Annotated in this window: 49 protein-coding genes; 17 read left to right on the plus strand and 32 right to left on the minus strand. The window is 70.8% G+C overall.

Going from position 1 to position 55,309, the window contains the following annotated elements; all coding sequences use genetic code 11:
• Window positions 1–432: 432 nt before the first annotated feature.
• The 3 genes from QSK30_RS30645 to QSK30_RS30655 are packed head-to-tail and all read left to right on the plus strand — an operon-like array spanning window position 433 to window position 2,400.
• Window positions 433–1,116, plus strand: coding sequence for a response regulator transcription factor (locus tag QSK30_RS30645; RefSeq protein WP_285508218.1), 684 nt, complete (start codon window positions 433–435; stop codon window positions 1,114–1,116).
• A gap of 10 nt (window positions 1,117–1,126) precedes the next feature.
• A complete protein-coding gene (locus QSK30_RS30650; RefSeq protein WP_502871912.1) occupies window positions 1,127–2,215 on the plus strand; it encodes a sensor histidine kinase in 1,089 nt (362 codons plus the stop codon).
• Window positions 2,216–2,259: 44 nt separating this feature from the next.
• Window positions 2,260–2,400 carry a hypothetical protein gene (locus tag QSK30_RS30655; protein WP_285508221.1) on the plus strand — a complete coding sequence of 47 codons (141 nt, stop codon included), beginning with the start codon at window positions 2,260–2,262 and terminating at the stop codon, window positions 2,398–2,400.
• Here the strand turns inward: QSK30_RS30655 and vanX are convergent.
• From vanX to QSK30_RS30725, 14 genes are all read right to left on the minus strand, one after another.
• On the minus strand, window positions 2,393–3,001 hold the full coding sequence (vanX, locus tag QSK30_RS30660) for a D-Ala-D-Ala dipeptidase VanX (protein ID WP_285508223.1): 609 nt from the start codon (window positions 2,999–3,001) through the stop codon (window positions 2,393–2,395). The genes QSK30_RS30655 and vanX overlap by 8 nt on opposite strands.
• The gene (gene vanA-Sc, locus QSK30_RS30665) at window positions 2,998–4,038 is read right to left on the minus strand and encodes a D-alanine--(R)-lactate ligase VanA-Sc (protein WP_285508225.1); all 1,041 of its coding nucleotides are present in this window, start codon (window positions 4,036–4,038) and stop codon (window positions 2,998–3,000) included. Before vanA-Sc ends, vanX begins: the two co-directional genes overlap by 4 nt.
• On the minus strand, window positions 4,031–4,936 hold the full coding sequence (locus tag QSK30_RS30670; protein ID WP_285508289.1) for a D-isomer specific 2-hydroxyacid dehydrogenase family protein: 906 nt from the start codon (window positions 4,934–4,936) through the stop codon (window positions 4,031–4,033). Before QSK30_RS30670 ends, vanA-Sc begins: the two co-directional genes overlap by 8 nt.
• A 262-nt stretch (window positions 4,937–5,198) precedes the next feature.
• Entirely contained in the window at window positions 5,199–5,648 is a 450-nt protein-coding gene (locus tag QSK30_RS30675; RefSeq protein ID WP_285508227.1) for a GNAT family N-acetyltransferase, read from the minus strand.
• A gap of 40 nt (window positions 5,649–5,688) precedes the next feature.
• On the minus strand, window positions 5,689–6,435 hold the full coding sequence (locus QSK30_RS30680; RefSeq protein ID WP_285508229.1) for an alpha/beta hydrolase: 747 nt from the start codon (window positions 6,433–6,435) through the stop codon (window positions 5,689–5,691).
• Window positions 6,432–7,433 carry an LLM class flavin-dependent oxidoreductase gene (locus tag QSK30_RS30685; RefSeq protein ID WP_285508231.1) on the minus strand — a complete coding sequence of 334 codons (1,002 nt, stop codon included), beginning with the start codon at window positions 7,431–7,433 and terminating at the stop codon, window positions 6,432–6,434. The genes QSK30_RS30680 and QSK30_RS30685 overlap by 4 nt, the downstream gene beginning before the upstream one ends.
• A gap of 3 nt (window positions 7,434–7,436) precedes the next feature.
• Window positions 7,437–9,137: an FAD-dependent oxidoreductase gene (locus QSK30_RS30690; RefSeq protein ID WP_285508232.1), complete on the minus strand. Its 1,701-nt coding sequence runs from the start codon at window positions 9,135–9,137 to the stop codon at window positions 7,437–7,439.
• The gene (locus QSK30_RS30695; RefSeq protein WP_285508233.1) at window positions 9,137–10,507 is read right to left on the minus strand and encodes an NtaA/DmoA family FMN-dependent monooxygenase; all 1,371 of its coding nucleotides are present in this window, start codon (window positions 10,505–10,507) and stop codon (window positions 9,137–9,139) included. Before QSK30_RS30695 ends, QSK30_RS30690 begins: the two co-directional genes overlap by 1 nt.
• A 14-nt stretch (window positions 10,508–10,521) precedes the next feature.
• Window positions 10,522–11,340: an ABC transporter ATP-binding protein gene (locus tag QSK30_RS30700; RefSeq protein ID WP_285508235.1), complete on the minus strand. Its 819-nt coding sequence runs from the start codon at window positions 11,338–11,340 to the stop codon at window positions 10,522–10,524.
• Window positions 11,337–12,185, minus strand: a complete 849-nt coding sequence (locus QSK30_RS30705; RefSeq protein WP_285508237.1) for an ABC transporter ATP-binding protein — start codon at window positions 12,183–12,185, stop codon at window positions 11,337–11,339. Before QSK30_RS30705 ends, QSK30_RS30700 begins: the two co-directional genes overlap by 4 nt.
• Window positions 12,182–13,066 carry an ABC transporter permease gene (locus QSK30_RS30710; protein WP_285508239.1) on the minus strand — a complete coding sequence of 295 codons (885 nt, stop codon included), beginning with the start codon at window positions 13,064–13,066 and terminating at the stop codon, window positions 12,182–12,184. The genes QSK30_RS30705 and QSK30_RS30710 overlap by 4 nt, the downstream gene beginning before the upstream one ends.
• A gap of 1 nt (window position 13,067) precedes the next feature.
• Window positions 13,068–14,081 carry an ABC transporter permease gene (locus QSK30_RS30715; protein ID WP_285508241.1) on the minus strand — a complete coding sequence of 338 codons (1,014 nt, stop codon included), beginning with the start codon at window positions 14,079–14,081 and terminating at the stop codon, window positions 13,068–13,070.
• Entirely contained in the window at window positions 14,071–15,603 is a 1,533-nt protein-coding gene (locus tag QSK30_RS30720) for an ABC transporter substrate-binding protein (RefSeq protein WP_285508242.1), read from the minus strand. Before QSK30_RS30720 ends, QSK30_RS30715 begins: the two co-directional genes overlap by 11 nt.
• Before the next feature lie 38 nt (window positions 15,604–15,641).
• Window positions 15,642–17,075: an LLM class flavin-dependent oxidoreductase gene (locus QSK30_RS30725; RefSeq protein WP_285508243.1), complete on the minus strand. Its 1,434-nt coding sequence runs from the start codon at window positions 17,073–17,075 to the stop codon at window positions 15,642–15,644.
• Between the two features lie 307 nt (window positions 17,076–17,382).
• Between QSK30_RS30725 and QSK30_RS30730 the strand changes: the two genes are divergently transcribed.
• Window positions 17,383–18,264, plus strand: a complete 882-nt coding sequence (locus QSK30_RS30730) for a LysR family transcriptional regulator (RefSeq protein WP_285508245.1) — start codon at window positions 17,383–17,385, stop codon at window positions 18,262–18,264.
• 85 nt (window positions 18,265–18,349) lie between these two features.
• Here the strand turns inward: QSK30_RS30730 and QSK30_RS30735 are convergent, their stop codons facing one another.
• The 9 genes from QSK30_RS30735 to QSK30_RS37015 all read right to left on the minus strand — a co-directional run bounded on the left by QSK30_RS30735 (window position 18,350) and on the right by QSK30_RS37015 (window position 26,108).
• The gene (locus tag QSK30_RS30735; protein WP_285508247.1) at window positions 18,350–19,291 is read right to left on the minus strand and encodes an ABC transporter substrate-binding protein; all 942 of its coding nucleotides are present in this window, start codon (window positions 19,289–19,291) and stop codon (window positions 18,350–18,352) included.
• 91 nt (window positions 19,292–19,382) lie between these two features.
• Entirely contained in the window at window positions 19,383–20,141 is a 759-nt protein-coding gene (locus QSK30_RS30740; RefSeq protein ID WP_285508248.1) for an IclR family transcriptional regulator, read from the minus strand.
• A gap of 33 nt (window positions 20,142–20,174) precedes the next feature.
• On the minus strand, window positions 20,175–21,329 hold the full coding sequence (locus QSK30_RS30745) for an LLM class flavin-dependent oxidoreductase (RefSeq protein ID WP_285508250.1): 1,155 nt from the start codon (window positions 21,327–21,329) through the stop codon (window positions 20,175–20,177).
• 1 nt (window position 21,330) lies between these two features.
• Window positions 21,331–22,254, minus strand: coding sequence for an LLM class flavin-dependent oxidoreductase (locus tag QSK30_RS30750; protein ID WP_285508251.1), 924 nt, complete (start codon window positions 22,252–22,254; stop codon window positions 21,331–21,333).
• A complete protein-coding gene (locus tag QSK30_RS30755) occupies window positions 22,251–23,276 on the minus strand; it encodes an ABC transporter substrate-binding protein (protein WP_285508253.1) in 1,026 nt (341 codons plus the stop codon). The genes QSK30_RS30750 and QSK30_RS30755 overlap by 4 nt, the downstream gene beginning before the upstream one ends.
• Window positions 23,257–24,051, minus strand: coding sequence for an ABC transporter ATP-binding protein (locus QSK30_RS30760; RefSeq protein WP_285508290.1), 795 nt, complete (start codon window positions 24,049–24,051; stop codon window positions 23,257–23,259). The genes QSK30_RS30755 and QSK30_RS30760 overlap by 20 nt, the downstream gene beginning before the upstream one ends.
• A complete protein-coding gene (locus QSK30_RS30765; RefSeq protein ID WP_285508255.1) occupies window positions 24,048–24,893 on the minus strand; it encodes an ABC transporter permease in 846 nt (281 codons plus the stop codon). The genes QSK30_RS30760 and QSK30_RS30765 overlap by 4 nt, the downstream gene beginning before the upstream one ends.
• 11 nt (window positions 24,894–24,904) lie before the next feature.
• Window positions 24,905–25,912, minus strand: a complete 1,008-nt coding sequence (locus QSK30_RS30770; RefSeq protein WP_285508257.1) for an NrtA/SsuA/CpmA family ABC transporter substrate-binding protein — start codon at window positions 25,910–25,912, stop codon at window positions 24,905–24,907.
• A gap of 118 nt (window positions 25,913–26,030) precedes the next feature.
• Window positions 26,031–26,108: a putative leader peptide gene (locus tag QSK30_RS37015; RefSeq protein ID WP_352231645.1), complete on the minus strand. Its 78-nt coding sequence runs from the start codon at window positions 26,106–26,108 to the stop codon at window positions 26,031–26,033.
• A 217-nt stretch (window positions 26,109–26,325) separates the two neighbouring features.
• On the opposite strand from QSK30_RS37015, the gene QSK30_RS30775 reads away from it, so the two are divergent.
• The 7 genes from QSK30_RS30775 to QSK30_RS30805 all read left to right on the plus strand — a co-directional run bounded on the left by QSK30_RS30775 (window position 26,326) and on the right by QSK30_RS30805 (window position 33,403).
• The gene (locus QSK30_RS30775; protein ID WP_285508258.1) at window positions 26,326–27,378 is read left to right on the plus strand and encodes a putative adhesin; all 1,053 of its coding nucleotides are present in this window, start codon (window positions 26,326–26,328) and stop codon (window positions 27,376–27,378) included.
• Between the two features lie 216 nt (window positions 27,379–27,594).
• On the plus strand, window positions 27,595–28,494 hold the full coding sequence (locus tag QSK30_RS30780) for a proteasome assembly chaperone family protein (RefSeq protein ID WP_285508260.1): 900 nt from the start codon (window positions 27,595–27,597) through the stop codon (window positions 28,492–28,494).
• Window positions 28,495–28,544: 50 nt separating this feature from the next.
• Window positions 28,545–28,730: a DUF6059 family protein gene (locus QSK30_RS30785; protein ID WP_285508262.1), complete on the plus strand. Its 186-nt coding sequence runs from the start codon at window positions 28,545–28,547 to the stop codon at window positions 28,728–28,730.
• Between the two features lie 620 nt (window positions 28,731–29,350).
• Window positions 29,351–29,821, plus strand: coding sequence for a response regulator (locus tag QSK30_RS30790; RefSeq protein ID WP_285508263.1), 471 nt, complete (start codon window positions 29,351–29,353; stop codon window positions 29,819–29,821).
• Window positions 29,822–29,990: 169 nt separating this feature from the next.
• Entirely contained in the window at window positions 29,991–30,794 is an 804-nt protein-coding gene (locus QSK30_RS30795; protein ID WP_285508264.1) for an ABC transporter ATP-binding protein, read from the plus strand.
• Between the two features lie 367 nt (window positions 30,795–31,161).
• Entirely contained in the window at window positions 31,162–32,046 is an 885-nt protein-coding gene (locus QSK30_RS30800) for an FG-GAP-like repeat-containing protein (protein ID WP_285508265.1), read from the plus strand.
• Window positions 32,047–32,233: 187 nt separating this feature from the next.
• Window positions 32,234–33,403 carry a L,D-transpeptidase gene (locus QSK30_RS30805; RefSeq protein WP_285508266.1) on the plus strand — a complete coding sequence of 390 codons (1,170 nt, stop codon included), beginning with the start codon at window positions 32,234–32,236 and terminating at the stop codon, window positions 33,401–33,403.
• Window positions 33,404–33,432: 29 nt separating this feature from the next.
• Here QSK30_RS30805 and QSK30_RS30810 read toward each other — a convergent pair whose 3' ends face one another.
• Window positions 33,433–34,446, minus strand: coding sequence for a glycosyltransferase family protein (locus QSK30_RS30810; RefSeq protein WP_285508267.1), 1,014 nt, complete (start codon window positions 34,444–34,446; stop codon window positions 33,433–33,435).
• A gap of 185 nt (window positions 34,447–34,631) precedes the next feature.
• On the opposite strand from QSK30_RS30810, the gene QSK30_RS30815 reads away from it, so the two are divergent.
• The 3 genes from QSK30_RS30815 to QSK30_RS30825 are packed head-to-tail and all read left to right on the plus strand — an operon-like array spanning window position 34,632 to window position 37,500.
• Window positions 34,632–35,711, plus strand: a complete 1,080-nt coding sequence (locus QSK30_RS30815; RefSeq protein ID WP_285508269.1) for a glycosyltransferase — start codon at window positions 34,632–34,634, stop codon at window positions 35,709–35,711.
• The gene (locus tag QSK30_RS30820; RefSeq protein ID WP_285508270.1) at window positions 35,708–36,703 is read left to right on the plus strand and encodes a glycosyltransferase; all 996 of its coding nucleotides are present in this window, start codon (window positions 35,708–35,710) and stop codon (window positions 36,701–36,703) included. Before QSK30_RS30815 ends, QSK30_RS30820 begins: the two co-directional genes overlap by 4 nt.
• The gene (locus QSK30_RS30825; RefSeq protein WP_285508271.1) at window positions 36,700–37,500 is read left to right on the plus strand and encodes a glycosyltransferase family 2 protein; all 801 of its coding nucleotides are present in this window, start codon (window positions 36,700–36,702) and stop codon (window positions 37,498–37,500) included. Before QSK30_RS30820 ends, QSK30_RS30825 begins: the two co-directional genes overlap by 4 nt.
• Window positions 37,501–38,106: 606 nt before the next feature.
• Here the strand turns inward: QSK30_RS30825 and QSK30_RS30830 are convergent.
• The 5 genes from QSK30_RS30830 to fxlM all read right to left on the minus strand — a co-directional run bounded on the left by QSK30_RS30830 (window position 38,107) and on the right by fxlM (window position 44,345).
• The gene (locus QSK30_RS30830; RefSeq protein WP_285508272.1) at window positions 38,107–38,628 is read right to left on the minus strand and encodes a ComEA family DNA-binding protein; all 522 of its coding nucleotides are present in this window, start codon (window positions 38,626–38,628) and stop codon (window positions 38,107–38,109) included.
• A gap of 249 nt (window positions 38,629–38,877) precedes the next feature.
• Window positions 38,878–40,053, minus strand: a complete 1,176-nt coding sequence (locus QSK30_RS30835; RefSeq protein ID WP_285508274.1) for a lanthionine synthetase C family protein — start codon at window positions 40,051–40,053, stop codon at window positions 38,878–38,880.
• The gene (locus tag QSK30_RS30840; RefSeq protein ID WP_285508276.1) at window positions 40,050–42,896 is read right to left on the minus strand and encodes a lantibiotic dehydratase; all 2,847 of its coding nucleotides are present in this window, start codon (window positions 42,894–42,896) and stop codon (window positions 40,050–40,052) included. The genes QSK30_RS30835 and QSK30_RS30840 overlap by 4 nt, the downstream gene beginning before the upstream one ends.
• Window positions 42,893–43,099 (minus strand): FxLD family lanthipeptide, encoded by a 207-nt coding sequence (locus QSK30_RS30845; protein WP_285508279.1) that lies wholly within the window; start codon window positions 43,097–43,099, stop codon window positions 42,893–42,895. The genes QSK30_RS30840 and QSK30_RS30845 overlap by 4 nt, the downstream gene beginning before the upstream one ends.
• Before the next feature lie 16 nt (window positions 43,100–43,115).
• Complete coding sequence (fxlM, locus tag QSK30_RS30850; RefSeq protein ID WP_285508280.1) at window positions 43,116–44,345, minus strand: methyltransferase, FxLD system; 1,230 nt, start codon at window positions 44,343–44,345, stop codon at window positions 43,116–43,118.
• A gap of 488 nt (window positions 44,346–44,833) precedes the next feature.
• On the opposite strand from fxlM, the gene QSK30_RS30855 reads away from it, so the two are divergent.
• Window positions 44,834–46,051: a PP2C family protein-serine/threonine phosphatase gene (locus QSK30_RS30855; protein ID WP_285508281.1), complete on the plus strand. Its 1,218-nt coding sequence runs from the start codon at window positions 44,834–44,836 to the stop codon at window positions 46,049–46,051.
• Here the strand turns inward: QSK30_RS30855 and QSK30_RS30860 are convergent.
• A complete protein-coding gene (locus QSK30_RS30860; RefSeq protein ID WP_285508283.1) occupies window positions 46,042–48,432 on the minus strand; it encodes a SpoIIE family protein phosphatase in 2,391 nt (796 codons plus the stop codon). The two genes, QSK30_RS30855 and QSK30_RS30860, sit on opposite strands and share 10 nt — an antisense overlap.
• A 34-nt stretch (window positions 48,433–48,466) precedes the next feature.
• Entirely contained in the window at window positions 48,467–52,987 is a 4,521-nt protein-coding gene (locus tag QSK30_RS30865) for a HAMP domain-containing hybrid sensor histidine kinase/response regulator (RefSeq protein WP_285508285.1), read from the minus strand.
• A 271-nt stretch (window positions 52,988–53,258) separates the two neighbouring features.
• Here QSK30_RS30865 and QSK30_RS30870 point away from each other — a divergent pair, with 271 nt between their 5' ends.
• Window positions 53,259–53,702 (plus strand): ATP-binding protein, encoded by a 444-nt coding sequence (locus tag QSK30_RS30870; protein ID WP_285508286.1) that lies wholly within the window; start codon window positions 53,259–53,261, stop codon window positions 53,700–53,702.
• 50 nt (window positions 53,703–53,752) lie between these two features.
• Complete coding sequence (locus QSK30_RS30875) at window positions 53,753–54,571, plus strand: hypothetical protein (RefSeq protein WP_285508287.1); 819 nt, start codon at window positions 53,753–53,755, stop codon at window positions 54,569–54,571.
• Between the two features lie 436 nt (window positions 54,572–55,007).
• Here the strand turns inward: QSK30_RS30875 and QSK30_RS30880 are convergent.
• Window positions 55,008–55,309: IS30 family transposase (locus QSK30_RS30880; protein ID WP_285508288.1), on the minus strand; the 302-nt coding region annotated here is incomplete at its 5' end.

The raw sequence follows: 55,309 nt of genomic DNA on the forward strand, positions 1-55,309 counted from the left end.
TCCGCCGAACAACGTTTGACCACACCATCCGAGCCGTCGCCGGACTCCTCTCCGACCACCAACACCGAGACCGCCGCCAACCCACAACGCGGTAACCCCGCAGACCCAGCCGCAACACCTTCTGCCCCACCCAACCATGCACGAGGTCGTTAGGGCGAGCCCGGCAGCTCCCGGGTGGTCACCGGGTGCTGCCGGGATCCGCGACGACGGGTACCGACAGCGTGTTGCTTGACCCGATCCGCCGGTCGAGCTGCCCGTGCACGCGGTCTCGCCGCGGCGGACCACCTCTGCATCTCGCGCACCGGCAATCGCCATCGCCCGACCGACAGGGCGTTTGGAGCGGGAGGGGGTGCGGCGTGACGTCGCCGTGCACACCGCCGCGATGGTGTTTTCAATAGGGCGACGATATGTGTGGGCTTGTAGCATCGGCGCATGCGTGTGTTGGTTGTCGAGGACGAGCCCTATATGGCGGAGGCCATTCGCGATGGGCTGCGCCTGGAAGCGATCGCCGCGGACATCGCTGGTGACGGGCACGCGGCTCTGGAACTGTTGAGTGTCAACACCTATGACATCGCCGTTCTCGATCGGGATATTCCTGGGCCTTCCGGTGACGAGATCGCCAAGAGCATCGTCGCCTCCGGTTGCGGCATGCCGATCTTGATGCTCACCGCCGCCGATCGGATCGATGACAAGGCCTCTGGGTTTGGGCTCGGGGCCGACGACTACCTCACCAAGCCCTTCGCACTCCGAGAACTCGTGCTCAGGCTCCGGGCACTCGACCGCAGGCGCGCCCACAATCGGCCACCTGTGCGGGAGATCGCCGGTCTGCGGGTGGACCCGTTCCGTCGGGAGGTCTACCGGGACGGTCGCTACGTCGCGCTTACCCGGAAGCAGTTCGCAGTGCTCGAGGTCCTCGTCGCGGCCGAGGGAGGTGTCGTCAGCGCGGAGGACCTCCTGGAGCGGGCGTGGGACGAGAATGCCGACCCGTTCACCAACGCCGTGCGGATCACCGTGTCGGCACTGCGCAAGCGGCTCGGAGAACCGTGGATCATCGCCACTGTGGCGGGTGCCGGGTATCGCATCGACGTCGGGCTCGGGGGAGGGGAGCGTGGATAGGGCGCCCGGTTTGAGCGTCCGCCTGAAACTCACCCTCAGCTACGCCGGGTTCCTCATGCTCACGGGGGGCCTGCTGCTCGCCGCGGTGTGGGTGTTCTTGTTGCGCTATGTGCCCTGGCGGGTCTACAACCCGCCGGAGGGCGCGCCCGGGTCGCCGCGCGCGGCGTTCACCCCCGACCGCTCCGAACTGCTGGCCGCCTTCGCCCCGAAGGTGGCCGGGTTGCTGGTGTTCCTGCTGGTCTTCGGCCTGTTGGGCGGATGGGTCCTGGCTGGCAGCATGCTCGCGCCGCTGACCCGCATCAAGAACGCCACCCGCCTCGCCGCGAACGGTTCGCTTTCCCACCGGATCCAACTCGAAGGGCGCCAAGACGAGTTCCGCGAACTCGCCGACGCCTTTGACGCCATGCTCGCGCGGCTCGAGGCGCATGACGCCGAACAGCAGCGGTTCGCCGCCAACGCCTCCCATGAACTGCGCACCCCGCTGGCGATCACGCAGACGCTCCTCGACGTGGCCCGGCACGACCTGAGCCGTGACACCGGCGAACTCGTCGACCGCCTGCACTTCATCAACACCAGGGCGATCGACCTCACCGAAGCACTTCTCCTGCTCAGCCGCGCCAATCAGCGGTCGTTCACCCGAGAGCCCCTCGACCTGTCACTGGCGGCGGAAGAAGCCACTGAGACGCTTCTTCCCCTCGCGGAGAAACACGGCATCACCATCGAGACCGCGGGCGACCTGGCCCCCACCATCGGTTCGCGCGCGCTCCTCTACCAGATGACGTCGAACCTCGTGCACAACGCCATCGTCCACAACCTGCCGGAACAGGGCACCGTGTGGGTTACGACCGACGTCCACGCCGACACTGTGGTGCTCACTGTCGAGAACACCGGTAAGAAGCTCTCCGCACAACTCGTTTCCACCTATGTCGAGCCGTTCCAACGCGGCACCGAACGCATCCGCGCCGACCACGCGGGTGTCGGCCTCGGGCTGGCGATCGTCAAGAGCATCACCGAGGCCCACGACGGGACCCTCACCCTCGCCCCCCGGGCCGGTGGCGGGCTCCGTGTCGAGGTGCGCCTACCGGCCACGGGGAGATGACGACGTCGCCGGCGAGTTCAGGCGGTGGAAGCCAGTGGATCACCGTGGCCATCAAGCGCGAGCACCGCTCGACCGCCATCGCCTTCGGACTGCACTGGTCGCCGCCGCGCCCCGACTCGCGTCTACTGCCCGATACTCATCCAGTTCTTCATGGCTGGGATTGCCTGCTCGGCGCGATCATGTGATGGGGAAGTCGAAGTAGGTGTCTGGATGGGGTTCGTCCTCCAGGGTGTAGTGCCACCACTCGTGCAGGTATGGGCGGAAACCGCAGGCTGTCATGATGGTGCAGAGGTGTTGGCGGTTGGTCGCTTCGACTCGCGTGACCCCTGTCGCGCCGTGGTGGGAGACTGGGTCCATCAGGTCGTGGTCGCCGCCCATGGGGGCGAGTTCGCCGGTGGTCAAGTCGAACAGCGTTAGGTCGACTGTGCTGCCCCGGCTGTGTCCCGACTTGGCGGCCACATACCCGCGCTCGAACATCTCGACCCTGTCGATGTTCGGGTAGTGGCGCGGCTTTCTCCGACCATCCTCCGGCTGCTCCGACCAGCGCAGGAAGCAGTCCACGGCGCGCTGCGGGCGGTAGCCGTCCCAGAGGAGCAGGCCGAAGCCGACGGACGCTGCCTTCTCCTGTGCGGTCGCCAGGGCCGCGCATAGGGCCGTCGTGCCGACAATGCGATTCGCCAGGTACCCGTCCACGGGTTTGCCGGTGAAGTTGTCCCAGGTGGCGTACTTGGCGTCCCAGCGCACTCCGGGCACGACCTCGTCCACGAAAGCGAAACCTTCCTTCATCGGGCCTTCCCCGTCAACGCCAGGGACAGCACCCGGTCGATCACCTCGGTGAGCGGCAGCCCGGCGGCTGCCATCATCCTCGGGTAGCGGCTGTACGAGGTCAGACCGGGGAGCGTGTTGACCTCGTTGAGGACCACGCTCCCGTCCTCCGTCAGGAACATGTCCACTCGCGACAGACCTCGGCAGCCCAGGGCGCGGTATATCGCCTTGGCCGTCTCCTGGACGAGTGAACGCGTCGCCGCTGGGATGTCGGCGGGGACGGTGATCGTCGAGTTCTCGGAGCCGCTTTCCGGGTTGCTCTCCTGGTGGATTCGGAAAATCCCATGCGTCAGCGAGATCTGATCCACCTCGCCCGCGACCAGTTCCCCGTCGTTCCCCAAGATCGCGCAGCCGACCTCGCTGCCGACGACAGCCTCTTCGATCAGCACCTTGGTGTCGTACTGCCTCGCGGTCTCCACCGCGCTCGGCAGTTCCTCCTTACGGGATACCTTGCTGACGCCGAAGGACGACCCCGAACGGGCAGGTTTCACGTAGACGGGATAGGTGAGCAGGTCGGGATCGGGGTTCTCGTTCGCTGTGAGAGTCCAGAAGTTCGGCGTCGCGATCCCCGCGCTGCCCGCGACGACGTAGGCGAGGGACTTGTCCATGCACAGCGCGGAACTCTGGACATCGCAACCGACGTAGGGGATGCCGGAGAGTTCCAACAAGCCCTGGAAGGCACCGTCCTCGCCCAGTTTGCCGTGCAGGACGGGGAACACGACGTCCAGCCTGATCGCCTCGTACCGCCCCTGCTCCAGGATGAGCAACCCGTGGACGCCGCTGTCCGGTGACAGCACGGCCGGACGGCAGGCGCCGCTTTCCCACGCCGCGTCCGGGCCGTCGCAGAGCTGCCAAGCCCCGCGCTTCGTGATCCCGATCCAGAACGGTTCGTACTTCTCGACATCGAGGTTCTTGGCGACCTCTTGCGCGGACTTGACGGAAACGGGATGTTCTTCGGACGAACCCCCGAAGATGATCCCGACCTTCAACCTAGCCATGTTGCTTCCTGCCTTCGAATCTCACGCAGTTGCGGAGACTGTTCTCGATGGTGTCGCGCAGTGCGCGGTCTGTGTAATACGCGGTGTGCGGACTGATGAGCACGTTCGGCAGTCCTTGTAGCCGCGACAGGTGCGTGCTTTCGACGGGCTGGTCCCGGCGGTCGGCGTAGAAAACGCCTTCCTCGCCTTCGACGACGTCCAACGCCGCGCCGCCCAAGTGGCCGCTCTCCAGGGCGGGGATGAGGGCCTCGGTGTCGACGAGGGAACCGCGTCCGGTGTTGACGATGAATGCCCCGGGTTTCATCCGCGCGATCCGTCGACGATCCAGGAGGTGGTGCGTGTCCGCGTCGAGTGGGGTGTGCAGCGTGACGATGTCGCTGAGCGCGAGCAACTCGTCGAGGTCGACGTGGTCGGCGGTGGTTTTCGGGTGCCTGTCGTGGGCCAGGACGCGGCAGCCGAAGCCGTGCAGCCTGTCCACGACGGCCGCGCCGATGCGCCCGGTGCCGATCACCCCGACGGTCAGATCGCGCAGTTCTTTCCCGCGTACGGCATTCAACCGGTAGTCGTGGACGGCTACTCGCTGGATGGTGGACTTCGCGTCTCGCACCGCCATCAGCATCAGCATCACGGTGTAGTCGGCCACGCTGTCCGGCGAGTAGGTGACGTTCTCGACGGAGATGCCGACGCTCTCCGCGTATTCCACATCGATGTGGTTGTACCCGGTGCTCCTTGTGGAGATATACGCTACGCCTACGCGGCTGAGTGCAAGGAGCGTGGCACTTGTGATTCGAGTCTTGTGCCCCACGCTGACGCACCGATTACCCGAGGCCAGTCCCGCGCTGGTTTCGGATACAGCGCCCGCTGTGGTGGTTGGCGCGACGCCGAAGCGAGGCGCCATCTCTTGGAACAAGGCAGCCTCATCCGGTCCGCACCCGTAGACCGTGATTCCCAGTTCTGGGCCGGCCGAGGAGGGAGTGGATGTCGGCAACCTGGCGCGGTGAGCCGCTGCTCGTACCGGATCGCGGTAGATCATGCCCTGAGTCAAGCGGGCTGGGTGTTGCTGTCCCGTATGTGGTTTTCGATATGCCGACGATACGGGGGCGCCCAGCAAGGTGCACCGGTTTCCGCGTTGCCGCGGATTCTTTGTCGTGACAGGCGCGTCAGTACGCGCCGTCGCGGCGGTAGGTGTAGAGGATGAGGCCCTGGTTGAACTCGCCCACCTTGTCGTACAGGGCGCGGGCGGGGGCGTCTTCCAGGGTGTTCCAGTAGAGGCGAGGGAAGCCGTGGTCCTCGGCGTCCCTCGCCGCCCACTTGATCATCGTTGTGGCGATGCCCTGCCGCCGTGCGGAAGGCGTGACGAACAGGTCCGCCAGGTAGCTCCTGCCGCCGGGGCGCCAGACGCTGGGGTGGAAGACGTAGTGCGCGATGCCGACCATCGCGCCGTCCAGCCGCGCCGCGATCCCGTGGGTCCGCTCGTCCTCGTGCAGGCGCCGCCAGGTCTGCTCGTAGTCGTCGTCGCTGATGTCGTTCCCGAAGTGCCCGTGGTGGTCACGGGCCAGCACCTCCCAGTCCGCGCGGTCGGACCGGGTCAGGAAGTTGATCTCCACCATGCCGTCATCCTGCCGCACGGCAGGCGCGAGATCGAGTTGCTCACCAGGTGCTGGACTCCACCGAGATCACCGGGACCAGGCCGTTGCCGAGGGTCTCGAGGAAGGTCACGACCTCCGCGGCGACCGAGCGGTGCTGCCGGTCGTTGAGCACGTCGTGGTGGCCGCCGCGAACGACGGACAGACGGGCTCTTGGCAACGCCTTCACCGTGCGGGCCAGGGCCGCGCGGTCGGCGAGCGGGTCGGCGTCGCCGATGAGGAAGAGCCGGGGGAGGTCCGTCGAGCCCTCGTAGGCGGGCGCCACCAACTCGTCCGGCAGGGCATCGCGGAGGGTGCCTCGTTCAACGTCCGCGTCGCCTGCCAGCACGCCGCGGTGGACCGGGCAGGACGTCCGGACGTCCAGCTCCTCGTCCCAGGTCCCGGTCACGCCTGCCGCGTACCCGGGGAGCCCGGCGAGCACGACGGCGTCCGGCCACCACCCGGCGGTCGGGTCCTGCTGGTCCAGCAGCGCGGCGATCGCGGCCGCACCCGAGTCCGCGCCGACCAGCACCAGCGGCCGGGGGAGCGCGACCGACTCGGCCAGCCCCGCGGCGAACCAGGCCAGCGACCCCGGGATGTCGGCCGGGTCGATCCGGGGCGGGTCGACGACGCGGACCCGGTACGCCTCGGCGGCCAGGCGCGTGCCGAACCGGGTGTAGGTGGCGCGGGTCTCGCCGCGGCCCGGTACGACGAGCACCGTGCCGCGGGTGCGCAGTCCCTCGGGTTCGGGGAAGTCGGTGTGGCGACTCACCTCGGCACTCCTTCCAGTGCGGGCTTCCAGCCCAGGGCGGGGGCGACCTCGGTCGCGATGAGTTCGAGCGCCCGGATCGCGGCGTCCTGATCCGGTACGGCCGGGTTGAACTGGGTGATCAGGTCGGTGGCCACCGGCAGCACCCGCTCCCGGCGCAGCTCCGCCACGATCTCGTCGGGGTGCCCGTAGAACGAGTGGAACCGCCGCAACGCCTCGTCGACGTCCAGGCCCGCGGGGAAGCCGCCGCGCTCGCCGAAGCGCTGCGCGGCGCGGTGCACGTCGTCGCCGATCTGGGCCAACGCGGTGCGCCGGTCCTTCGCCGGGAAGATGAACCGGGACAGGCCGATCCGCGGCGTCCGCGGCCCGGTCCAGGCCGCCAGGTACGCATCCGCCCACGGCCGTTGCACCTCGTCGGTGGGCTCGTCGTAGCCGTAGGCGGCGCGGTTGAGCAGCAGGTTGGAGCCAGCCGCCGCCGCGTACTCGGCGCCGGGCCCGCTGAAGACGCCCTGCCAGATCCGGTCGGTGAAGTCCGCCGCGGGTGGCTGGATGGTGAAACCCGAGGCGCCGACCTCCTGGTTCGACAGCGCCGCGCGCAGCACCGCGAGCCCCTCGGTCGTCAGCTCGCGCTTTCGCTCGATGTCCCGGCCGAACGCGGCGTACTCCGCCTCGCTGCCGCCGCTGCCGACGCCGACCTCGACCCGCCCACCGCTGAGCGTGTCGACGACCGAGATGTCCTCGGCCAACCGCACCGGGTCCTCCAACGGCAGCACGGTGATCGCCGTGCCGAGCCGGATCCGGGTGGTGCGGGCGGCGGCGTGCGCCAGGAACGGCCACGGCGAGGGCAGCCCGCCACCGCCGAGTGGGACGTGGTGCTGGGCCACCCAGCCGATGTCGAAGCCCAGCTCGTCGGCCACGACGAACAGCTCCTGCGCGTTGCGGTAGGTCTGCACCGGGTCGTCGCCACGCCCCTGGACATGGGTGAGGAAACCGAGTCGCATCGCTCACTCACCGCCGCTGGCGCCGACGAGCTCGGCGACCCGCTCAGCCGGTGCGCCCGCGCCCAGGACCCGGTCCAGCACGGTGGCCGCGCCACCGTCGGGGAGATCCGTGCCGCGCCAGGCGATGTGCTGGTCGGGCCGGACGAGGAAGTTGCCCTCGCCGTAGAGCTCCCGCGCCACCGGATCGGTCAGGTGGATGACGGTGAACGGCAGTGACCGCGCGGCCGCCTCGGCGGCGAACGCGTGCTCGACAGCCCGGTCCTCGGTCAGCACCACGAGCGCGAGGTCGTTGCCGATCCGGTCGTACAGGGTGCCGCCGTAGGGGTCCACCAGGCCGTTCGGCGCCCGGTGCCCGGGACGCGGGTCGTCTGTGTACACATCGGACTGCCACGGCGGTTCCGCGTCGAGTTGCCCGTCCTCGTACCAGATCGCGGCGGAGTCGTCGTAGCGCTCGTCGAAGGTCACCCCGTCCGCGCCGGAGCGGTTCGCGCCGATCAGCGCGCCGATGGCCGCCCGGCGCTGCTCGGCGTCCGGGCTGAGGTCGGCGTCGTCGGGTACACCGATCTCGCGTATCCGCGCGAGCGTGGCCTGGGAGCGCCGTGAGCGGTCCAGGGCGAAGTCCGCGATCCGCCAGTTGTGCCTGCGGCGCTCCTGGTCGTAGGAGTCGAGCAACGCGTCCGGGGCGTGGCCGTTGAGCACGGCCGCGAGCTTCCAACCGAGGTTGACCACGTCGCCGAAGCCCTCGCCCAGGTTGCCGCCCGGTGTCCGCACGTGCGCGGCGTCGCCCGCCAGCAGCACCCGCCCGGCGCGGAAGTCCTCCGCGATCCGGGTGGCGTGGTAGTAGGTCGTGGCGGACACCAGCTCCAGGTCCAGGTCGAACCCGAAGGCCGCCTTGGCGGTCGTGAGCAGCTCGTCCTCGGACGGTTCGTGGTCGAGCGGGAACGGCCCGGCGTACACCCGCCACTCCCGGGTGCTGACCGCCGCCAGGAAGCTGTCCGCCCGCTGGTTGAACACGATGTTGGTACCGCTGGGCGCCGGGCCGACCTCCGCCGAGATGTCGCCCGTGCGCACGATCAGCCGTAGCCGCTTCTCGGTCGCGTGCTCGCCCTCTCGCGCGATGCCCGCGAGGTGCCGGACTGTGCTGCGCCCGCCGTCCGCGCCGATCAGGTACTTGGCCCGGACCACCCGGCCGTCCCCGAGGACGGCCTCGACCCCGGTGTCGTCCTGCCGCAGCTCCGTCAGCTGCCAACCGCCCGACACGCTGACCCCGCGCAGCGCGAGGTGGCGCAGGAACACTTGCTGCAGCGCGCTTTGCGGCCTGCGCAGCGCCTCCTCCGCCGAGGGGCGCGCGGCTCCGGTGAAGGCCGGTCGCCGGTTCGGCACCAGTTCGTGGCCCACGAGCGAGGTGACCAGTCGGATGCCCTGGTTCCACTCCGGCGGGAACGTCCACTCGTCGCGGACCGACTGCAGGACTCCCCACCGGCGGAAGTGCTCGACCACCCGCGGGGTGTGGCCCATGGCGCCGGCGCGGACCAGCGTGGCGCCGTCCGCCTGGTCGACGACGGCGACCTCGACGCCCCGGGAGTTCAGTTCGAGCGCGGCCGAGAGACCGACCGGGCCGGCGCCGACGACGAGCACGTCGACCCGCTCCGGCGGCGTGGCCACCGGGAAGCGCACCGTGTGGATGTCGCGTCCGCCGGGCATCAGGCGTCCACCAGGTTGTGGTCAGTCGCGTCGCTTCCGGCGAGCTCGCGCTCGGCGGTGTGGCGGTTGACCGGGATCGGCAGCCCGAGGTTGCCGCGCAGCGTGTCCGACTCGTACTCGGTGCGGAACAGGCCGCGCCGCTGCAGCAGCGGCACGACCCCGTCGACGAACCGGGCCAGGTCGTCGTTGTTGCGGAAGGCCAGGTTGATGCCGTCGAAGGTGCCCGCGGCGAACCAGTGCTCGATCGTGTCGGCGACCGTCGCAGGCGAGCCAACGAACGGCGAGGACCGGCGCTCGCTGAACGTCTCGACGACCTGGCGCAGCGAGAGCCCCTCGGCGCGGGCCTTCTCGATGATCTTCGCGGCGCCGGTCCGGCCGCCCTTCTCCGCGAGGTGCGCGACGTCCGGGAACGGCGCGTCCAGGTCGTACTGGCTGAAGTCGTGCGCGCCGAACGCCCGGCCGAGCAGCCCGACGTTGCGGTCGAAGTCGTTGTCCTCGGCGAGGATCTCCCGGGCCCGCCGCTGGGCCTCGTCGTCGGTGCCGCCGACGACCGGGCCGCCGTGGATGAAGATCTTGATGTGGTCGGGGTCCCGGCCCGCCTCGGCGGTGCGCCGCTTGATGTCGGCGTAGTACGCCCGCGCGTCGTCGAAGGTGCCGCCCGGGGCGTAGATGCCCTCGGCCACCTGCGCCGCGAGGTTCCGGCCCTCCTCGGACACGCCCGCCTGGAAGATCACCGGCTGGCCCTGCGGCGACCGGGAGAGGTTGAGCGGACCGTCGACGCGGAAGTGCTCGCCGACGTGGTTGAGCGCGTGCAGCCTGGTCGGGTCGAGGAACACGCCACTGTCCACATCGGCCGGGAACGCGTCGTCCTCGTAGGAGTCCCAGAGGCCACGGATGACCTGGACAGCCTCAAGTGCGCGGCCGTAGCGGGTCGCGTAGTCGAGGTGCTCCTCCAGGCCGTAGTTGCGGCTGGTGCCGGTGTCGAAGCTGGTGACGACGTTCCACCCGGCCCGGCCGCCGCTGATGTGGTCGAGCGAGGCGAACCGGCGGGCGAGGTTGAACGGCGAGTTGTAGGTGGAGCTCGCCGTGCCCACCAGGCCGAGGTGCTTGGTGTGGGTGGCGACCGCGGACAGCAGGGTGAGCGGCTCGAGCCGGTTGAGGTAGTGCGCCGGGTAGGTGGCGTTGATGAACTGGCTGTCCACGATGAACAGCGCGTCGAAGAGCGCGTGCTCGGCCGCCTGCGCCTGCGCGATGTAGTAGTTGATGTCGGTGCTGGCGTTCTTGGCGACGCCGGGGTCCTTCCAGAGGCCGTGCTGGCCGGGACCGCCGACGCCGTAGGGGTGCAGGGCGAGGTGGAGCTTGCGGGTCATGTGGGGTTTTCCCTTCACGCGTTGAGGAGCGCGCGCAGCGCCTCGCGCTCGGCGCGGCCCGCGGAGGCCGTGCGCAGCGTCGGCGCCGAGCTGATGAGCAAGCGGGTGTACGGGTGCTGTGGGGCGGCGACGATGTCGCGCGCGGAGCCGACCTCGACCAGTTCGCCCTGGTAGAGCACCGCGATGCGGTCCGCGATCCCGGCGACCGAGCCGAGGTCGTGGGAAATGAACACGAGCGCGATGCCTGTGTCGCGCAGGTCCTTGAGGATCTCCAAGACCTGCACTCGGTTAGCGGCGTCCAGCGCGCTGACCGGTTCGTCGAGGATCACCAGCTTGGGCTCGGTGATGAGCGCGCGAGCGACCGCCACGCGCTGGCGCTGCCCGCCGGAGAGCTCGCCGGGCAGCCGCGCCAGCAGCTCCTCGTCGAGGCGGACCCTGGCGAGGTAGGTGCGCGCCTTGGCTGTCGCCTCCTCACGTGGAACTCCTTGCAGGAGAAGCGGTTCCATGAGCGAGTCGGCGATGGTCACATCGGGGTCCAGGCTCCGCAGGGGGTCCTGGAACACGTACTGGATCACGCCCCGGCGCCGCAGCGTGCGCCACTGCCTGCTCCGGTAGCCGGTGACGTCCTCGCCGTCGATGACGATCCGGCCCGCCGTCGGGCGCACCAGGCCGAGGACGGCGCGGGCGAGGGTGGACTTCCCCGAACCGGTCTCCCCGATGAGCCCGACGACCTCCCCGGGCCCGACCGTCAGCGAGGCGCCGGAGAGCGCCTGACGGCGCTGCCGTCGGAGTCCATAGTGGACATCCAGGTCGGTGACCTCGAGGACCGTCATCTTCCCTCCCGGGAAAGGAACTTCTCCAGGCCGTACTGCTCGTGCTCGCTGATGAGCAGCCGGGTGTACTCGTGCTCGGGCTGGTAGAGCACCCGGTCCGTCGGGCCCTGCTCGACCACCTCGCCCTCGCGCATGACCAGCACCTCGTCGCACAGCTGGGCGACGACGGCCAGGTCGTGCGAGACCACGACGAGTGCGAGACCGGCGTTGTCGCGCAGGTCGGCGAGCAGGTCGAGGATCTCGGCCTGCACGGTCACGTCCAGCGCGGTCGTCGCCTCGTCGGCGATGAGCACCTGCGGGTCGGCCGCGATCGCCGCCGCGATCAGCACCCGCTGCAGCATCCCGCCGGAGAGCTCGTAGGTGTACTGGCCGTAGACCAGCTCCGGGTCCCGCAGGTGCACCGCGGTGAGCAGCTCGATCGCGCGCTGCCGGGCGGCCCGGCGCTTGAGGCCCTTCTTCACCCGGATCACCTCGGCGATCTGCGCGCCGACCTGGATCGAGGGGTTCAGGTACGATGCCGGGTCCTGGAACACCGCGCTGATGGTCGAGCCGCGCATCGCGGTCAGCCGCGCGGGCGTCAGGGCCGTGATGTCCTCGCCCGCGACGTGGATGGCGCCCGCCGAGACCTCGAAGTGCGGCGGGAGGATCCCCAGCACCGCGCGGCAGGTCAGCGTCTTGCCGCTGCCCGACTCGCCGACGATGCCGACCACCTTGCCGGGCGTGAGCTCGAAGCTCACGCCCTTGACGATCTCGCGGTCGTCGACCTGGCTGCGGATCCGGACGTCGTGGACGGACAGGACCGGGTCCGCGGTGGTCGTCGTCGGGCTCTCGGTGAGCGTGGTCATGCCCTACCTCCGGCGGCGGTCTGGTTGGCCTTCTGGTTGGCGGCCGCCCTCCGGGTGTTGGCCAGCGCGCGGCCCGCCTCGCCCGAGACGTCGCGGATGGCGTCGGCGAGCAGGTTGCAGGCCCACACCGTCGCCATGATCAGCAGCGCCGGGGCGAACGGCGCCCACGGCTGGTAGCTCAGGTAGCCCAGGTCCGAGGCGAGCAGCCCGCCCCAGGTCGGCGCGGGCGGCTGCACGCCGATGCCCAGGAACGTCAGGCTGGAGACGATGACGAAGCCGACGCCGATGGTCTGGGCGAGCGCGACGGCGATCGGCGGCAGCACCTTCACCCACACGTGCCGCCGCACGACCCAGCCGAGCGAGGCACCGGAGATGAGCGCGGCCTCGACGTACTGCGACCGCGCGACCGCCAGCGTCGCGCTGCGCGCGACCCGGTAGAACAGCGGCGAGACCAGGGCGCCGGTCACGAACATCGCCTGCGTGATCCCGTTGCCCAGCAACGCGGTCACCGCCACCGCGAAGAGCAGGAACGGCAGCGCGACGAGGGTGTCGGCCAGCCGCAGTGTGAACCACTCGAACGCGCGGCCGAGGTAGACCGACAGGATGCCGGGGATCGCCCCGACGACCAGCGCCATCAGCGCCACCTCCAGCGACCCGACGACGCTGATCCGGGAACCGTCCAGCAGCCTGCTGAACACGTCGCGGCCGAGGTAGTCGGTCCCCAGCCAGTGCCCGCCGGAGGGCCCGGCGAGGGTGTCGGGGCTGGTGGCCAGCGGGTCCTGCGGCGCGAGCAGCGGTCCGAAGACCGCCAGCAGCGCGATCGCCAGCAGGATCGCGACCGAGATCCGGCCCGAGACGAGCGAGAGCACGCGGCGCGGCACGTCAGACCCCTCTCTGCGAGGCAGGCGTTACCCGGCCGAGGACGATGTTGATGAGCAGGTTGAAGGTGACGACCATGACGACCGACACCACGAGCACGCCCTGCACCGCCGGGACGTCGCCCGCCTGCGCCGAGTCGTTGGCGAACCGGCCGAAGCCCTGCAGGCCGAAGATCCACTCGGTCACCACCGACGCGCCGACCAGCGAGGGGAACTTGATCCCGATTGTCGCCAGCGCGGGCCCCATGCCGTTGCGCAGGACGTGCCGGAAGAAGATCCGGCGCGGGCTCAGCCCGCGCACCAGCGCGCCGAGCACGTAGTTCTCCCGGTACGCGCTGACCAGCCCGGTCCGCAGCTGCCGCGCCACGTCGGCCACCACGTCGAAGCTGAGCGCGAGCGCGGGCAGGATCACGTGGGCCAGCCAGGGGCCGATGCCGTTCTCCGGCGGGATGTAACCGCCGGAGGGCAACAGGTCCAGCCCCACGGCGAAGACCTCCACGAGCACGATGCCGACCACGAACGGCGGCATCACCGAGATCACCGTGGCGAAGCCGGTGATCGCCCGGTCCACCCAGGTGCCGCGGCGCAGCGCGGCCACGGTGCCCAGCCCCAGGCCCAGGACCGCGCCCAGCACGAGCGCGATGACCGCCACCGACAGGCTGACCCCGAGGCCCAGGCCGATCAGCGTGGAGATGTCGGCGCCGTTGACCCAGCTCACGCCGAACTGCCCGTGCAGCACGTCGGTGAACCAGTGCCAGTACTGGACCAGGAACGGCCGGTCCAGGCCCCACTGGCTCTCGATGTTGTGGATGGCCTCGGGCGTGGCGTCCTCGCCCAGCTGCAACCGGGCCGGGGACAGCCCGCTCATGGCGCGCAGCGCGAAGGTCACGAAGGTCGCCACGAAGAACACCGGGATGAAGATCCCGACCGACCGGGCCAGGGTGACCAGGACGCGGCCGAGGCCCCGCCGCGCCCTGGTCACCAGGACGGGGCGGGCGGCCACCGGCTCAGCTGCCACTGATGGTCACGCCCGTCCAGTCGATGTGGGCGGGGTTCTTCGGCAGGTTCGAGATGGACTTGCTCTTGGCGATCAGGTTCGGCGGGGAGTAGGTGAACACCAGCGCCTTGCTCTCCAGGCCCGCCCGCGTCGCGGCCCGCAGCACCTCGGGGTAGTCCGGCGCGTCGAGCGGCGTCTGGCGCACCTTCGCCACCGCGGCGTCGAAGCCCGCGGGCTGGTACGGGGTGCTCAGGTTCAGCGGGCCGTTCGGTCCGAAGTGGGCGGTCAGCGTCTGCACGGCGGAGTCGCGGCCGGTGGTGCCGTAGAGCGAGAGCGTCAGTTCCTTGGCGAAGAACGGCTTCGCCCAGTTCTTGTCCACCTTGATGTTCACCGTGATGCCGACCGCGGCGAGCTGCGACTGCACGATCTCGGACGCGGGCTGCGCGTCCGGGATCACCAGGTCGACCTTGATGTCACCGGGCTTGAAACCGGCCTCGGCGAGCAGCTGCTTGGCCTTCTCCGGGTCGTAGGCCCACCGGTTCTTCGACTGCGGGTCGTAGGCGATGTACTTCTCCGGGAACGGCTGGTCGGTCGCCTCGCCGTAGCCGAAGGACAGCTTGTCGACGAACTCCTTGCGGTTGACCGCGTGCCGCACCGCGTCGACGACCTTCTCGTTGTTGAACGGCGCCTTGTTCACGTTGAGGCTGATGTTGGAGGCGTTGAAGCCCGGCAGCACGAAGACGTCGAGGTTGGCCTTCTTGGCGGCGTCGGCCTGGCTCGGGGTGAGGTCGGCGAAGTTGTAGACGCCGGTCTGCAGACCCGAGACGACGGTGCTGGCGTCCGGCGCCGAGGTCAGCTCGACGTTGTCGATGTGGATGTTCGCCGCGTCCCAGTAGCCGGGGTTCTTCTTCAGCACCGCCTTGGTGCCCGGGACCACCTGGGTGACCACGAACGGGCCCGCGCCGACCGGGTTCTGGTCCAGCTTCGCCGGGTCCTGCGCGGCCTTGGGGCTGGCCACCTGCAGCACCCGCTGGCCGAGCAGCTGCGGGATCTGGTGGTCGACCTGCGACAGGTGCACGACCACGTCCTGGCCGGTCGCGGTGACCGTGCTGATGGAGGTGAGGTCGCCGAAGAGCGCGGAGTTCTTCTGCGTCTTCGCCCGCTCGATCGCGGCCTTGACCGCGGCGCCGTCGACCGGCTCGCCGTCGGAGAACTTCAAGCCCTCGCGCAGGTGGAAGGTGACCTCGGTGCCCGCGCTGTTGTACTCCCAGCTCTTGGCCAGGTCGGGCACGGCCTTGCCGCTCTCGTCGGTCCGGGTCAGGGACGCGTAGACGAGGGCGAGCTCCCGGAACTGGGCGCCACTGCCGCCGACCACCGGGTCCCAGTGCGTCGGGAAGTACGAGGAGGCCCACTTGAGGGTCCCGCTGGGGCCCGCCGTGGCGGACGCCCCGCCGCTGCCGCACGCGGAGAGCGTGGACACGAGCGTCGCGGCGACGGCGATTCCGATAACTGCGCCACGAGGGCGGCGAACGTTGGTGCGCACGGGGATTTCCTGTCTTTCGGTCATGGGGATCGCCACGGTCACGGGACGAGAACGGCTGCGGGCGCTGCGGTTTCCGCGGGCGCTGAGGTTTCCGCGGGAGCGGTGGATTCGGTTGGTTCGGCCGGCTCGGCGGAGTCCGCGACCGGACGCCGGGCGGCGGTGTGGCGGTTCGCGGGGATCGGCAGGCCGAGGTTCCCCCGCAGGGTGCTCGACTCGTACTCGCTCCGGACCACACCGCGTTCCCGCAGGATCGGGAGCACCTGGTCGGTGAAGAGCGCGAACTCGCTGGGCGCGTTGACGGTGACATTGATGCCGTCGAAGGCGCCCTCCTCGAACCAGTGCTGGATCGTGTCGGCGACGGTCTGCGGCGAACCCACGAACGGCGACCGCGCCGCGGCGCTCAGATGCTCGACGACCTGGCGGAGCGTGAAGTCGTTGTCCCTGGCCAGTTTCGTGATCGCCTCGGCGTGCGTGCGGAAGCTGCGCTCACCGAGGTGGGCGACGTCGGGGAACGGCGCGTCCAGGTCGTACTGGGTGAAGTCGTGCCAACCGAAGGGACGGCCCAGCTCCTTGAGCGCGCGCTCGAAGCTCTTGCCGCCGAGCCGGGCGTCCTCCTTGGCCCGCGCCTGCTCGTCGGTGTCGGCGATGATCAGCGAGATCCCGGGCAGGATCAACACTTCCTCGGGGTCGCGCCCCTTCGCGGCGGCGCGCTCGCGCAGCTCGGTGCGGAAGGCCCGCGCCCGCTCCAGGGTCGGCGCGTGGGTGAAGATCACTTCCGCGATGGTCGCGCCCAGGTCGCGGCCCTCCTCGGAGTCGCCCGCCTGGAAGATGACCGGCTGCCCCTGGGGCGAACGCTCCAGGTTGAGCGGGCCGACGACGGAGAAGTACTCACCCTTGTGGTCGAGCGCGTGCTGCTTGGTCGGGTCGAAGAAGACCCCCGACTCCCGGTCGCGCGGGAACGCGTCGGCCTCGTAGGAGTCCCAGAGCCCCTGGGCGACGCGGACGTGCTCGAGCGCGCGGCCGTACCGCGTGGCGTAGTCGTAGTGCTCGTCACGGCTGTAGTTGCCCGCGGTGCCCGCGTCGCCGCTGGTCACCACGTTCCAGCCCGCCCGGCCGCCGCTGATGTGGTCGAGGGAGTACAGCCTGCGGGCGATGTTGAACGGCTCGTTGTAGGACGTGGTCAGGGTGCCGACGAGGCCGATGTGTCGGGTGTGGACGGCGACCGCGGACAGCAGGGTCAGCGGCTCGAGTCGGCTCAGGTAGTGGTTGGGCGAGTCCGCGGTGATGAACTGGCTGTCCACAATGAACACCAGGTCGAACTTCGCCGCCTCCGCCTCCTGGGCGCGGGCGATGTACCAGGCGATGTCCACACTGGCGTCGACCGGGATCTCCGGGTCGAGCCAGGTGTTGTGCTGGCCGGGGCCACCGACCCCGAGGAGTACGGCGCCCAGTTTCAGGGTACGGCTGGACATGGTGATCCATTCTCTGTTTGCGGGCAGGCTGAAGACGCACCCCGACGGGTGTGGAGATCAGTGGGTGCTGCGCGGGCCCTGAGCGGGCGGCAGCTCAGTGCCGGTCGAGCGGACGGCGAGCCGAACAGATCGCGGTGCCACAGCGGGCGTGGTCGAGCCAGCGACAGCAGGTGAGCAGCGCGCTCATCGCGTCAGCCGGTCGGTTCATGCCTCCGAGCATGACTCCTGCGCCGGTGGGTGTCCAACGACGTTTCATGATGCGGATTCATCGCGGTTCGTGATGGGTGCTCGGGTAGCTTCCGTCGACATGGAGAAGGTCCTCGACATCGTGCCCCTGCGCAGCTTCGTCGCGGTCGCCGACTGCGGCGGTTTCCAGCGCGCCGCCACCCACCTGCACCTCAGCCAAGCCGCGGTGAGCCAACATGTTCGCAGACTCGAGGCGGCGACGGGAAGACGGTTGGTGGAGCGCGACGGCAGGCGGTCGCGCTTCACCGCCGATGGCAACCGGCTGCTCGGCTACGCCCGCCGGATCCTCGCGCTGCACGACGAGTCGCTGCGCGGTCTGGGCGTCGAGAGCGAGGAGACGGTGGTGATCGGGTCGACCGAGCACGCCGCGGCCCAGCTCCTGCCCCGTCTCACCGCGACACTGGAGGAGTCGCTGCCCGACTACCGCGTCCGCTACCGCCTCGACCGCGGGACGGCGCTGCGGGAGGCCCTCGGCGCGGGCCGCCTCGACCTCGCGCTGCTGCTCGGCGCGGCCGACGACCCGCGCGCGACGCCGGTCGGCGAGCTGGAGCTGACCTGGTACTCCGCGCCGGGGTGGACCCGGCCGGGCGGCGCGGTGCCGCTGGTCGCTTTCGACAGCCCGTGCGCGTTGCGCACCAGCGCGTTGGAAACCCTTGCCGCGCACCGGATCCCGGCCGAGATCGGCGCGGAGGCCAACCAGCTCGCCGGGGTGCACGCGGCCACCGCGGCCGGTCTGGGCGTGGCCGTGCTGGCGACCTTCGGCACCACACCGCAGGGCCTGGTCCCGCGGCGGGACCTGCCCAAGCTGGAGCCGTTGCCGCTGTTCATCTGGAATCGTCAAGGTCTGGACCCGACGGTGTCCCGGCACGCCGTCGTGTCCCTGCGCCGGTTGCTGTCCGCGCACCGGGGCCTCGCGGTGGCGCCCATCGCCCAGGGGGCCTGACGGTCCACGGTCGCTCCGGGTTTTCCACTGGCGGAGTCAACGCGCGGAACCACGGAGCCCGTGGTTCCGCGCGTTGGGACGGTGGTCAGGCGCGGGTGGACAGCGTGCCGGTGACCAGGTCGTTCACCCAGGGCAGGACCGCGCCCCGGACGTCGACCGCGCGGGGCAGCAGGCCGTTGGCGGCGAGCAGGTCGGCCGCGCGCTGCTGCTCGGTCAGGAACGCCTCGTCGGCCGGGTTGACGCCGAACGGCCGGTTGCGCAGCGCGCGCTCCCAGGCGTCCAGGCTCGCGTCCGAGCCCCGGGCGACCGCGTCATCGACGAAGTACCGCGCCGCGGCCCGGGGGTTCTCCGTGATCCACCGGTCGGACTCCTGCAGCGACTCGATGATCGCGGCCAACTCGTCGCGGTGGTCCTCGGCGAAGTCCCGGCGGGTGAACCACAGCGACGGGTGGCTGAACAGCCCCTCGGTCCGCACCAGGGTGCGCACCTCGGTCTGGGCCTCCACCCGGTCGAGGTCCGGGTAGGAGCCGGTCCACGCGTCGATCTCGCCGTCGAGGAACAGCTGGGCCGCGTCCGCCCCCGTGTTCACCGGTTCGACGTCCGCCCAGGTCAGACCCGCCTGGTCGAGGGCGAACAGCAGCAGCGTGGTCTGCCACGAGCCGTGCGCGATGCCCACCCGGCGGCCGCGCAGGTCGGCGACCTCCTTGATCGGCGAGTCCGCGCGCACCACGAGCCTGCCGTTGTCGACCCGGGGGCCGGACACGCCGATGTAGACCACGTCCCGGCCCGCGCCCAGCGCGGTGATCGGCGGGGTGAAGCCGGTGCCGACCACGTCGTAGCCGCCCTCGGCGAACAACTGGTCACTGTGGACAGTCGGCAGCCCGGACCGGGTGTCGGGCCGCTCGCCCTGCGGAAGCGACCGCAGGTCGACCCAGGTGACGTCGGGGATCCTGCGCTCCAGGATCCCGGTGTGCCGCAGCACGAACAGCGAGTTGTTGTGCGGGAAGAACCCCACTCGAACGGACATCGTGGACCTCCAGGCGATTTCGGGTGCGGTGCGACCCCCGGCGCACGCGCGCCGGGGTGGGGAGGGGGTGCTGTAGGGGAGTGCTGTGCCGCTACCGGGTCGGCAGCAGCAGTGCGGCGACCTGGTCGACCCGGGCCTGTGCCTGGGCGACGAACCAGCCGACGCGGTCGTCGGTGATCAGTTCCGGGGTGGCCCGCAGGGTCAGCGCGGCGTAGCTGAAGCCGTCGGCGTCCAGGACCGGCACCGAGACCGACCGGACCCCGTGCTCGCTCTCGCCGTCGTTGAGCGCGTGGCCCGCGGCGCGCACCCGGTCGAGCTCCGCGCGCAGCTCGGCGCGGTCGCCGATGGTGCGGTCGGTCAGCCGAACGAGCTCGGGCAGCGCGGCCAGGTCGTCCTCGCCGGGCGGCGCCCAGGCCAGCAGCACCTTGCCCATGGCGGTCGAGTGCAGCGGCGTGCGGATGCCGTCCGAGGACTCCGCGCCGACCGTGCCACCGATCAGCACGAGGGCGTCGTCGCCGCTGCGGACCGCGACGCTGGCCGAGGCCTTGGTCGCCCGGCCGAGCCGGGCCAGCACCGGGTCCAACCGGTGCAGGCCGTGCCGGAAGTAGTGCAGCTGGCCGAGCTCGGCCACCGTGGTGCCGAGCCGGTAGCGCGCGGTGGCCGGGTCGCGCTCCAGGAAACCGGCCGCGACCAGGGTGAGCACCAGCCGGTGCGCGGTGCTGATCGGCAGCTCCATGGCCCGGGCGATGTCGGTGACGCCCATTTCCGGCCCGTGGTGGCGGAAGCACTGGAGCACGCCGAGGGCGCGCTGCACCGCTTGCGCGCCCGCTGGCGCGGCACTGGTCGCCATCACCGGTCTCCTGGTCGTCGGCCGCTGGTCAGCTTACGCACTCAGCGTCACCGGCCCGCGGTCGCCGAGCCTGCCGCGCAGCAGCGGCAGCACACCCTCGGCGACCCGGTAGGCCTCCTCCAGGTGCGGTCCGCCCGCCAGGATGAGCGCGCCCACGCCGAGGTCGATCAGCTGGTCCAGCCGTTCGGCGACCTGCTCGTAGCTGCCGACCAGGCCGAACGCCGGGCCGGGCCGCATCAGCGCCAGCCCGGCGAACACGCCGGGCTCGACCTCGAAGTCGCGGAAGCCGGTGAACGACTCCGGTTGGAAGCCGACCGCCCGGCGCACGCCGAACGAGTCGCCACCGTCGCGCGACAGCTGCGCCCGCACGTCCTCCGGGCGCACGTGCCGCCAGCCGCGTTCGATCTCCGCCCACGCCTCCTCGGCCGTCTCCCGCGCCAGGATGTCGACCCGGACGGCGAACTTGGGCGCGGCACTGCGCGCCCGGACGGCGTCGAACTTGGCCCGCAGCGCGTCCAGCGGCTCCAGCCAGGACAGGTAGTAGTCGGCGTGCCGCCCGGCGGCCTCGATCGCCGCCGGGGACGACCCGGAGAAGAACACCTCGGGGAACGGCAGCCCGGCGAGCGGACCCGGCAAGCCGCCGCCCCGCACCCGGTAGAACCGGCCGTCGAAGTCGAACGGGCCGCCGTCCCACACCCCGCGCAGCACGTCGAGGAACTCCGAGGTGCGGGCGTAGCGGTCGTCGTGCGCCACCTTGTCGCCCCACCACAGCTGCGGCGGTCCGCCACCGCCGGTGATGATGTTGTAGGCGACCCGCCCGGCCGAGGCGCGGTGCAGGCTGGCGGTCATCCGCGCGGCCTGCACCGGGGACAGGAAACCGGGCTGGAACGCGATCATGAACTTGTACGTCTTGGTCGCCCTGGCCAGCGCGGACGCCACCGCCCACGGGTCGTCGGTGCCGGGGAACGAGGGCAGCAGCCCGCCGTGGAACCCCAGGCCCTCGGCCGCCCGCGCGGTCTCCACCAGGTAGTCGAGCAGGCCGTAGCCGTCCGGTTCGCCGTCGCGGGTCCCCGGGGTGATGCTGTCCGGCCCCGGCGGCGCCCAGTCGCCCCGGGACTGGCGGTGCGCGGTGCGCAGCGAGCTGGGGTCGCCCGCCATCCCGATCCGCCACCAGATGTCGATGGTCATCTCATGCCCTCCCTGCGAGCAGCGGACGCACGTGCTGCGCGATCCGCAGCGCTTCCTCGAGCCGGGGGTCGGCGGAGAGGAAGAAGGTGTCGAAACCGCGTTCGCCGTATGCCCGGATCTGGTCCGCGACCTGTTCGTACGTCCCGTGCAGACCGGCTGAGCCGGTCAGCTCGGCCGCCTCCTCGCGGGCGTGCACGCTCGCTTGGAGGGCGAGCCGGGGCCGCCCGCCGAGCCGCGAGACGTAGTGGTCCAGCTCGCCTTGGTTCAGGTCGCCGTCCGGGGCGAGGTCGAACACGTGCACGTCGGCGTGCTCGGCGGAGAGCGCCAGTGCCTCGTCGGACGTGCCGGACAGGTAGACGGTGGGGAACGGCAGCCCGGCCAGCGGTCCGGCGAAACCGCCCTTGACCACCTCGTAGAACCGGCCGGTGAAGTCCACGTCCTGCCCGTGCCACACCGCCTTCGCGACGGTCAGGAACTCCGCCGCCCGCGCGTACCGGTCGGCGCCGGTGACGAAATCCCCTTGGGCGCGCTGGACGCGCTCGTCCAAGTCCACCTCCAAGCGCCAGCTCAACCGCCCGCCAAAGGCGCGTTGCAGCGTCGCGGACACCTTCGCCGCGTACACCGGTGTCGCGATCCCGGCGGGGAAACCGGCGATCACCTCGAGGTACCGGCTGTCGCGGCCAAGGGAGCCGGAGACGACCAGCGACTCCTCGCCCGCCGGGTCGTAGGGCACGTAGACCCCACCCAACCCGCCCAGCTCGGCCGCGCGGGAGATCTGGTGCAGGTAGTCGAACGGGGTGAACGCCGGGCCACCGATTCGTCCGTCCCGAATGGACGGTGGAAGGGCGGGCGCGGGGTCCCAGCCGCGGTTGGCCTTGCCGTCGCCGCGGGTCGGGATGGTCCAGATGAGCCGCGGCGCGCTCACCGGCCCGCCGCCAGCAGCGCCCTGGCCTCGGCCAGCGGCTCGTGCGCCGCCCAGCCGCGGACGTCCACGTCGCGCGCCAGGAACCCGTGCGCCAGCAGGAAGTTCTTCTGCCGGGTCAGCAGGTCCAGCCGCTCGTCGGACAGGTCGGGGTGCAACGACTCGTGGAAGCCGTCCCGGTAGGCGGCCGCGACACCCTCGGCGCCGGACCGGGTCTCCCCGGCCAGGATCTCGCGCACCCGGTCGAGGTTGTCGGCCGCCCAGTCCGCCGCGCGCAGCGTCTGGACCAGGAAGCGGACCACCAGGTCCGGCCGCTCGGCGAGGATCTGCTCGTGCACGGTGATCGGCCGGGGCGTGCCGTTGTTCACCCGGAACCGCCGGTCGGCGAAGGAGTCCAGGTCGATGCCGACCACGAGTCCGCGCGCCACCGCCTGCTCGGCGGCCTGGGCGCCCTTGATGTAGACGGCGTCGACCTCGCCCGCGGTCAGCGCCTCGATCCCGAACAGCGAGGAACCGCCCTGGGCGCCGCGGCCCACGTCACCCTGCCCGGTCGCCACCTCGACGAGCGTGACGTCGGCGATGGTCAGACCGGCGGTGCCGAGCGCGCCGACGAACCCGTGCAGCGCCATCGCCCGCGGGAAGCTGCGGGCCCGGTCGGCGGCCAGCGCGGGCAGCGCGACCCGCTTGCCCACCAGGTGTTCCGGCGCGGTGATGCCCGAGTCCGGCCGGACCACGATCGCCTGTGACTCGTCGATCCAGGTCAGGCCGATCAGCCGGGTCGGGGCGCCCTCGGACCTGGCGACCAGCGCGGGCACGTTGCCGCCCTCGCGGAACAGCCCGACCAGCCGGTGGTCGAAGTGCCGGGCGGCGATCTCCGGCGCGGCGTCCTGCAGCACGCCGACCTCGAGGCCGTCGGCGGCGTACTCCTCGGTCAGCCACCCGAGGTTGTAGGCCAGGCCGCTGGCGGTGGGCACCGGGCAGCGGGTGTACCAGATCCGGTTCTGCTCAAGCGTTTGCGTGCTCATCAGTGCTCCTGGGGGAACGGTCGGGGTTCCTGGTGGAACGGTCGGGGGTGACCCCGAGCGCGGCGAGGTAGTCCTTGCGGTGGGCGATCACGGCGGGGTCGTCGCGGTCGCGCGGCCGGGCCGCGTCGATCCGCCGGTCGAGGGCGAAACCGCCGTCCCGCAACACGATCACGCGGTCGGCGAGCACCAGCGCCTCGTCCACGTCGTGGGTCACCAGCAGCACCGCCGGGCGGTGCCGGGCGCACAGCTCGGCGACGAGCTCCTGCATCTGCAACCGGGTCAGCGCGTCGAGCGCGGCGAACGGCTCGTCCAGCAGCAGCAGTTGCGGCTGCCGGACCAGCGCACGGGCGAGCGCGACCCGTTGCGCCTCGCCGCCGGAGAGCGTGGCGGGCCAGCTGCGCGCCTTGTCCGCCAGGCCCACCTCGGCCAGCGCGGCCAGCCCCGGACCGCGGGCGGCCTTGCCGCGCTGGCCGATCGTGACGTTGGCCAGCACCCGGCGGGCCTGCACCAGCCGCGGTTCCTGGTAGACGATCGTGCGGATCCCCGGTACCAGAACGGTTCCTGCGTCCGGGCGGTGCAGGCCGGAGAGCAGCCGGAGCAGGGTGGTCTTGCCGGTGCCGCTGGGTCCGAGCAGCGCGACGAACTCACCGGGGGCGATGTCCAGGTCGATCCCGTCCAGCACCCGGTTCGAGCCGAAGCTCTTGCCGACGCCGCGCAACCGCACCACGGCGCCCGCTGTGCTGTCCTCGGGGGCCGCCTGGTCCTCGGCGCTCATCCGCTCGCCGTCCCGTGCCGCCGCCACGGCATGGCGGTCCGCTCCACCAGCCTGATCACCAGGTCCACCCCGATCCCGATCAACGCGTAGATCACGATGCAGAGCACCATGTAGTCGTTGCGGTAGTACTGCTGCGCGAGCGTCACCAGGTAGCCGATCCCCGCGGTGGCGCCGACCTGCTCGGCCGCGATCAACCCGACCAGGCTGATGCCCAGGCAGATCCGCAGCGCCATCAGGATGTTCGGCAGCGCGCTGGGCACCACCACACCGACCGCCAGCCGCCAGCCGCGCAGCCCGAACCCGCGCGCCGCCTCGACCACCTTGCGGTCGACCGAACGCACGCCCAGGTAGGTGTAGGCGTACATCGGCGAGGCCGACGACACCGCGATCAGCGCGACCTTGAACGCCTCGTCCACCCCGAACCACGAGATGAACAGCGGCACCAGGGCCAGGAACGGCACCACGCGGATGATCTGCACCGTCGCGTCGAGGAGTTCCTCACCGAGCCGGGACAGACCGCTGACCAGGCCGAGCACCAGCGCGACGCTCACCCCGATGGCCACACCCAGACCGGCGCGCTGGAACGAGGCCAGGCTGTACTCCCACAGCTGCCCGGTGTTCACCAGTTCCCAGAACGCCCGCACCACCTGCCCGGGAGAGGCGAGGACGTCGGTCGACACCAGGGCGTGCGTCGTGGTGTACCACCAGGCGACCAGGATCAACGCGGGCACGCTGCCCCGCAGCAGCAGCGACAGCCACCGGTTGCGCGACTTCGTCCCGAGGAACTCCGGCTCGGTCAGCTCGACGGCCGCCGGGGTCGCGCGCTCCCGCGTCTCAGCCACCTGCGCCACGGTCATTTCCGGTCACCCCAGTCGTAGAACACCTTCTTGGGGTCCGAGGCCTTCTCCAGCACCTTGTTCTCCACGAACACGGTGGACACACCGGTGAGCCTGGCCTCGTCGGCGTTCTGCGGCAGCCGGAGCACGTTGTCGTAGCGGCCGATGGCGATGTTGTTCTCCAGCTGCAGGCCGGTCGCCGCCGTCGGGCCCTGGTCGGCGAAGACGTTCTGGAACTTCTCCGGCTCCGCCTTCTCCTGTTCGTCCAACTGGGACAGCACCCGGACCAGGGTCCGGACCACCTCGGGGTTCTTGGCGAGCAGGTCGGTGCGGGCGACGAACATGTTCATGTCGTCCGAGGGCAGATCCCGGCCGCGGAAGACCACCCTGGCCCCCTTGGCCACCGCCTGCGGGAAGGCCCGCACGATGGCGACCCACCCGTCCACCTGGCCGCTGGCGAACGCCGACGCGGCCTGGTCCTGCTGCAGGTAGACGCGGGTGACCTGGTCGGCCGGGATGCCCGCCTGCTTGAGCGCGAGCAGGAGCAGGTACTCGCCGCGGCCCGCCTTGTTCACCGCGATCCGCTTGCCGCGCAGGTCCTGGACCGTCTTGATCGGACTGTCCGGCTGCACGATCAGCCCGTCGCCCGCGCCCGCGCGGGGGTCGGTGACCACGTCCTTGACCGCGACGATCCGGATGTCGTCGGAGGTGGCGAGGTAGCCGAGGGCGGGGGAGTAGGCGCCCTCGGCGAAGTTCACCGCGCCCGAGTGGATCGCGTCGGTGGTCGCGGTGAACGACGAGTACGTCCCGCCCCACTCCACCTTCGCGTTCAGCGCGGCCAGCGGACCGTCGAAGCTGCCGTTCTTCTTCGCGTAGGCGAGCGGTCCGTAGTTGCCGGGGTCGGTCAGCTTTACCACGATGGCCCCGGAGGCGGCGTCAGTCGAGCTGCCGCACGAGGCCAGGGCCACGGCGAGCACGGCGGCGGTGGCGATCCGGGCGATCCTTGAGTGCGCGAAAGTACCCATGGGCGTGTCTGCTTGTCCCTTGTCACAAGGAGATCAGGGCGGGGGAGGGGTCGCCGAAGACCCGCGAACCCCGTGTTGGGGGGCGCGGTCTACCGGCCGAAGTGGGGAGCGTCCTCGCTCAGTGCGGCGGACACAGCGAGCTGGCGACCCGGAGCAGGTCGACATGCTGACGGGTCGTCAGCCGCAGCGGTCTCATGACCCGAACGCTAGGGACGCCGCGGACACCCCGTCAATCAGAACTCGCGGCTTCCCGCATCATGGAAGCCCCTCTGATCTGCGCCTTCTCCGTGCGATGGCGCTCTGGCTTTCCACATGGTGGTAGTCGGCCCGTCTCGGCCGGGCTCGACCGCCCTGTTACGCCTGCCCGGCCGCCGGCGATTGATCTTGGTCGGGACTACTGGTTTGGAGACGCAATGGTGGGCATCGTGCTGGGCCACGGATCGCACGACGGAACGGACATCGTCACGGTGCCGAAGGGCCTGCCCGTGCACTTCTACACCGACGAGGGCTCCCCGCTGCTGATGGTCAACCTCTTGGAGCTGCTCGGGCGGGACCACCACCGGACTCCCATGCAGACCCTCGCCCCCGGCACGCCGGTGCCGAACTACAAGTACGAGCCGTTCAAACCCCACGAGTTGCGGGCTTTCACCGCGTACAACCAGCTCGAGGTGCCGCAGCTGCTCATCGGGAGCGCGACCTCGCCCGCCACGACGCGCCTGTGCGCGGACCCCGCCCACTGCCCCAAGGACGGCCCGCACACCTGCGGCGGTGTGTTCGACCACGCGGCGAAGGGGCGGTGGACCAAGCTTTTGGTGCTGTCGTGCCGGATCCACACGGGGCGGTCGCAGCAGCCGACCGTGGCGCTGATGACCGCGACGGGCAAGCGGGACACCTCGGTGTTCGACGCGTTGTTCGCCTGGGTCACCGCGTTCGTGGCACTGGACCCGGCGGGCCAGGACGCCAGGTGGGCGGCGCTGAGCGAGCGCGAACGGGTCCGGCTGGTCGCCGTGGAGGACGAGCTCCGCGAGTGGGCGGACTGCTTGGCCCTGCGCACGGCGATCGCCTCGGCCGACCGGCCCAAGGCCGCCGCCCTGGTCGCGGCCGCGCCGACCTCGGTCAGGTTCCGCCTCGTCCGCGACTACCCACGCCACCGCGAGCTGGTGCGGGCCGAGCCCGCGTTGTCCCCGGCCGAGCGCCAGGCGATCGCGGCGTTCCAGCGGGCGCCGTTCGGTGCGCAGATCACCCAGTGGCTCGACCTGACGCAGCCGGACCAGGTCCGGTGGCTGACCGAACCGGCGATCGCCTCGTGGGCGACCGCCTTCAACGCCCTGGAGCTGTTCGACCTCGGCCTCGTCGGCGACCAGCTGATGGGCGTCCTGCGCAGGTTGGACCCGGCCGCCCAGGGCGTCGCCCTCACCGAGCCCCGACTGGTCGACTACCTGGCCCACCACTCCCTGCGGATCTGACCTGCCCCCGGGGGTTTTGTTGCGGGACATGGCCGTCAGCCGCGGTGGCCCGGCGGTGGTGGCCGGACGGCGGTGGCCCGGATCCGGCTGTTGCCATCCTGTGTCCGCGGTCCGGGAATGTCGGTCGGTTGTGGGACGTTGTACTGAGACAGGTGTGTGGGTTCGTGCGTGGGTCCAATCGTGGGTCCGTGTGTCGTTTCGCGTGGGAGGTATCAGGTGGCGCTGGATCCGGACGAGCTGTTCGAGGTGGACTCCGACGTCCCGGACCTGGAGGGGGCCGTCCTGCTGCACCACTTCGACGGCTTCGTCGACGCCGGTTCGGCCGGGGCGACGCTGGTCGAGCACCTGCTGGAGGTGCACGAGCACCGCGTGGTCGCCCGGTTCGACGTGGACGACCTGATCGACTACCGGGCCCGGCGCCCGGTGATGACCTACGAGACCGACCGCTGGCAGGACTACGACGCCCCCGAGCTGGTCGTGCGCCTGCTGCACGACGCCGCGGGCACCCCGTTCCTGCTGCTCACCGGCCCCGAACCGGACCGGCGCTGGGAGGCCGTCGCGGCCGCCGTCCAGGTACTTGTCGAGCGGTGGGGCGTGCGGCTGACCGTCGGTGCCCACGGCATCCCGATGGGGGTCCCGCACACCCGCGAGCTGTCGGTGATCTCGCACGCCAGCAGGCCCGAGCTGGTCACCTCGCGGTCCCCGTTCAGCCGGGTGCAGGTACCGGGCAACCTCTCCGCGCTCCTGGAACTGCGCCTCGGCCAGGCAGGCCACGACGCGATGGGCTTCGCCGCCTACGTCCCGCACTACCTCGCGCAGAGCACCTACCCGGCCGCCTCACTCGGGCTGCTGGAGGCCGTGATGACGGGCACCGGCCTGGTGATCCGCACCGACGCCCTGCGCGAGGCCGCCAAGCGGGCCGACGCCGAGATCGCGCGCCAGGTCGCCGAGTCCACGGAGGTGGCCGAGGTGGTCGAGGCACTGGAACGGCAGTACGACGCCTACGCCGAGAGCACCCGCAACCTCCTGATCTCCGACGGCGAACCAGTACCCAGCGCCGACGAACTGGGCGCCGAGTTCGAACGCTTCCTCGCCGACCAGGCACGCGACGCCTGAGCCCGGTCGTACTTCACCGTTGCTTTAGCGGCAGCAGTCATCGTTGACAGATGCCAGGTCGAGTACTGCGAGGTGTCTGCAACGTGCTGGTGACGTTGGGGTCGGTGTTCTTCCCGGCGCACTGGTCATTCGTGGTGGGGGAGGCGCTGAGCGGTCCGGCTCCAGGGCACCCGGAAAAGCTGGTGCGGCAGTCGCCGACCGATGATGAACGAGCGCTCTTCGCTCAGCTCGGTTAATGCTTCTCTGGCCTCCACCAAACCGCAGCGGAAACCATCAGCCCCCCGCCAATCGCAGCGGAAGCCCTCCCCTCACCACCAAACCGCAGCGGAAGCCCCCCGCCCGCACCCACCCACCCACCCACTCACCCCCCACCAGACCGCAGCGGCGAGGCCGCCCCCCACCCCACCAGACCGCAGCGGATAGGCCGACCTCGCTGGAACGCAAGTCCCGCTACGGATGCTCGATCTAGTGGACTCGCTTCGTGTGGGGGGAGAGCACCGCTAAACTTGCCGGTGGTGGGGAATGCCCTTCACCCGCCCTTTTTTCACCACCGCGGTGCTCTAGGGGCCCCACACGAAGCGAGTTCAGTAGATCGAGCCCCCGTCTTTAACTCGGGCAACGAAGACGGCAACCCCAAGACACCGGGCAACGAGACGGCACCCACCGCACGGGCCCCTAGATCGAGCCCACGCCCCAACCCGGGCAACAGGGCAGCAAACCCACCAGAGCGACCAAGCGGGAGACCAGGTCCTCGTCCCCCAGCCCTGCCGCCGACCTCGGACGGCCGCCTATCGGTCAGGCCACCCGCCGTGACACGATTCCGGTCTAGGGTCTCGCCGCACGCCAGGGAGCAGCCATGAACGATCTGATGACGGCGCGGGGACTCTCGAGCGAGGCGTCGGGCCCCGCGATCGACGTGCTGCTCGTCGAGGACGACGAGGGCGACGTGCTCATGATCCGTGAGGCGTTCGAGCTGCGTGGCCCGAACAGCAGGCTGCACGTGGTCAACGATGGGATCGAGGCGGTCGCCTTCCTGCGCAGGCAGGCCGGGTACGGCGACGTCCCCCGGCCGCAGTTGATCCTGCTCGACCTCAACATGCCGCGGATGGATGGCCGTGAGGTGCTCGCCGAGGTGAAGACCGACCCGGATCTGACCTCGATCCCGGTGGTCGTGCTCACCACCTCCGCTGCTCAGGAGGACATCCAGAGCAGCTACTCGTTGCACGCCAACGCCTACGTCACCAAGCCCGCCGATCTCGACGAGTTCATGACCGCGGTCGGGAAGGTCGACGACTTCTTCGGGGCCACGGCCAGTCTGCCGGAGTGATCGGCCACTCCCAGTAGTCTGCTGTCACCGGATCAGGTGACCCGTGACCTTGATGGTTAGGTGAGGCTAAGCTCTGCCCTGACGCTTCCGTCGCGACAGGGGAGGGCTTCATGGCCACGTATCGGACCTTGGTCCGCTGGGTCGACGAGGTCGTGCCCCGGGTGGGCCGGTGACCCGGCTGCGCGCCGAGGGGCTGACCCTCGGCTACGACGGTCGGGTGGTGGCCGACGGTCTCGAGGTCGCCATCCCGGATGGTTCCTTCACCGCGATCGTCGGGCCCAACGCGTGTGGGAAGTCGACCTTGCTCAAGGCCTTCGCGCGCGTGCTGCGCCCGAATGGCGGCTCGGTGTACCTCGACGGCGAGCTGATCGCCTCCTACCGGTCCAAGGAGGTCGCGCGCAGGCTGGGCCTGCTGCCGCAGACCTCCACCGCGCCCAGCGGGATCACTGTGGGTGACCTGGTCGCCCGGGGCCGCTACCCGCACCAGGGGCTGTTGCGGCAGTGGTCGGCCGACGACGAGGCCGTGGTCACCGACGTCATGCGCCGCACCGGGGTGTTGGACCTGGCCGACCGGATGGTCGACGAGCTCTCCGGCGGTCAGCGGCAGCGGGTGTGGTTGGCGATGGTGCTGGCCCAGCGCACCGCGATCCTGCTGCTGGACGAGCCGACGACGTTTCTCGACATCGCCCACCAGGTCGAGGTGCTGGACCTGTGCGCCCAGCTGCACGAGCAGGACGGCTACACCCTCGTGGCGGTGCTGCACGACCTGAACCAGGCGTGCCGGTACGCCACGCACATGGTCGCCATGCGGGCGGGCGGTGTGGTGGCCGCGGCCGGTCGACCCGGCGACATCGTCACCGCCGAACTGGTCGAGGACGTGTTCGGCCTGCGCGCCCGGGTGATCGACGACCCGGAGACCGGCACGCCGATGATCATCCCGCTGGCCCGGGTCGCGAACCGGGCGTTCGCCTAGGACGTGCGGCTGGCGGTCGAGTGTCTTTTGTGGACACCGTTGCTGCCGCGTGAATGGTGTGTTGCTATTTCTTTCGAGGGCTGACGACTGATGTCGGGCGCGGCGGAAATATATTAATTTCGCCGTCCTGATGGGCGAAATAGGTGACCCCGGATGGTGGCCACCCACCCGTTCGGTGGGCAGGCTTGCCAACCTGGGGTGGGTCGGGAATGCGATGAACGAGGGGCTTGTCCGCACGGTGGGGTGACGCCCCGGGGAATTCCTGGGCAGCGGTGTGAGCGGGCCAATATGTTCTGGCTGTTCGGATCACCGAACGTTCGCGAATACCGGAGAGCGAGTTATGAGACGACTCAGATCAATCTCGGGAATGAGCGCGCTGGCCCTGGCACTGGGTGCCCTCGCGTTGTCCACCACCTCGGCGGGCGCCACCGACGCGGCCCGGCCCGGACCAGCGGTGGTGCAGAACGACCTCGTGGTGTGGCGGCCGGGCAACGGCACCTGGTACCGGCTGACCGGCGCGGGCAGCGGCAGTGTCGCCTGGGGCGCGGCGGGTGACGCCCCGGTGGGCGGGGACTTCACCGGCGACGGGCGCAGCGACTACACGGTGTGGCGGCCGTCCAACGGTGTCTGGTACGTCAAGAACCGGGTCAGCGGCGTCACCTCGGCCACCCAGTGGGGGCTCGCGGGCGACGTGCCGGAGCCGGCCGACTTCACCGCCGACGGGCGCGACGACTACACGGTGTGGCGGCCGTCCAATGGTGTCTGGTACGTCAAGAACAGCGTCAACGGCGCCACCGCGGCCACCCAGTGGGGTGTGGCGGGCGACGTGCCCGCCGCTGAGGACGTCGACGGTGACGGCGCGGCCGACTACGTGGTGTGGCGGCCCAGCAACGGCGTCTGGTACGTCAAGAACAGCCAGACCGGCGTCACGCGCAGTGTCCAGTGGGGCGTCGCGGGGGACGTCCCGGTACCCGGTGACTACACCGGTGACGGGCGCGGGGACTTCGCCGTGTGGCGGCCGTCGAACGGCACCTGGTACGTGCAGGACAGCGTCTCCGGCGCGACGTCGGCGACGCAGTGGGGCACGCCCGGCGACGTGCCGGTCGGGGGCGACTTCACCGACGACGGCCGAGCCGACTACACGGTCTGGCGCCCGTCGAACGGTGTCTGGTACGTGCGCAACAGCGTGACCGGTGCCTCGTCGGCGACGCAGTGGGGTGTTTCCGGCGACGTCCCGGTCTCCTTCCGGTAGTTCGGACTCGACCCGCCGCCGGGTGCGCGCGCACCCGGCGGCGGCGCTGGTTCGCCGGGCGGGCGGATCGTCGGGTGAACAGGACGTCGTGTAAACAAGAGGATGAACCCGTGAACGGGTTCCGGGAAAAGCGGTTGTTGACCGTTTTCTCCGAATGGTTCCGAGTGAAGATATTGCGAGGATCGCCGTGCGGTTCGCAGTGTGCTCCGGCGTTGTGGCTTTCGTCCTGCTGGTGAGCGGGTGCACCACCGAGGTCGCCCCACCCGGCTCCGCCGCGGGCCAACCGGGCTCCGACGGGGGCTCTGGCGCGGCCGCGGCGCAGCTCGTGATCAGCCCCGGGGCGGACCAGAAGGTGGTGCCGACCACGCCGATCACGGTCACTGTGAGCAACGGCACCCTCGACTCGGTGACGGTGACGAACAAGGCGAAGTCGTCCACGGTCAAGGGTGCGATGTCCGCCGACAAGCACACCTGGACCTCGTCCGAGCCGCTCGGTTACGGGTCGACCTACCAGGTGGTGGCGACGGCGGGGACGGCGAAGGCCCAGCAGGCGGTGAGCACGGTCGCGCCGAGGGCGCAGGCGTACCCGTCCTTCATTCCGCCACCGAGTGTCACCGATGTCGGCGTCGGCCAGCCCATCGTGGTGAAGTTCGACCAGGACGTCACCGACAAGGCGGCGGCCGAGAAGGCCCTCAAGCTCACCGCCACCCCGGCCCAATCCGGTGGCTGGTACTGGCTGTCCAAGCGCGAGGTGCACTACCGGCCGCAGGAGTACTGGCAGCCCGGCACCACCATCGCCCTGCACGCCGCGGTCTACGGCGTCGACCTCGGCGGCGGCGTGTACGGCCAGACCGACCGCGACCTGAACCTCAAGGTGCACGACTCGTGGGTCGCCAAGGCCGACGGGAACACCGCGCAGATGGGCATCTTCCAGAACGGCGCGCTGGTGAAGACCATGCCGATCAGCATGGGCAAGGACGCCACCCCGACGCACCTGGGCGCGCACGTCGTCTCCGACAAGAAGCGCGAGTACACAATGGACTCCTGCACCTACGGCGTCTGCCCGCCCGACCCGAAGGCCTACCGCTCCAAGGAGAACTTCGCCCTCCGCATCTCCAACGACGGCGAGTTCGTGCACGAGAACCCGAACAGCGTCGGCGCCCAGGGCAGCACCAACGTCTCCCACGGCTGCATCAACCTCAACGCCGCCAACGCGTCCTGGTTCTTCGACCACTTCGGCCTCGGCGACGTCGTCGAGGTCACCAACTCCGGCGGCCCCCAGCTCCCCGTCTACGACACCTACGGCGACTGGCTCGTCCCGTGGGCGGACTGGAAGGCGGGCTCGGCCCTCAAGTAACGCCCCTGATGGCGAGCCGTTAGCGGGCTCTAGGCCACGACTGTGGACTGGGCGCGGTGGTAGGTCTGGATGTGTGCCTGGGCGATCGCCTCGCGTTGGGCCGCTCGGGAATGTGTGTCGGCGCGCCAGGTGGGTCGTTGGTGGTAGGCGGTGTGCACTGCCTTGATGAGGGAGGCGCTGTCCAGGCCGGACTCGTCGTGGTCGAAGCGCAGGCACGGGGCTTGTTCGGCGTAGTAGCCGCAGCGCGGGGCGGCGACCGTGGTGCCCAGGTCGTGGCACGCCTCCAGCCAGCCGGAGTGGGTGCCGAATCGGTAGGGCAGGACTGAGATGTCCAAATCGGACAGGTAGTCCCAGAGCTCGTCGTCGGTGAACGGCGCGTGCACGCGTACGTCGAGGTCTTTGAGCTCGGCGGCCACGGCTCTGCCGCCTGCGTCGTCGTGGGCGTCGACCCGCAGGCGTGCGCCGGGTAGGTCGGCCACCGCCTCGGCGAGGACCCTGGCGACGGCGACCGGGTCGCTGTTGGCCCGTTTGCTCTTCGCGTGCACGCCGACCACGAACCCCTCGTGCGAGGGCCGGGGGAGTGCCATGCGGTCGAACTCGACCACGTGTGGGTGTGGGATGACGACGGCCACGCGGCTCCACCGTCGGGCGATCTCGGCCGCGGCGCCGTGGGTCAGGGTGATCACCTCGTCGGCCGCGGGGATCAGGACGTCGAGTGCCGCCGCGTGCGGGGTCGGGTCCAGGTGATGTGGGTTGCGCAGGTCGTGCACGGTGACGACCAGTGGCCGCCTGGCCACCCGGAGGCTCGACACCACGGTGCGCAACTCCTCGGGGGTGCGGTCGTCGAAGCCGAAGTGGACGTGGAAGACGTCGAACTCCTCGGCGTGCGCGTCGATCCACGCCGAGGTCAGCATGGGTGGCGGCCACCACTGGCCTGCGGGCGCGCCCTCGACGCGGACGTCGGGCAGGCGCAACACGCTTTCGGTGCCGCTGAGTGACGACAGGTGTCTGATGTAGACGTGTCCGGACGGAACAGAGGCCACTCGGAGTACTGGGTTCACGGACACGTGACCGGGTGCCCAATCACGGTGGTGCGCAAACCCCAAGGGCCGCAAACGATCTGCGCTCGCCCTGTCGGATGACTCACGGCGTGGATCCCGGCCGGACGGGTATGACTGTTGGGTGGCCCGTGCGTGCGGGTGGCAGGCGCCCGAACCAGAGGAGTCCCATGGCCAGTGCGACCCGTGCACGGCAGACAGCGGGCGGCCTGCGGATCGCGCTGATCGCCTCCGCGCGCTACCCGATCCGGGAGCCGTTCCCCGGCGGCCTCGAGGCGCACACCTGGCAGCTGGCGAACCGGCTACGCGAGCGCGGCCACCTCGTCGACGTCTTCGGCGGACCGGGCTCGGACCCGGCGCTCGGCGTGCGTGTGCTGCCGACCCTGCCCGCGCTCTCGGAGTACGCCCGGGCGGACGTGAGCATGCCGCCGGACCACTTCATCGCCGAGCACCACGCCTACCTGGGCCTGATGCTCGAGCTCGCGGACGCGGGCCACGACGTCGTGCACAACAACTCGCTGCACTACCTGCCGATCGCCATGGCGGCAGGACTGCGCGCGCCACTGCTGACCACCTTGCACACCCCGCCCACACCGTGGCTGGAGTCGGCGATCGCGATAGGGCCGCGCACGCACTTCGCCGCTGTCAGCGCGCACACCGCGAACCGTTGGCGAGCGAGCGTTCCGCGCGCGACAGTTGTCCACAATGGAGTAGACCTGGACCGTTGGCGGCCAGGACCGGGCGGGGGAGTGCCGGTGTGGTCGGGGCGACTGGTCAAGGAGAAGGGCGCGGAGGAGGCGATCCGCGCGGCCCGGATCGCGGGCACCGGGCTGCGCCTGGCCGGGCCGCTGCCCGACGCCCGGTACTTCCGGGAGCGGGTGGAGCCGCTGCTCGGCGACGGCGTCGAGTATGTCGGCCACCTCGACCACGTCGCGCTGGCCGCCTTGGTGGGATCGGCGGCGGTGGCGGTCGTCTCGCCGTGCTGGGACGAGCCGTACGGCCTGGTTGTGGCCGAGGCGCTGGCCTGCGGGACACCGGTGGCCGGGTTCGCCCGCGGGGCACTGCCCGAACTGCTCGACGAGCACACCGGTGTGCTGGCTGAGCCGGGGGATGTCGAGGGCTTGGCCGCGGCGATCAGTCAAGCGTCCACTTTGGATCGTGAGCGGGCCCGCAGGCACGCCGAGCGCACGTGCTCGCTGCCCGCGATGGTCGACGGCTACGAGCGGCTGTACCGGAGCATCGCCGCGTGATCGCCTACTACGTCCACCACCAGGGCTCCGGTCACCTGCACCGCGCCCGGGCGATCGCCGACCGGCTGCGCACCCCGGTGATCGGCCTGTCCAGCTCGGCGCGGCCGCACGGTTGGCCAGGTGCCTGGGTGCGGCTGCCCGACGACGCGGGCGGAACCGATGACGTCACCGCGAACGGCACTCTGCACTGGGTTCCCAGGCACCACAACGGTTTGCGGGGGCGGATGGCAGCGGTGAGCGCGTTGCTGGCCCGCGGTGAGGTTCGGCTGCTGGTCAGTGACGTCTCGGTCGAGATCGCGCTGCTCGCCCGACTGCACGGCGTCCCGGTGGTCGTCATGGCCCAGCCCGGCGATCGCACCGACCGCCCGCACCGGCTCGCCTACGACCTCGCCGATCGCCTGCTCGCGCCATGGCCCGCCCGTCCGCAGCCCGACTGGCCCGCGCCGTGGCTCGACAAGACTGTCCATTTGGGAGCATTGTCCCGCTTCGACGGACGCCCGTCGCCCGCCCCGGCACCGGGGCGGCGGGTACTCGCGCTGTGGGGGTCCGGCGGGCTGGACGTCGACTGCGCCGCACTGCACGCGGCAGCGGCCGCTACGCGCGAATGGAGCTGGACGGTCCTCGGCCCGGAGGCCGTCCCCGACCGCCCGAACCTCCGCTGGGGCGGCTGGGTGGCCGACCCGTGGTCGGCACTGTGCGCGGCCGACGTCGTGGTCACCCATGGCGGTCAGAACGCTGTCGCTGAGGTGGCCGCGGCCCGTCGGCCTGCCGTGATCGTTCCCCAGATCCGGCCATTCGGCGAGCAACGGGCCACCGCTGCCGCCCTCTCCCGCGCACGGATCGGCGTGGTGGCGGCACGGTGGCCCGACCCCGAGCGCTGGCCGAACGTACTCCGCCGCGCGCAGGAACGAGGCGGAGCGGCGTGGTCGAGGTGGTCTTCCGGCGACGGGGCCGCGCGAGCTGCGGCCGAACTCGACGGGTTGGCACGGTGACCGGTACCGCCGTCATTACCATCACTCACCGCCGAGATGACCACCTCCGGCGGCAACGACTCGGACTGGCCGCGGACCCGCCGGATCTGCACGTGATCGTGGCGATGGACGATGTGCCAGAGGTCGACCCGGTGCCCGGCCTGGAAACTGTTCTTGTGCACGTGGGTGCCTCTGAACGCGGTTTGCCGCTGGCGGCAGCACGCAATGCGGGTGCGGCGGCCGCGCTGGCGGCGGGGGTCGAGCTGCTCGTCTTCCTGGACGTCGACTGCATTCCTGGGCCGAGCTTGGTTTCCCGGTATGCCGATGTGCGCGTGTCAGGCCCCGCGTTGCTCTGTGGCCCAGTCGCTTACTTGCCGCCTGCTGCTGACTATCCGGTGAGCGGGTTGAGCGAACTCGCCGAGATGCATCCTGGCCGGCCTGCGCCTGATCCGGGCGTTGTCCTTGTTGAGAAACGGTTTGAGCTGTTCTGGTCGCTGTCGTTCGCGGTGAGGGCTGGGGACTGGGCTGCACTGGGCGGGTTCTTCGAGGGTTATGTGGGGTATGGGGCTGAGGACACCGACTTCGCGCTGACGTGGGCAGCTGGAGGTGCTGGGCTGTACTGGGTTGGTGGGGCTGAGGCTTATCACCAGTATCACCCGCCGACTCGGCTTGATCCTGGGCGAGCGGGTGAGATTGTGCGGAACTGTTGGACTTTCCGGGAGCGTCAAGGGTATTGGCCGATGCGATCCTGGTTGGACGAGCTGGCGGCCCTTGGGATTGTCGAATTCGACGGCGTCGATGTTTTGCGGATCGTTTGAGTTTTTACCTACGCGTTGGGAGTTCCAGCTTCCCTACGCTCAATTATGACTACGGGCCTGAGGGGTTTGTCAAGGCGGGAAAGATGCCTTGACAAACCCCTCAGGCCCGTGTTTTTGGCTGCGTACGGGATGCAGGGGCGGGAGTGGTCGCAGGTGGAGGACTAGGTGGGCCGGGTGCGGTCAGGCCATCCAAGGCATGCGATTCCAGACCGCGAGCCACAAGTGGATCCGCTGATACGCAAGACAATCCCAACCCCGCCAGAACACAGCAGGTTCCCGTACCCCACCAAACCGCAGCGGTAAGGCCGACCCGGCTGGTACCGCCGGCCCCGCTACGGATGCTCGATCTAGTGGACTCGCTTCGTGTGGGGGGAGAGCACCGCTAAACTTGCCGGTGGTGGGGAATGCCCTTCACCCGCCCTTTTTTCACCACCGCGGTGCTCTAGGGGCCCCACGCGAAGCGAGTTCACTAGATCGAGCCCATGCTCGAAACCGGGCAACGAAGACGGCACCCACCGCACGGGCCCCTAGATCGAGCCCTCATCTTTAACTCGGGCAACCCATGCGCACGAGCCACCCACAGCCCGACGGCAAAACAGCAAACAGCTAAGCCTGAATCACAATCCCGCGATCCCGAATCCGCTCCCAAGCACTCAACGGCAACTCCACCCGAACCAGCAGCTCATCCACGCTCCCAAAACTCCCCTGTGCGTCAACGATCTGCCCAGCCTCAACCTCACTCAACCCCAATGACGCAGCTAAAACCGAGGCAGGCGCACTGCCGAGATCGACCAGACCGCCGTCGTCGTAGTCGCCCGGCAGGTCGGGCCGCCCGATTCCCAGCTCGCGAGCCATCAGCGGGTCCCGCTCGGCCAACGCCCGTGCGTCAGTCCGCCGGGTACGAGCAGCGAGAACCTGTGCGATGGCCGGGTCCACCGGCGGTGGTGTGGCGGGAACCCCGTACACCTCGCGACGGACCGAACGCAGGTGGGCGCACGCCGTGATGACGAGCGCGACCGCGACCACCCCGATGACCGTGTCGATCGGGTCGTGGCGGTTCTGGTCCTTGCCACCCCAGATACCCGCGATGACGAACAGGACCACGTCGACCGCGCCGTAGACGCCCACCCACTTCCACGCCGACCGCCTGCGCAGCCTGGTGGCGGCGTGGACGAAGGGGACCACCGCGAAGATCCCCGCGGTCGCGACCGTCACCACGTAGTACCAAACGCCACCCATCCGCGCATGCGGTGGTGGTGGTGGTGGTGGTGCGACGTGCTCGGTTGCGGTCACTGCGTCCTCTTTCCGGTCCGGTCGCCAGGCACATCGGCCCTGGCCACCGCATGTTACCCACGGACCGGCGGGAGTTCCGGCGATTCAGCCGACCAGCAGACACCGGTCCCAACCGGTGCGGCTGCGCAGGGCGAGGGCCACGCCGGGACCACCGTCGAGGAGCTCGGGCACCGACTGTCGGGTGAGGAGGGTTGATGGGACGGTGCTCAGGCGAACGGCCAGTGCTCGGGTCAGCTCGGGTGAGTCCGCGTCGGCGGCGGTGCGCCACGTGGTGTGCAACAGGCCCGCCACGCCGTGGCACAGGCCGGGTTCGGTGATCTGCGCCTGCTGGGCCGGATCCCCGAGGCAGTCGAGCAGGGCGGTCTCGGCCAGCCGCTTGCGGGCGCTGTCGCCGGTGGCGAGGGCCGCGAGCTGCTGGGCCCGGGCGAGTCCCGGGGTGCCGTAGCACCAGGACGGTCGGTGCGGTCCAGCACGGTGCTGCCGACCGGTGTCGTGTTCGCGCGCCCCGATGGTCTCGGGCCAGTGGTGGCCGGTCTCGCCGTCTTGGCGCCAGCGGTCCAACCAGGAACAGATCCGGTGGATGGCGTCGTACTGGCCCGCGACCACGACGCCCGCCCGCGCGGCCAGTGCGAGCAGGGCCAAGGGGCCGCAGACGCCGTGTGCCATGCCGAAGTTGCCGTGCCCGCCGGGGTAGCGCTCAGGTGGTTGGCCGTTGGGTCCGTGGTCGGTCCACCAACCGGGGCGGCCGTCGAGCGGGTGGGTCAGGCGTACCAGGTACTCCAGCACGTCGGTGGTGACCCGGTGGTCCGGGTGGCGGCGCAGGTGGTGGGCACCGAGCCCGGTGAGGCCGCGCAGCAGGTCGAACTCCGCCGCCGCGGGTCGTTCGCCGCGGTCGAGGCGGGCGTGGGCGGCGCCCAGGCGCTGGTGGGTGATGTCGGTGACGGCGGCGTCGAGGACGGTGAGCGCCCGTTGGTACCCACCGAGTCCAGTCGCGCCGTGCGCGACGAACGCGACGGCGGGGGCGCCGTGGAACAGCGCGGCCGCGTCGCCGCTGTCCACTCCGGACTCAACGGCGCGGGTGAGCCAGGCGTGCGCGGGTGCCCAGTCGCAGTCCTCGGCGCGTTCGGCGTGCAGCAGGGCGATGCCGGCGGCCCCGTTGGCGAGTGACCCCGGTGGTCCCGTGGTCTGGCTGGTGGCCGGGTCGAGCAGGTCCTGGGCGATGGTGTCGGCGGCTGAGGCGAGTTCGTCGAGCGTGCTCACCGGCGGGCCAACCAGGACACCGCTGTGCCGCGGGCGATGTGGTGGGCGCGCAGTTCAGCGTCGGGGTCCACGCCGTTCACGCGCAGGCAGTGCAGGTGCAGCAACGTGGGCAGGACCGCGTTCGGCTCGAGGTCGGCGTCCGCGCGGCGGAGTTTGGCGTAGTGCGCCACCCGGTCGCGCCGTCGTCGCCAGGCGTCCGACTCGGGGCAGCTCCGTCCGGTGACCCGTGGCAGCGGAGCGGCGGCGGTACGAGGGACGTTGTCGACCAGCCACCGCATGCCTTCTCCCTGCCCGTCAAGGAAAGCCGCGGCGATGTCGACGATTCCGGCCGCGGCGGTGATCTCCGGCTCGGTGTCGTCCGAGCGGGCCAGGACGACCGCGGAGTCGGCCACGAAGACGTCCTCCGCAGCGCGGAGCAGCAGGTGGTCGCCGTACCGGCCCAGCTCGGGCAGGTAGGTGTCCAGTTGCACGCGGCTGGTCAGGCCGCGTGCGCGCAGGTCGGTCGCCCAGCGACCCACCCGACCTCGGTCGTCGCCGACCCGCAGCCGCACCCGCAGGTGGTCGTCGGGGTCGCGGTAGGGCAAGAACCACCAGTCGGGCGGGGTCGGCCACGCGGCCAGCAGCGACGGGACCCGGTCGACGAGGATCTCGCGGTGCCTGCCCGGGTGCGCGTACACCTTCAAGTAGAGCCACGTGCCCGCGCCTGGTAGGTGGCCGTGGCTCGCCCGGGTGACCGGCAGACCTGCCAGTCGCGGCGCGGGCGCGGGCGGGGTCAGGCTCACCACGGGGACGACGACCTCGTGCGCGTGGCCGTCGAGCCAGCCGAACGACTCCGGCGTGGGTGCCTCGTGCAGCGTGAGGCGGTCGCGGCGGCTCAGTTCGGCACGCAGCAACCGCTGCTGTGCCGGGTCGTCGAGGTCCAAGCGCAACCGTCGGTCACCGGCGCCCACCAGCACCGCGCGAGTTACCTCCGCGCGCGCACGCCACGCGTCGACAGCCTGCGTCCACTCCCGCCACGACGCCCCGGGGTCGGGGAGGTCGCGGCTCGTGACCGTCCACCGCGCCGGCGACAGCACGGTGCGGCCGTGTCGGACGCGCGGGAGGAACGGCAGCCTGCTCGCGATGCCCCAGGAGAACGGCTCGGGGACCGCGGACTGCCCCGAGGTCAGCTCGCACAGCAGGCGCACCAGGGGGTGCGCGCGGTGGACCAGTTCCACCGCGGTGAACATCAAGGGTTGCAACACCCTGCGCCGGGAGATCGACACCAGGTGCAGACGATGGGCATCCCCGTACACGGCGAGGTCGTCGAGCGCGATCAAGTCCGGCCCGGCCGTGTCAGGGAACTCGCCCAGGTGCAGGACGTTCGGCAGCAGGGCCGGACAGCGGGCGACGTTGTCAGTGGCCGGGTACAACGGCGGACTGGAGACCTGGATCGGCAGCGCGTCCCCGGTCAAGCCCGGCAGGGCGGCGTACTCGCGGGCCATCCGGTCGCGGTCGGCGGGATCGAGGAGATCGAGGAAGCGGCCTGCGGTAGTCCCGGCCGCTCGGGACAGGCCCAGTGGGTGGAGCTCGAAAACACCGCGCTCCAGGTCCGCGCGGGTGCGCGAGTGCAGGGTGAAGCCGAGTTCGAGGTGTGGCGCCGGTGTCCGGTCGCCGACGGCCAGATCAGTGATCATCTGCTCGTCCAGGACGATCTCGGTCCGCCTGCTCTGCGCCAGGGCCACGAGGTGGAAGTCTCGTTCGGACCGCGCAGGTCGTGCGGGCGCCTCGGCCCTGGAGTCGCGGTAGCCGTCCGGGTAGCCCAGACCGAGCTCGGTGTCGACCAGGTCGGTGAGCGGGACCAGGGCGCGCGGCCCGTAGCGCTCGGTGAACCGGTGGTGGAACCGATGCCAGCGGGTCGTTCCAGCGGGGACGGGGGACAAGCGGGCCAGGAGGCTGACCGCGTCCCCGGCCTCCCGCGCGACCGCGTCCGGGAGCACCAGGGTGCCGGTGAACCGCAGGTCCGCCGACCCGGTCCGCTCCGCGACCGGCACCGGGTTCCTGGATCGCAGGTGGCCCAACGGGTCAGTGACGGTCATCGGCGCGTTCAACGCGGTCAGCAGGATCCGGCGCTCCACGAGGTGGCCGAGCATTTCATCCACAGTGGACTTGTCCGCGGATGGGAACGCGCCACGCACGGCGGCGGCGAGATCGGCCATGGGGGTGGGCCGGGCGGCGACCCGTTCCACCACCTGAACCGCCGCGGTCCGCCGGACTGACACCTCGGCCGCGGGCTCCGGGGCGGACCGCTGCCGCACGTGCGGCACGACCAGCCGTCCGTTTCGCTCGAACGCCAACGGGTTCAGCAGGACCGGTGCCGCGTGCACGGCCCGCGGTGCCGCCTCCAGCTCGGCGGTGGCGGCGGCCAGCCACTCCGCGTCGACCCGCCGGGTCACCCGCGCGCTCCGGGGATCCACAGTGGACTTCCCGGTGCCGAACCGGGCCGGGGCGATCCCGGCGAACAAGCCGAACGGGGTGGCGCGCCAGGTCATCCGCAGCAGGTAGCGCAGCACGGACTCGCCCAACGAGCGACACCGCCCGGGGCGAGTGCGGCGTCCGGACAGCACTTGGTCGACCCTGGCCGCCACCGCGGGGCTCGCCGAGCTGATCGCCGCGGCGACCGCAGGGTCCGACCACACCAGTCCAAGCCAGGCTCGCCACTGCTCTGGGTCGTCGTTCGCGGGTGCCGCCGGGACCTCGCGGTGCGCGGGCAGCGCGGCCGCCCGGAGCAGCGCCGCGTCGACCGCGCGGTAGGCGGGTGCCACCCGACCGGTCTCGTCCCGGGCGGCCCGGCGGGCCGTCATTCGCCGTCAGTGCAACTGTTCGCGCACGCGCTCTGGCAGGTGTGACCGCACCCGTCGTTGGAGTTGCAGGTGCGCCCGGAGTTCCACGTCTGGTCCATCACGACGGTGGTCGAGGTGACCACCGCGATGTCCAGGTCGAACACCCCGGCGAGACTGGACCCGTTGTCGCGTAACGCCTTCGGGTCCTCGGTGGTTGTCGTCATCGGTTCTCTCCCCTGTTCACGTCGCACCCGGCCACGACACGACGATCCGGGTGTGCTTCCGGGTCAGTGCGAACCCCGCGGGCAGGGCCGCGTCCGGTGTGCCCGCGGGCAGCACGGTTATCCGCGCCCGGCGATCGGCCAGGCGGTGGTCGCGGTCCCACGTCCGGATGAGGGCGGTGACCTCGCGCGCCAGCGCGTCGGCGTCCGGGCCGTGGGCGAACACGCCGAGCTCGGCGCGGTCGGAGTCCCCGGCCCGGCGGGTCACCCGGTAAGCGAACTCCTGGTCGCTGAAGCAGGTCGGGGCGCCCCACCGCGCCCACCTGCTGACCAGGCGGCGGTCGACCGCGCTCTGCAACGCCATCAGGATGCCGAAGTGCGCGGTGTGCGTTGCCAGGTAGAGGTCGAGGCCGTCGAACGGTTCCGTGCCCGCGATCTCGACGCCGGACCACTGTTCCACCCGCGGTCGCGCCAGCGCCGCGGCCAGCGCCGCCGGATCGGCGGGCGGGGCGTCGTCGACGCGCAGCCCGACCTCGTCGCCCGCCAGCGGGACGAAGACCTCGTCGTGCGCGCCCGCGCCCTGGATCGCCACGAACCCGGCCTGGTGGTGGTCGCGGTCCACCAGCGCCCCGTCCACCTTCCTGAGCGACACCGACCGGGTCAGGCCGCGCAGCCGAAGTGGCAGCACCATCAGCCCGTCCTCGACCAACTGGTTCCACCAGGTGGGAGGAATATCCCACGCGCCCACCGTGACGATGATCCGGTCGAACGGTGCTTCGTGGGGGACACCGTGTTCGGCGTCGGCGTGCACCGCGCGAACGCCGGGATAACCCGCCTCGTCCAGGAACCGCCGGGTCCGGGCCACGACGTCCGGGTCGATGTCGACGGTGACCACGTGCCCACGCGTGCCGACCAGCTCGGCGATCAGCGCGGCGTTGTAGCCGCCGGAGCCGATCTCCAGCACACGCGTCCCCGGCTCGATGTCCGCCTGTTCCAGCATGGTCGCCTGGATCGCGGGGGCGGAGACGGTGCTGGTCGCGGCGCCGCCGGTATCCCGTTTGACCACCACCGAGCGGTCCGGGTCGTACGCGGACTCGAGGGGGGACTCCGGGGCGAACAGGTGCCGGGGCACCGCGCGAAAGGCATCTGCCACTCGATCGGTGCGCAGTGCGGAGAGCCTGCGCAATTCCCCGATCATCTCCTCCCGCAACTGGCGGGCGCGGTCGATCAGGTCGGAAGTGGAATTCATGCGGGTACTCTTCCACTCCCTCGTCGACCACGATCGTTGCCCTCTGCGTTGTCCACGCCAGTGGCCCCTCTCGGCGGTCTTCACACAGACTGTTCCCGTTGTCGCCCACTAGTGTGATCGCTCCATCGTGGAGAAGTCAGCGGCCAATAGGGTTTCGTGGCACGCTGAAGGTTGACAGTCCCGTCGGGAAATACCCGGGTCGCGTCCAAGAAATGTCATGAGGACATCGGTGGAACCCTACGTCGTAAACTCGCCTAAACGGTGAATTGGGGTATGAACCATTGTGTCGCCTAGCATTGTCCCGATCGCGGGAAAGAGTCGTTGCAACGCCGCAACGGTGGGGTTCGTGCCACCAGAGGTGGACCAATCGGGCGTTCCCAGTCCCCTGACCCAGTCCACTGACCCCGTCGCCTGCTGCCCAGGTCGCCGGATCGCCACACCCGTGCGTGGATCGCCTGCGGCCGGGTGCGGGTGACTAGGCTGCGCGGGTGTCTGAGCCCGCCGGCCTCGCCGATCGCGTGAGTGTGTTGGAGGCGATCACCGATGTCTCGTTGCGCAACCTCGAGCTCGACGAGTTCCTCCGGGTCGTGCTCGGCCGGGTCCGCGCTCTGTTCGGGGTGGACACCGCGACCGTGCTGCTGCACGACCCGGCCACCGGGCGCCTGACCGTCACGGCGACCGCCGGGATCGAGGAGGAGGTCCGGCACGGGGTGACCGTTGAGGTCGGTGCCGGGTTCGCGGGCCGGGTCGCGGCCACTCGCGCGCCGGTGGTGCTCGATCGCGTCGACAGCAGCACCGTGGTGAATCCACTGTTGTGGCGCAAGGGTTTGCGGGCGTTGCTCGGCGTGCCGATGCTCGCCCGCGGTGCCCTGGTGGGGGTGCTGCACGTCGGGTCCCTCACCCCGCGCGAGTTCACCGACGCCGACGCCCACCTGCTGCACCTGGTGGCGGACCGGGTCGCGTTGGCCACGCAGGCTGAGATGACCAGTTCCGAGCGGGCGGCCGCGGCAGCGTTGCAGCGCAGTCTGCTGCCGACGCGGTTCCCGGAGGTCGACGGGGTGCGGTTCTCCGCCCGCTACGTCCCCGGCGCGCCGACGGCGGTCGGTGGTGACTGGTACGACGTGTTCCCCCTGCCCGGCGCGCGGCTGGGCATTGTGATCGGTGATGTCGCGGGCCACGGCCTCGGCGCCGCGGTGGTGATGGGACGGCTGCGCAGCGCCTTGCGCGCCTACGCGCTCGACTACGACAGCCCCGCCGAGGTCCTGACCAAGCTGCACCGCAAGGTCTCCCACTTCGAGCACCCGACGATGGCCACCATCGGTTACGGCGTGATCGAGCTCGACCACGCCCGCGTCACCCTGTCCTGCGCCGGGCACCCGCCACCGGTGCTGGCCGTGCCCGGTGGGCCGAGCGTGCTGGCGCCGGTCCCCGCCGATCTGCCCGTCGGCCTGGGCATCACCGTCGAACGCGCCCGCCGGGACACCGTGCTCGACCTGCCCGACGGCGCGGTGCTGGCCTTTTACACCGACGGCCTGATCGAGCGGCGCGGCGAGTCGATCGACCCCTACCTCGCCCGGCTCGTCGAGGCGGTCACCCCGGACGCGCCGGACGCGGTGTGCGCGCAGGTGATGGCCGCGCTCGTCGGCGCCGAGCCCGCGCGGGACGACACCGCCCTGCTGGTCGCCCGGGTCGGCACCTACCCCTGACGCAGCTGGATCCCGACGATGCAGGTGTCGTCGTCGGTGTCGGAGTTGCTGTGCGTGAGCAGCCGGTCCAGCCGGTGCTCCAGCGACGGCGCGCCCTGCTCGGCGATGGCCAGCAGCCGGTCCAGGGACTCCTCGACGGTGCGGTCCTTGCGTTCGATCAGGCCGTCGGTGAACAGCAGCAGCGTGTCGTCGTCGCGGATCTCGAGGCGGTGCTCGTCGTAGTGCGGCTCGGCCATCCCGCCCAGCAGCGGGCCGGTGATCAGCGGCAGCGTGCTCGCGGTCCCGCCCGCGATCAGCACCGGCGGCAGGTGGCCCGCGCGGGCCCAGCGCAGGCTGTGGTCGGTGGTGTCGAACAGCGCGCAGATGGCCGTCGCGGTGACCTGGTCGGTCAGGTGCCGGGTGACCAGGTTGAGCCAGGTGAGCAGCTGCGCCGGACCGGCCCCGGTGGTGGCCAGGCCGCGCAGGGCGTTGCGCAGCACCACCATGCTGGTCGCCGCCTCGATCCCGTGGCCGGCGATGTCGCCCACGCACAGCAGGATCTGCTGCGAGGGCAGCACCACCGCGTCGTACCAGTCGCCGCCGACGAGGTGGCCCTTCTCGGCCGGGCGGTAGCGGACGGCGACGTCGAGGTTCGGCGCCCGCACGGCGCTCTGCGCGGGCGGCATGATCGCGTGCTGCAGCTGCAGCGTCAGCCGGTTGCGCTCCACCGCGAGCTGCTCGCTGTGCGCCAGCTGCTCGCGGGTGGCCGCCAGCGCCACCTCGGTCCAGTGCTGGGCGGAGATGTCCTGGTACGCGCCGCGGACCGCGAACGCCCCCGGGTGGCAGTCCGGGACCGGCTCGGCGATCACCCGGATGTGCCGTGACACCCCGTCCGAGCGGCGCAGCCGGAACGCGGTGGACGCGGGTTTGCCGTGGTGCAGAAGGGTTCGCAGGAACCGGCCGATGCCGACCGCGTCATCGGGGTGGGCGTGGTCGGCCAGCTGCTCCAGCGGCACCGGGTCGGCGTCGACGGGCAGCCCGTAGAGGCCGAACAGCTCGCTGTTCCAGGCGATCTCGCCGGTGCCCAGGTTCTCCTCGAAGCCGCCGATGCGGCCCAGCCGCTGCGCGTGCTCGATCAGGGTGGCCAGCTTGGCCGCCTCGTCGGCCACCCGCCAGACCAGCAGCACGGTGCCGCGGTGGTTGGTGATGCTCAGGCCCGCGGCGGCGCTGAGCGGCACCTGGCCGACCAGGGTGCTGACCGGCATCCGCTCGGCCCGGAACGGCTCGCCGGTGGCGTGCACCCGCTCGACCCGCTCGAAGACCCCACCCGGCTCGGCGGCCATCGGGTAGGCCTCCAGCAGCAGCGCGCCCATCACCTGCGCGCGGGTGCGCCCGCCCAGGTCGGTGAAGCTCTGGTTGGCGTACTCGATGCGGAAGTCGACCAGCGCGTCGGTGTGGTCGAGGTGCGGGCGCAGCAGCAGCGCGGGGTCGTGCAGGCCGTCCACCAGGGCGACCAGCTCGCCGCCGGGCGCGGGCGCGAGCGGCGCGGGGTCGACCGGGACGTCCAGGGTCCGCGCGCACAGCTCGGCCAGCGCGACCAGCTGCCGCTCGACCTGCGGCTCGGGCTCGTCGATCGGGGTCGGCCAGCACACCTCCAGCACGCCGAGGACCCGGCCGCCGACCGCCGCCGGGACGGCCACCCGGCCACCGGGGGCGTCCCGGTGCCCGATCGAGGGCAGGCCCGACTCGGCGAGCGACCGGTACCAGACCGGGCCGCGGGCGACCAGCGCCGCCCGGGCGGGTGTGTCTACCCCGGGTGGCACGTGCCGCCACCGCCTGCCCTCCTCGGGGTCGAACCCGGCCCGGCCCGCGAGGGTGAGCGTGGCGTCCGCGCCCACCAGCCACACCGCCACGGCCGTGGCGCCGAGCTGCCGCAGCGCGTTGGCCAGCAGCGACTCGGCCACCGCCTGGGTGTCGGCGGCGGCCAGCACGCCGTTCTCCGCGGTCCGCAGCCGCACGGTCCGCGCGTCCGGCCTGGGCCTCGGGGTGCCCTCGTCCGCCGCCGCGCGGGCGAGGGACTCCCGGGCGGCCGCGGTCAGGTCGTCCTGCGCGGCCTCGTCGATGATCTCCGCGGCCAGCGCGGGCCGGGACCGGCCGGTGCGCGCGGCCAGCTCGGCCAGCTGGGCGGCGGCCGCCGCCGGACCGCAGCGCAGCCGCTCGACCAGGATGCCGGTGGCGAGCTCGACCAGGCCGCGCCGCTCGGCGGCGGCCTCGGCCTCCCGGGCCCGGGTCCGCAGCCGCTGCACCGTCGCGGCGAGCCTGCCCAGCGCGTCGACCCCCCGGTCGGGCGGCGCGGGTCTGTCGTCGCTGGTGAGCGCGCGGGTATCGGGCGAGCTGTCCACGGGTGTCCTCGTCGGGGTGGCGGTCCTGCGGTGGTCAGTGCCGGGCGATCCAGCGGTGCACGCGGGCCATCAGGTCGTCGGCGTCGAGCGGTTTGGTGACGTAGTCGGTGGCGCCGGTGGCCAGGCTCTTCTCCCGGTCGCCGGGCATCGCCTTCGCGGTCACCGCGATGATCGGCAGGTCGGCGTGCGCGGGCATGGCGCGGATCGCCGTGGTCGCGGTGTAGCCGTCCATCTCCGGCATCATCACGTCCATCAGGATCAGGTCGATGTCCGGGTGCTCGACCAGCTCGTCGATGCCCTTGCGGCCGTTGTCGGCGTGCAGCACCCGGATGCCGTGCAGCTCCAGGATGCTGGTCAGCGCGAAGACGTTGCGCGCGTCGTCGTCGACCACCAGGACCTTGCGCCCGGCCAGCGGGCCGTCCACCCCGGGCACCGGCGCTGGGGCCGGTTCCTCGACGGCGCGCACCAGCGGCAGCACGTCCTCGGGACCGTCCGCCGACAGGTGCAGGGCCAGCCGCTCGCGCAGCTCGTCCAGGCTGGACAACAGCTCCAGCGGCCCGCGGCCCGCCCGGTCCCGCAGCGCCCGCTCCTGCTCGGCGTCCAGGCGCCTGCCCGCGTAGGCCAGCACCGGCATCGAGCGCAGCGCCGGGTCGGCGTCCACGTCGCGCAGCAGCGCCAAGGCGGCGTTGTCGGGCAGGTCCAGCTCCAGCGCCACGCAGTGGAACGCGCCACCGGTCAGCGCGGCGCCCGCCTCCCGGGTGCCCACGGCGGTGACCACCTCGATCGGCGCGTGCTGCTCGGGCACGTCGACCACCGCGCTCTGCGCGACCAGCGACAGCAACCCCTGCGGCCGCTGCTCGACCACCAGCAGCCTGCGCGGCACCCCGGGCGGCGGCGCGGGCACCCCGGTGACCGCGGCGGCCAGCTCGGCCGGGCGGGCCTCGAAGTCCGGCCTGGTCACCGGCAGGTAGAGGGTGAACACGCTGCCCTGGCCGGGCACGCTGCGCGCGGTGATCGCGCCGCCGAGCAGGTGCGCGATCTCCCGGCTGATCGACAGGCCCAGCCCGGTGCCGCCGTACTTGCGGCTGGTGGTGCCGTCGGCCTGCTGGAACGCCCCGAAGATCGACTCCAGCTGCTCGGCGGCGATGCCGATGCCGGTGTCGCTCACCCGGAACGCCACGATCGGCCCGTACCGCGCGGCGTTGGCGGGCAGCTCGGTGGCCGCGGCCAGGCCGATGGTCAGCTCCACGTCGCCGGACTCGGTGAACTTGACCGCGTTGGACAGCAGGTTGCGCAGCACCTGGCGCAGCCGGGAGTCGTCGGTGAGCAGGTGCTCGGGCACGTCTTGGCCGATGGTCACCCGGAAGCCCAGCCGCTTCTGCGTGGTCAGCGGCCGGAAGGTGGCCTGCACGTAGTCGAGCAGCTGGCGCATCGGCACCCGCTCCGGGGTGACGTCCATCTTCCCGGCCTCCACTTTGGACAGGTCGAGGATGTCGTTGATCAGCTGCAGCAGGTCCGAGCCCGCCGAGTGGATGATGCCCGCGTACTCCACCTGCTTGGGGGTCAGGTTGCGGTTGGGGTTCTGCGCGAGCAGCTGGGCCAGGATCAGCAGGCTGTTGAGCGGGGTGCGCAGCTCGTGGCTCATGTTGGCCAGGAACTCCGACTTGTACTTCGAGGCGAGCGCGAGCTGCTGGGCCCGGGTCTCCAGCTCCTGCCGCGCCTGCTCGATCTCCAGGTTCTTGGTCTCGATGTCCCGGTTCTGCGCGGCCAGCAGCGCGGCCTTCTCCTCCAGCTCCGCGTTGGAGCGCTGCAGTTCCTCTTGGCGCACTTGGAGTTCCTGCGACTGCGCCTGCAACTCCCCGGTGAGCCGCTGGGACTCCTGGAGCAGCTCGTCGGTGCGCGCGTTGGCCACGATGGTGTTGACGTTGACGCCGATGGTCTCCATCAGCAGGTCCAGGAACGCCTCGTGCACCGGGGTGAACCGGCGCAGCGAGGCCAGTTCGAACACCCCGAGCACCTGGTCCTCGACCAGGATCGGCAGCACCACCAGGGCGGTCGGGTCGGCACTGCCCAGTCCGGAGGAGATCCGGACGTAGCCCGGCGGTACGTCCTGCACCGCGATCGCGCGCCTGCTGCGCGCGGCCTGCCCGACCAGGGACTGCCCCGGGGCGAACCGGCGGGCCTCGGTGCCCGGCGGGTCGGCGTGGCCGTAGGAGCCGATCAGCCGCAGCGCCATCCCCTCGGCGCCGTCCTCGGCCAGGTAGAAGCCGCCGTACTGGGCGCCGACCAGCGGCACCAGCTCGTCCATGATCAGCTCGGCGACCACGTGCAGGTCCCGGTGGCCCTGCATCAGCCCGGAGATCCGGGCCAGGTTGGTCTTGAGCCAGTCCTGCTCCTGGTTGGCCTGGGTGGTCTCGCGCAGCGACCCGACCATGGAGTTGATGTTGTCCTTGAGCTCGGCCACCTCGCCGGAGGCGTCCACGCTGATCGAGCGGGTCAGGTCGCCCTCGGCGACCGCGCTGGTCACCTCGGCGATCGCGCGGACCTGGCGGGTGAGGTTGCCCGCGAGGTCGTTGACGTTCTCGGTCAGCCGCTTCCAGGTGCCGGACACGCCCTCGACCTCGGCCTGACCGCCCAGCCGGCCCTCGGTGCCGACCTCGCGGGCCACCCGGGTGACCTCGGAGGCGAACGAGGAGAGCCGGTCGACCATGGTGTTGATGGTCGTCTTGAGCTCCAGGATCTCGCCGCTGGCGTCGACGTCGATCTTGCGGGTGAGGTCGCCCTGGGCGACCGCGGTGGTCACCTGGGCGATGTTGCGGACCTGGCTGGTCAGGTTGTTCGCCATCGAGTTGACGTTGTCGGTCAGGTCCTTCCAGGTGCCCGCCACGTTGGGCACCCGCGCCTGGCCGCCGAGCCTGCCGTCGGTGCCGACCTCGCGGGCCACCCGGGTGACCTCGTCGGCGAAGGCGGAGAGCGTGTCGACCATGACGTTGATGACCCCGGCCAGCGCCGCGACCTCGCCCTTGGCCTCCACGGTGATCTTCTGCGACAGGTCGCCGCGGGCGACCGCGGTGGCCACCTGGGCGATCGAGCGCACCTGGCCGGTGAGGTTGGAGGCCATCACGTTGACGTTGTCGGTCAGGCCCTTCCAGGTGCCCGACACCCCGCGCACGGTCGCCTGGCCGCCGAGGTTGCCCTCGGTGCCGACCTCGCGCGCCACGCGGGTGACCTCGTCGGCGAAGGCGGAGAGCTGGTCGACCATCGTGTTGATGGTTTCCTTGAGCTCGAGGATCTCGCCGCGGGCGTCGACCCGGATCTTCTGCGACAGGTCGCCGCGGGCGACCGCGGTGGTCACCTGGGCGATCGAGCGGACCTGCGCGGTGAGGTTGTCGGCCATGACGTTGACCGACTCGGTGAGGTCCTTCCAGGTGCCGGACACGCCCTTGACGTCGGCCTGGCCGCCGAGCCGCCCCTCGGTGCCGACCTCGCGGGCGACGCGGGTGACCTCGTCGGCGAAGGCGGAGAGCTGGTCGACCATCGTGTTGATCGTGCTCTTGAGCTCCAGGATCTCGCCGCGCGCGTCGACGGTGATGTTCTGCGACAGGTCGCCCCGGGCGACCGCCGAGGACACCTGCGCGATCGAACGGACCTGCGCGGTCAGGTTGCCTGCCATGAAGTTGACCGAGTCGGTCAGGTCGCGCCAGGTGCCCGAGACGCCCTTGACGTCCGCCTGACCACCCAGGATCCCCTCGGTACCGACCTCGCGGGCGACGCGGGTGACCTCGTCGGCGAAGGCGGAGAGCTGGTCGACCATGGTGTTGATGGTGTTCTTGAGCTCGAGGATCTCGCCGCGCGCGTCAACGGTGATCTTCTGCGACAGGTCGCCCCGAGCGACGGCCGTGGTGACCTGCGCGATGTTGCGGACCTGGTTGGTTAGGTTGCCCGCCATGAAGTTGACCGAGTCGGTCAGGTCGCGCCAGGTGCCGCCGACCCCGGGCACCTCGGCCTGGCCGCCCAGCCGCCCTTCACTGCCGACCTCGCGGGCGACCCGGGTGACCTCGTCGGCGAAGGCGGAGAGCTGGTCGACCATCGTGTTGACGGTCTCCTTGAGCTCCAGGATCTCCCCGCGCGCGTCCACGTCGATCTTCTGCGACAGGTCGCCCTTGGCCACCGCCGTCGCCACCTGGGCGATGTCGCGCACCTGGGTGGTCAGGTTTCCCGCCATCGCGTTGACCGAGTCGGTGAGGTCGCGCCAGGTGCCCGAGACGCCCTTGACGTCGGCCTGGCCGCCGAGCCGCCCCTCGGTGCCGACCTCGCGGGCCACCCGGGTGACCTCGGAGGTGAACAGCGAGAGCTGGTCGACCATGCCGTTGAACACCGAGGCGATCTCGCCCAGCAGCCCGTCGGCGTCGTCGGGCAACCGGGTGCCGAAGTCCCCGTCGCGCACGGCGGTGAGCCCGGCCAGCAGCTGGCGCAGCTGCGGCTCCCGCACCTCACCGATCCCGCCGATCCCGCCGGGTTCCCGGTCGACCCTGTCCACGTGCGTGTCGGTCATCGTTTGGCCCTCGTCCGCGCGGTCCGCTGGAAATCCGCACTACCGTACCGATGCCCGCTACCTCGACGCGCCCACCGAGCGCGCCGGGGGCCGGGGACGTGCGCGCGAAGCCCGCGGAAGGCGCCCGGGCTTCAGCAAACTGTCCTTTTAGGACAGGCGCGACCGGGTGGCGACCGGGGGCGGCTCACGGGCGCTTCGTGCCGCGAGCGGCCTTGACCTGTAGTGTTCCTGCGGGGAGCACGAGCACGGCCCGGTTCGGAGGAACAGCGCGATGGCGCCACCCAGTCCCCCTGAGGGAGCCGACAGCGCGCAGGTCGCCGACGACCCGGACACCGGTACCGAGCTCACGGTCCGCGTGGTCGCCCTGGCCGAACACCTGCCCGGCGTCCGCGCCAGGCTGAGCCGGTGGTTGCGCGCCCGGCAGATCCCCGAGCGGGTCAGCGACGACATCGTCCTGGCCGCCGACGAGGCCCTGACCAACGCGATCATGCACGGTTATCAGGACACCGAACCCGGCCCGGTCCTGCTGACCGCGGCCGCCGCCGACGACGCCGTCACGATCCAGGTCACCGACTTCGGCACCTGGAAGACACCCGAGGGCGACGCCGGGACCACCCGGGGCTGGGGCCTGCCCCTGATCGAGTCCCTGGCCCGAGAACTCCGCCTGGACCGCGGTGCGGGCCGGACCACCCTGACGGCCGAGTTCGGCTTCTGACCGGGCCCCTGGGTTACATTGGCGGTTCCCGCAGGTCAGAGGAGTCGTCCGTGCCCGTCCGCCCAAGCCTGTTGCTCGTCACCGACCTGTCCTACCCGGCACGCGGCAGGCGCTACGGCGACGAAGACGTCTACCTGTCGGGCAGGCTGCGGACCTCCTTCGACGTCGCCCTGTGCCACCCACTCGACGCCGCCGCCCTGCTGACCGGCTTCGACGTCGTAATGACCCGCAACAGCGGTCCGGTCTTGCACTACCAAGAGGCGTACTCGGCATTCCGCGCGACGGCCGAGAAGAGCGGGATCGTCGTGTACAATCCACTGGGCGGACGAGGAGACCAGGCGGGCAAGCAATACCTGGTGGACTTGACCGTCGCTGGCTATCCGGTGATCCCGACAGTCGACCGGGCTGAAGATATCGCACTACTGCCGGAAGCCGAACTGTACGCCGTGAAGCCGAAGGCGGGAGCGGATTCGGTCGGGCTGGCATTCGTTCCCCGGGCGGATCTGGTGGTCGACGGCGATATCCTGGTCCAACCACGGATCGACTTCCAGTATGAGGTGTCGTTCTACTACGTGGACCACGAATTCCAGTACGCGCTCTACGCGCCGGACCCGGAACGGCGCTGGGAACTGAAACCGTATGACGCGGATGCGGCGGATCTGGCGTTCGCGCAGAGGTTCGTTGAGTGGAATACGCTGGCACACGGCATTCAGCGGGTGGACGCTTGTCGGACGGGGGAGGGGGAGTTGTTGCTGGTGGAACTGGAAGACCTCAACCCTTACTTGTCGCTCGACCTGGCACCGGAACAGGCAAGGGACAGCTTCATCAACGCGGTCATCACCTCAATCCAGAGCATGCTTGACGCCTGACCAGCAGCTTCGCGCCACGCTACCGCTTCCGTCTACCTTAGCTTCCTTTCTCTTTCGTCCACACTTCTCTCCTTCTTTCCTTTTTCCTTCTTTTCCAATTTTTTGGAACTCTCTGAATGCCGAGCCCGCTGGTACGCAACACCCGCTACGCCAGTGCTCGATTGGGTGGACTGCCTTCGTGTGGGGGAGGAGTACCGCTAAACTTGCCGTGTGGTGGGGATGCCCTTCACCCGCCCTTTTTTCGCCACCGCGGTGCTCTAGGGGCCCCGCGCGAAGGTAGTCCAGCCAATCGAGCCCCGCTCTTACTCGGGCAGCTCGTGGGGTGTGCCGCACGCCGACCTACGGTCGACCGTCTTCGGCGGCTCATCGCTGGGGCTGCCCGAGGAAAAGATAGGGGGCTCGATCTAGTGAACTCACTTCGTGCGGGGCCTTGACCTCAGGTGGTCATCGCGCCACCGTGTTCGACCAGCAGTTCGTTCAGCTTTTCGACGGGTTTGTACCAGTCGAGTGTTTGGCGGGGTCGTCCGTTGAGTTCGCGGGCGACCTCGTCGAGGTGGGCCTGGGAGTGGACCGACAGGTCGGTCCCCTTGGGAAAATACTGGCGGAGGAGCCGGTTGGTGTTCTCGTTCGTTCCACGCTGCCAGGGCGAGTACGGGTCACAGAAGTACACGGGCATGCCGGTGGCCATGGTGAACGCGGCGTGGTCGGCCATCTCACTGCCGCGGTCCCAGGTCAACG

Origin of the sequence: Actinokineospora sp. NBRC 105648 (assembly GCF_030269645.1) — a bacterium.
Classification (GTDB): domain Bacteria; phylum Actinomycetota; class Actinomycetes; order Mycobacteriales; family Pseudonocardiaceae; genus Actinokineospora.

Excerpts from the sequence above, each read along its gene's own strand:
- QSK30_RS30695 (WP_285508233.1), bottom strand. The coding sequence starts at position 10,507 with ATGACCCGCAAGCTCCACCTCGCCCTGCACCCCTACGGCGTCGGCGGT.
- QSK30_RS30755 (WP_285508253.1), bottom strand. The coding sequence starts at position 23,276 with ATGAGCACGCAAACGCTTGAGCAGAACCGGATCTGGTACACCCGCTGC.
- QSK30_RS30700 (WP_285508235.1), bottom strand. The coding sequence starts at position 11,340 with ATGACGGTCCTCGAGGTCACCGACCTGGATGTCCACTATGGACTCCGA.
- QSK30_RS30870 (WP_285508286.1), top strand. The coding sequence starts at position 53,259 with ATGGCGCCACCCAGTCCCCCTGAGGGAGCCGACAGCGCGCAGGTCGCC.
- QSK30_RS30645 (WP_285508218.1), top strand. The coding sequence starts at position 433 with ATGCGTGTGTTGGTTGTCGAGGACGAGCCCTATATGGCGGAGGCCATT.
- QSK30_RS30745 (WP_285508250.1), bottom strand. The coding sequence starts at position 21,329 with ATGACCATCGACATCTGGTGGCGGATCGGGATGGCGGGCGACCCCAGC.
- fxlM (WP_285508280.1), bottom strand. The coding sequence starts at position 44,345 with ATGAATTCCACTTCCGACCTGATCGACCGCGCCCGCCAGTTGCGGGAG.
- QSK30_RS30840 (WP_285508276.1), bottom strand. The coding sequence starts at position 42,896 with ATGACGGCCCGCCGGGCCGCCCGGGACGAGACCGGTCGGGTGGCACCC.
- QSK30_RS30740 (WP_285508248.1), bottom strand. The coding sequence starts at position 20,141 with ATGGCGACCAGTGCCGCGCCAGCGGGCGCGCAAGCGGTGCAGCGCGCC.
- QSK30_RS30725 (WP_285508243.1), bottom strand. The coding sequence starts at position 17,075 with ATGTCCAGCCGTACCCTGAAACTGGGCGCCGTACTCCTCGGGGTCGGT.
- QSK30_RS30770 (WP_285508257.1), bottom strand. The coding sequence starts at position 25,912 with ATGGGTACTTTCGCGCACTCAAGGATCGCCCGGATCGCCACCGCCGCC.
- QSK30_RS30675 (WP_285508227.1), bottom strand. The coding sequence starts at position 5,648 with ATGGTGGAGATCAACTTCCTGACCCGGTCCGACCGCGCGGACTGGGAG.
- QSK30_RS30760 (WP_285508290.1), bottom strand. The coding sequence starts at position 24,051 with ATGAGCGCCGAGGACCAGGCGGCCCCCGAGGACAGCACAGCGGGCGCC.
- vanX (WP_285508223.1), bottom strand. The coding sequence starts at position 3,001 with ATGAAGGAAGGTTTCGCTTTCGTGGACGAGGTCGTGCCCGGAGTGCGC.
- QSK30_RS30705 (WP_285508237.1), bottom strand. The coding sequence starts at position 12,185 with ATGACCACGCTCACCGAGAGCCCGACGACGACCACCGCGGACCCGGTC.
- QSK30_RS30800 (WP_285508265.1), top strand. The coding sequence starts at position 31,162 with ATGAGCGCGCTGGCCCTGGCACTGGGTGCCCTCGCGTTGTCCACCACC.
- QSK30_RS30735 (WP_285508247.1), bottom strand. The coding sequence starts at position 19,291 with ATGTCCGTTCGAGTGGGGTTCTTCCCGCACAACAACTCGCTGTTCGTG.
- QSK30_RS30815 (WP_285508269.1), top strand. The coding sequence starts at position 34,632 with ATGGCCAGTGCGACCCGTGCACGGCAGACAGCGGGCGGCCTGCGGATC.
- QSK30_RS30690 (WP_285508232.1), bottom strand. The coding sequence starts at position 9,137 with ATGCCCGGCGGACGCGACATCCACACGGTGCGCTTCCCGGTGGCCACG.
- QSK30_RS30730 (WP_285508245.1), top strand. The coding sequence starts at position 17,383 with ATGGAGAAGGTCCTCGACATCGTGCCCCTGCGCAGCTTCGTCGCGGTC.
- vanA-Sc (WP_285508225.1), bottom strand. The coding sequence starts at position 4,038 with ATGGCTAGGTTGAAGGTCGGGATCATCTTCGGGGGTTCGTCCGAAGAA.
- QSK30_RS30785 (WP_285508262.1), top strand. The coding sequence starts at position 28,545 with ATGCCAGGTCGAGTACTGCGAGGTGTCTGCAACGTGCTGGTGACGTTG.
- QSK30_RS37015 (WP_352231645.1), bottom strand. The coding sequence starts at position 26,108 with ATGAGACCGCTGCGGCTGACGACCCGTCAGCATGTCGACCTGCTCCGG.
- QSK30_RS30865 (WP_285508285.1), bottom strand. The coding sequence starts at position 52,987 with ATGACCGACACGCACGTGGACAGGGTCGACCGGGAACCCGGCGGGATC.
- QSK30_RS30790 (WP_285508263.1), top strand. The coding sequence starts at position 29,351 with ATGAACGATCTGATGACGGCGCGGGGACTCTCGAGCGAGGCGTCGGGC.
- QSK30_RS30775 (WP_285508258.1), top strand. The coding sequence starts at position 26,326 with ATGGTGGGCATCGTGCTGGGCCACGGATCGCACGACGGAACGGACATC.
- QSK30_RS30670 (WP_285508289.1), bottom strand. The coding sequence starts at position 4,936 with ATGGCGCCTCGCTTCGGCGTCGCGCCAACCACCACAGCGGGCGCTGTA.
- QSK30_RS30685 (WP_285508231.1), bottom strand. The coding sequence starts at position 7,433 with ATGCGACTCGGTTTCCTCACCCATGTCCAGGGGCGTGGCGACGACCCG.
- QSK30_RS30845 (WP_285508279.1), bottom strand. The coding sequence starts at position 43,099 with ATGACGACAACCACCGAGGACCCGAAGGCGTTACGCGACAACGGGTCC.